Genomic DNA, 55,295 nt, shown 5'->3' with positions numbered 1-55,295 from the left:
GAGAGCCCTGACTCCACGTTGAATGCGGCACAGAGATACAAGCAGAATACAGAAAAAATGAAGAGCGGCGATATTTATGAGCAGGCGGAAGTGATCCGTGATTTGTGGCGGATCAGCCAGGGCAGAATATTGGGCACGAGTGACAAGTTGATGCTAGACAATGCCCAGCAGATGATGGTCAGTGAAATTGCTCTCGTAAAAAATGTGGACATCGAGCGGGCTACGCAATTGCTGCGTCATGCGCTGTCTGAAGAACCGCTGGCCCAGCCAGGGGCAGCGGTATCAAAAGTGCATGCGGGGTAAACGGAAAAAGGCAGCAAAGGGTGTGATTGCTTCGGCAGTCGCCCCCTTTTTTTCGTTACCCGTTGGCAACGAGCCTTTTGCTAAAAAGCGCGGCCAGGCCAGCTTATCTGCTTTTGCAAACTGGCCTGGCTGCTCACGGACTAGGGCGAACGGACCAGGCTGTACTCCAGGCGGCTGGCAAACGGGCGATAGCCGGCACGTAAAAAGGCATGGGCCATCGGCTTGTTTTGCTGGTCGGTGTCAGCGCGGATATACGTCTGTCCTGCCGCAAGCAAAAGCTCGGTTGCCCGGCGCAGCAGCGGATGAATATAGCCGTTTCCGCGTTGTTCAGGCAGGACGCCGATGTACCCGATGGTGGCATACGTCGGGCTGACCGTAGGCATGAGTAACCCGATGAGCTTGGCGTCTCGGGTATAAGCGAGTTGCCACCATTTGGGCTGATGGGCCATCCGCTGCAAATCGCGAAACATTTCCTCGGCCTGAGCCGCGGCTCCTTTTGCCTGGCGCTCTTGGACGATGTACTGGTCGAAGGTGAAGCGGGAGACGCGCTCGATCGCATCGACGAACGCCGCTTCCCCTACCTCTGGCATGGTGCGGTACACGATTTCGTGTTCGCTGTTTTTGCTGTGACCGAGAGCAGTCTGCGCGCGGTCGGGCGGCGCATGCCAATCAAAACGGTCCGTCATCCGGCTGAGCTGAAAGCCGGCCGCTTCCAGCACGGCCTGTCGCTTGGCGGGATGGGTTTGCCACTGCGGCGTCATCGGGGGAGTGTCCACTACATGCCCGATCGTGCCGTCCAACTGCGTGCCCATCAGCAAGCACGCCTCGCGAAACAGAGCAAGCCCAAGCCGGGCGCAGTCAGCCGCTTCCCACGGCACATCCCATAATACGACGTCTGTCGCCACTTCGCTTCCAGGCAGCGTCCAGAAGGCGAGTCTTCCCAGCCACGCCCCGTCTTTCTCCAGGACAAAGCACCATTCGCGGCGCATGGCTCCTTTTGCCAGCATCGCTTCCAAATAGGTAGCGACATCGTGAACAACCTGCCCGGACTGGCGGCCGAACGCAGCAAACGCTGTCACCTCATCGGCGGTAATCGCGCGAACATGCAGCAAAGCAATCTCTCCCTTTTGTATCGGATTCAACAGCGAACAGCCCAGGTGAAAAATTTTCATAGGAATGCCGGATAAAACAACTTTCTGTAACTATCAAAATTAATATTGGTAGTTACTTGATGATTTTACCAAAATGTTTCGATAACTGTCAAATTGCATGCGGCAACGGCTGGGCAGCCACAAGCTTGTCCACAACGGCGGCGCAAGCCTTGGCAAAGAATGAAGAAAAAGAAGGAAGGGAGCCAGGCTTTTGGCCCCCTTTTACTCGATCAAAATACTTGGCTTACGGCCGATGATTTGAATCGCGCGGTTCCACAGGAGCCGCAGCTTTTTTCGTTGCAGCAGGGGAAGGTGCGGATCGGGATGCTTCAAGTACGAGCGGATGGGAATGACCCGAAAACGGACGCGGCCTCCTTGCAGGAAGCGCTGGCAGTAGGTCGGGATGACGGAGATTTGTCCGATGGCGACCTGCCCGTGGGCATCCTTTTCCACAGAAAAGCGCAGAATGGCCCCAATCTGTGACTGATCGAAGTGCAGCATTTTCTCGGAAGTGAAATTGCCGAGCGAGTAGGCGACGAGTGTGCGCTTTTTTCTGCCACCCGCAAGTGAGATCGCCGGGGTGACGACGGGTTGCAGGACGTGCGGATGCGCGCCGAGGATGACGTCGGCGCCGTGGTCGAGGAGACTTTGCACGAGCAGGCGCTGGTTCGCTGTCGGGGTGTAGCGGAATTCCACGCCAAAATGCAGCGCAACGATCACGAGGTCGACGAGCGGGCGGATGGCGGCGATGTCCTGCAAAATGGCGTCGCGGCGGATGAGATTGGCGAGCCATGGCATGTGGGCGGGAATGACCTGTTTGTTCGTTCCGTACGTGTAAGCGAGCAGCGCGATGCGGATGCCGTTCACTTCCCGGACAAAGGGAATGCTCGCCTCCTGCGGGGAGCGGTACGTGCCTGTGTGCGCAAGCTTGTAGCGATCCAGGACGTCCAGTGTGCGGCAAAGTCCGTTTGGCCCTCCGTCCAGACAGTGGTTGTTCACGGTCGTCACGACGTCAAAGCCGACTTGCTTCAGGTCGCGCGCCAGCTCGTCGGGACAGTTGAACCGAGGATAGCCAGTTCGTGCCGAGCCGATCTGGTAGGGCTGGCCTTTGCCGGAAAACGTTGTCTCCAGATTGCCGATCGTCAAGTCAGCGCCTGACAGGATGGGGGCGACCGGAACGAACATATCCGCAAAGGAATACTGATCCACAGAAGCCAGCTTGGCGCAAGCCACCTGCTCCTTCCACATGAGGATATCGCCTACAGCGGCGATGGTGACCTTCTTTTTCATTGGCTTCACCTCTCCACTCTACTCTATTCCAAAAGTCGTCCGTCCGTTTTGGATAGAAGCGGAACGTTTTCATAGATAGCGGTCTATACAGGCTGTTTCCCTCGGACATACAATACGAAAGCGGATTGGGAGAGGGGGGAATGTCAGTGAAAAAGAAAGGGAAAAAGACAAAAACAGGGCCGTCAAAGACGGTGATTCTGAACAAGCCGGTGATCGCGGTGACGGGAAGCGCCGGAAAAACGACGACGAAAGAAATGATCTATGCGATTTTACAAAGACGCATGCCCACGTATCGTTCGATGTACAACAAGAACTTTTTGGGCAATACGAGAGCGCATGTCAGCCGTTTGCGGGACGAGCACAAAGCGGCCGTGCTTGAATTCGGGATATTGAGGAGTGGACATATTCGCCAGCATTGCCAGATCATTCAGCCGAATCTGGGGGTTATAACGAACATAGGCACTGCGCACATCGGCAATTTCGGCGGAGACATCGGACGGCTCGCCATGGCAAAATCCGAGCTGATCCGCAACATGAAGTCTACCGGTATCGTCTTTCTCAATTGGGATTGTCCATACTCGCGCCAGTTTACCCAGCAGCCTTTTGCAGGGACGTTTGCTGGTAGATTCGTTACGTTCGGGGTCGAGCAGGAAGCGCATTATCGGGCGGACAGCATTGCGCAGGAGGAAGGCGGAATTTCCTTCGTCTGCTCGTTTCAGCAGCAAAGGGAGGCGATGTTCATTCCGATTTTGGGAGAACACAACGTGTACAATGCGCTGGCGGCGATTGCGGTTGCGCATACACTCGGCATCCCGTTCCAGGAAATTCGGGAGGGGCTGCGCCGGTTCCAGCCGCAGCGGAAGCGGCTCGTCAGCTATCGGTTGGCCCACAATGTCCAGGTGCTGGACGATACGTACAGCTCCAATCCGGATGCGGCCAAGGCGGCGATTGATGTGCTCAGCCAGTCTGGACACAGCACCAAAATAGCCGTGCTGGCGAGCATGCTGGAGATGGGCTGCTACGAAGTGCGAGGGCACGAGGAAGTCGGGGAGTATTTGAGTCAAAAAAATGTGGATTATTTGTACACGTTGGGGAGAAGTGCCCGCCATATTGCGCGCGCGGCCATCCGGGCAGGCTTTCCCGCGAACCGGGTCATGCATTGCCCGAACAAAGAGGTCTTGCACCGCAGTCTCGCCAAAAGAATGAAACCCGACACTACTTTTTTGATAAAAGGCTCGCATCGGCTGAAAATGGGAGAAACCGTACAGTTTTTGTGCAATGTGCTTGCGAGAGGGAAGCGAAAACCTCGGTAGCGATGCCAGGACCTGTCAAGCGAGCAGGCGCTTGTCCCGGGAGCGGACAAGGGCCTTTTTGGCATGGGGAAAAGGTATGGGGCGAATCGGTCAGACAGGCCTGGGATACAGGGCTATGGTCATCCGACTATGTAATCAAATCCTCTGTTGGAAAGATTTACAGACTTAAACGGGTCGAGTTTTTCCAGTAAAGTGGGATTGTACCCGATCCGTTGGGAAAAAACACAGCCAGGAGGAGAACGAATGACGAAACGAGATTGGTTGCAAAAGTCGACTGTCGCCGTCATGCTAAGCACATCCCTGCTTCTGTTCGCAGAAGGTGGACAGGCAGCAGCTAAGACTGTGGATTCGCAATCTTCTGTCAAAGCAGGAAAAATCGTGCAGGTCGCTACATCCCTGATCGGCAAAGACTACAAATACGGGGCGGTTGGTCCGAACTCGTTCGGCTCTGCGGGACTTGCTACGTACATCTACAAACAGGCTGGCGTGACGATTGACGACACGATTGCCAAGCTGTACAAAGCCGGAAAGTCCGTCTCGGCAGACAATATCCAGCCTGGGGATTTGCTGTTCTTTTCCTCGAATGGAAAAGGCGCACCTGCCTTCATGGGAATTTACATCGGAAATGACCAGTACATATACTCTTCGCAAGGCGAAGATGCGGTAGTTTTGAAAAAAGTCAGCGATTATACGAAGAAGCTGCTTGGCGCACGCCGAATTTTGGCGGAGGACACCGGCACGGGCACAACTCCGGACCCGGGTCAGGAGGAGGAGTCCAACTCTTCTGCAATCGCGGACAAGGTGATTGCGGCCGGGAAAAAATACATCGGCACACCGTATGAGTACGGCTCGTCCCGTGCGAACAAAAAGACGATGGATTGCTCCGAGTTTACGATGTGGGCGTACCGCGAAGGCGCCAATATCGACATGGGCAACGGCGGCGCGCGCTCCCAAGCCAATTTTGTGAAAAGCAACGGCACTTATACAACAGATATTAACAAGCTGAAAAAAGGCGACCTGGTCTTTTTCATGGCCTATAAAGGCTACAAGGAGTCCGACTACAAAGGCATCAACGTGCCTAAGCAAAGCATTACCCACGTCGGCATCTACATGGGTGACGACAAGCTGCTGCACACCTTCTCCAAGGAGTCTGGCGGCGTGAAAATTACCGATTTCAAAAATACGCATTGGGAATACCGCTTCATCATGGGCGGACGCCCGTATTGACTTTTTGCCAGAGGATTACACGGGTTCTACCGATTTGCCTTTGACGAGCAAAGGGCTTATCCAAGTGGCGAAAATGTCTGCTCGCGCGCAAAAAGAGTTTCCGCCCGAGTTTATTTGGAGCAGTACGTTGAAGCGAGCCAGTCAAGCAGCCGGGATTTTAGCCGACGCGGTCGGCTGTCCGGTAGCGTATCTGGATGACCTGAGAGAAAGGCAGGAGACGGAGAGCATACGAGAGTTCAGGGCACGCGCGGAACGCATCCTTTCTTCTATCGAGGAAAACAGCAAAGCGTACAAGCGGATTGCGATTGTTTCCCACGGCGGAATGATAACCAAACTGATAGAAAGCTTCCTTCCGTTGCCGCATGAGAATAACGTCTGCTTCCACTCTGACAACACAGGGATTCATCTGTTGGAACAGACGCCGAAATGGAAGATCATCCGGTTTGCGAACAGCACCGCTCATTTGAACGGGGACGAACCGGCTGCGAACGGATAGCCAGTCTGCTGCCAACAGCAGTTTTTAGAGGACAATAGCGGAAAAATAGGTGAATGACCACGGGCAAACGCACAGTCCATCTGTGCGTTTGCTGCATCTCTTATAGGGAGACTTGTAGGAGGTGAAACGTCATGTCATATCAGTATCCCCCAGGAGGTTACCCGCCGCCACCGCCACCCGGAGGTTCTTCTGGAGGTTTTCCTCCCCCGCCGCCAGGCCCACCCCCAGGCAGGACGCCCAGCTCGCCGGGATCGCGAGGATACGGGGGAACGCGTCGGATTGAACCAGGCGGATTTTATCCGTGCCTGTATCGCTATACGTACATTTGGCTGCAAAATGGGCGGTCTTTCTGGTTTTATCCCGTATTCATCGGTCGTTCGTCCGTAACAGGCTACCGCTGGAGAGGAAACCGCTGGGAATACTATGGCTTGGAACTGAACCGGATTGCCTACTTTACTTGCTAATACGAAAAGACGCAGCGCTTTCTAGCAAAACGGCCTTCCTGGATGGGAAAGGCCGTCTTGGCTTGCCGTCCCGATCAGGTGCCAGGCTTATGTGCCTGTTACTTGACCGTCACGGTGAAATCTTTGTGGTCGTGCACGTCGCCTTTTTCCAGATGGACCTTCAGCGTGTATTCCCCGGAAGCGGGGAAGGAGAGGCGGCCTTCGTACTGCCCGGGACTCGTTTCTTTCGCATCGACGAAGCTGTGCTTCACCTCATCTCCCGTCCAAAACTCGAACTTGACCGTACCTTCCGCAAATGGCTGGTTGTCTTTTAGCAGATGAACGACCATGGCCGCTTCGGTTTGCGCCTTGAGCTCGTCTGGAGGCATCAAGTGAAAGTCGACTCCACTGGCTGCATGCGCTTTGTCTGCGGCTGCTTTGCCGTGCTCGTGTCCGCCGTCTGCATGACCCGTAGCGGCGTGGTCGGCGCTGGCTGCGGCTTTTACGGTAAAAGGCGTCTTTTGCATGTTGTGGAAATCGCGGGCGGTGACGTGGTAGTAGACAAAGTAGGAGCCAGGCTCGCTGATCGTCTGCTGCGCCGTATAGACGCCATCGGCTACGAGTTTCGCCGGAATCGTCTCGTGCTTTTCCTGTCCATCCTTCCACCATTCGAAGGACACTTCCCGGGCATCGTCCACAGGCTTGCCTTCCTGCGTCACCTTGACCGAAAACGTAATGGGTTGACCCGCTACCGGCTCGGCAGGCTCTATCGAAAAAGCGGCGTCAACAGGGGCGCCGGAAGCTTCCAGCGCTTGGTCGTTCTGGCTGGAACAAGCCGCAGCCAAAACGACCAGTGCGGACAGGCATAGCGTGAAAAAGCGTTTCATTTGCGTTACCCTTCCTTCTTCAAGTTCAACAACTCTTGATAAATTTGCTCCGGATCAAAGTCCTCGCCCATCCCGAACTTGCGGATGACCGCGTTGTTTTGATCGACGAGGTAAGTGCTCGACGTATGCGAGATAAAGCCGTCCTCGGTCTTTTTCGCAAAGAAGCCGAGAGAGCTGGTCACGGTGCGAATCGTCTCTTCGTCGCCGCGCAAAACAATCCAGCCTTCGTCTGCAATCCCGAGCTGTTTGACGTAGTAGCGCAGCACGTCCGGCGTATCGTTTTGCGGGTCGATCGTAATCGTCAAAAACTCAATGCCGTGCCCCATGAGTCCAGCCGCTTGCAGCCGTTTTTGCAGTTGCACCATTTTCACGGTGGTCGTCGGGCAAATGTCGGGACAGCGCGTATAGATCAGCTCGACCAGGCGGATGCTCCCGGGCTTCGGCGCGAGGGAGTAAGCCTCTCCGTCCAGCGTCTGTAGCTGTACGTCCGGCAGCTTGGCCGAAACCGACGACGGGCTCAGCCAAAACCACGAGGCGACGAGCGCGGCGAGGACGAGCAGCGGCAAAAACAGCAGCAGCCGTCTCAGCCGGATAGCGGCAGTCGGGGTGAGTGGCACGCGGGATGCCTCCTTTTTTCGCAAGTAAAATGAGAGAGCCGCTTTTTGGGCCGTTATTGCGGGATCAGTTGATCGTCCGGCTGATCTTTTTCTTTCCGGTACCAGGCGGTAAACACATAGGCCAAAACGGAGCCGTACGTCAACTCCTGCACCAGCTTCATGATGATTCCGCCAAGCCGCTGATCGTCCAGAGGCAGGAGCGGAACGGCGAACATCGATTTGTCGATCGGCGCGGAGAAGAACGGCGCACACAGCATGGAAGGACCGTTGACATACGTGCCGTACAGCGCCGATTCCGAAAAAATAATGAGCGCACAGGCTGGCGTAATCAGCACGCCGTTGGCAAAAATGTAGGCCAGCTTTTGCAACTCGGACAGCCGATGAATCTCCGGAATAGGGGCGATGACAGGCAACCACATCAAAATGGCCGCAACCAAAAGCAGCAGGTGAATCAGATTATGTAGGGCCAGGTTGTTCATCGCCATGTCTAGAATAACAGGCATGTGGTAAAACGAAAATAGGGCATTGAACAAAAGGACGGCCGGGATCGGATGGCTCGCCACGCGCAAAACCTGTTTCAGCCCCCTGGGTTCAAACAGCGAGCGCATGAGCCAGGCTGGTGTGCCAGACAAAAGCAACAGCGGCATCACCAGGTAGAGAATGGACTGCTGAAGCATATGGGCACTGAACAAAAAGTGGCCAGCGACGTTTAGCGGGCTGCCCATGCCGAAATAAAACAGCAGCAAGCCAGCGGAAAACGACAGTTTCTGTATGAGCGTGGCTGGCTTTGCGTCCGGAAACGTCCGGCGCAAAGGTCCTGTCAGCGAAAAGTAGGCAAGTCCGATGAGAGCGGTCAACAAAATCAGCTCCGGGTTCCACGTCGCCCGAAAGCCAAACGTTTCGGTCAAGTCGATGAGGGTCAACGCCATTACCTCCGTTTTCCTGGAATATTCCCCATTACCCATTATAGGCATTCGCTTCCAAAAGCCTAATGACTCGTTTGGGCTATTTCTCGTTGTATGCGTTCACATATTTGTCACCGAGGCAGCAAAAAGCCCCCGAACGGTAAAGTCCGAGGGCTTTTTGCCACTATGATTTTTTCTGCTCTTCCAGCCATTTCTTCCACTCGTCGGCTTCGTGGCCGCCTACCAGACGAGCGACTTCCTTGCCGTCCTTGTAGTGAACCAGGGTCGGGGTAAATTCGATCTGGAACTCATCCCAGCTTGCATTAAATTCAAGCAGGTTGTGCTTTTTCATGTCGATCTGCATGTCCTTGACGATTGGCACGAGGACCGGGGTGGTTGCGCGGCAATGCTCGCACAGCGGGCTGTAGTAGTAGACGAACAAGTCTTCCTTGCTCTCGATCTTCTGCTTCAACTCTTCTGGCATAATCAGGTTGTCGTACAGCGGATCTTTCAGTTGCTCGATGGTAGCCGGATTCAGATTGGCTTTTCCGTACGGGTTGCCTGCAGCCGCCTCGCGGTTGGAAATATCCGAGTACACAATGGCGCCAATGAGCAGCGCAGCTACCAGGATGGAAAAAAAGATAATTTTTTTCATGCATCAAATCTCCTTTGCGTTTTTCATGACGATGAACAGCAGAATGCTAATCAGCGTAAAGGCGACCAGCGCCAAAAACGGAATCGTGATAAAGCCGAACCAGTTGATGTAGTCCGTATTGCAAGGCACGATACCGCAAGCGTTGCCCAGCTCATGCAGGGCAGGCACCTTTTGAATCAGGTAATGGTAGAGGGAGATGCAGCCGCCGATCAGCGAAAGAATCAGGGCGTATGATGACATCTTGTAATCTTTTTTGGCGGAGGCCACCCCCAGCAAAATGATGAGCGGATACATCAAGATTCGCTGGTACCAGCACAGATCGCACGGTATGTACTTCAATACTTCCGAAAAAAACAGGCTTCCCGCTGTGGCAATCAGGGACACGCCCCATGCCGCAAACATGGATTGTTCCATCACTTGTTGACGTTTCATAACAACACCTCGTCCCTCTATCTTATCATATTACGAATCGGAAGTAGATTATAAAAAGTAACAATTTGTAAAAGCAAAGCGGCTTGTCCGAAAAAAAGCGGGAAACGCTACCTGAAGCAGTAGCCACAGGTAGGAGCCAAAGCTTTGCCACACAAAGGAGGTGTCGTCGAACTCAGATGATCCGCACGGACATGGTGGGCTGGGCGTCGCGAATCGGGACGAAGATCGATTGCAAAGAGGGCTACTCTACCAACAAGATTCCGCGCCGGTAAGCAGCTCCACCGTCAATCCCGACGAGATTGCCCCGCCGCCACGGCCCATGGCCCTCATAGTCAGGCAACCGGGGAACAGGGGTGTGACCGAAGACGATCGGCCTGTCTCCTCCATAATAAAGGTAGAAGGGCTTCCGAATCCACAGGAGATCTTCTGGATTTTGCTCGTGCAGAGGGATTCCCGGGCGAATCCCGGCATGGACCAGGAGAACCGCGGGCGCTCCTGATTGCGGGTCAGCCGGAAGCTCCATGTACAAAGGCAGGCTGGACAAGGACGGCAACAGCCCCGGGTACTTGGCCAAAATCAACCGCCGGGCTTCTTCCTGTTCTGCGGCAGACGGCATGGAATGCAGAAACGCCCGGCGCAGCGGATGAGGGCCGAGCAGCGAACGGATCGTGGCATCCCCTCCGTTGTAGCGCAAGTAAAGCTCCGGATTTCCTTGCCCAAGCAGCCAATCTTCCAGCATCTGCTCGTGATTGCCTTTGAGCAGAAAGACTTGGTTCGGGTGCTGCTGGCGGAGGCGGAACAGCTCGAACAGCACTTCCTTGGACTCGGGCCCGCGGTCGATCATGTCGCCAATCACATAGAGCCGATCCCCTGACTGCGGGGAAAAAGAGGCATCACGCAATGCCCGCTGAAAAGCCTGATTCTGTCCATGAATATCCGAAACGAAATAGGTGGCCACTTCCCATCCCCTCCAAAAGAGAACTTGGCGCGACTGTTATCACCATATGTATAAAAGGAGGAAGAGTGCCAAGGCATGCGCGCAGGCCGTAGCGAGCAAAGCGGCGCCTAAACATGGGCGCACCCACTGAGGGCAGCGGAATATGGATACGTATGAGACATATACCCACATGTTGGAGGGAAAATTGGACAGATGGCTACATCCTATCGGGATTACACTTCACCCAATACGCAATTCACATACGATCTGCGCAACAACACGTTTTTTCGCAAAGACGCCGGGAACTTCATTGACGCGCTCGGCATCCAGCAACTGAACACGCTTGGCAACACGTCGTTGCTCGACATTTTCCTGACGACGGGAAATGTGATTGAGCCGCATATTCACCAAAACGCTTCCGAGCTCGTCTACTGTGTGACGGGAGAGGCGATCGTTTCGATCATCAACCCGTTTACGAACCAGTTGCTCAACTTCAATATCAAGCCGCGGCAAGTGGCGAACGTGCCGCAGGGCTGGTGGCACTATGAAGTAGCCATGACGGACGATACCCATCTGATCGCGATATTCGACGCGCCTGTACCGGAAGTGATTTTCGGCTCCGACATCCTGCGACTGACCCCGGCGAGCATCTGGGCACACACGTATTGCCTTGACGAAGCGAAGGTAAAAGACACCTTTGCGCCGATTACCCGGACCGTCGTCATCGGCCCGCCGCTCGGCTGCCAGCAGGGGGCAAACCCCGCTCCCAACCAGGGCCAGAGCCAATGGCAGCACACTTCCAGCCAATATCCGCACTACGACTATTCCAGTCAGTATTCCAGCCAATGGCCGGTGAACTCCTACTACGATGCTGCGGCTTACACGCAGCCGCCGGAGTACGGACAGTACACCCATTACCCGGAGCTGGCGGGCTACACCTACTATTCGCCTAGCCAGCCGCAAACCGCTTATCCACAGCAGTACGGCTACTCTGCGGCTTACTAGCTGTACACCCTCTTTTTCCTCCGATACAATGGGGGCAAAAAGAAAGAGGGGGATGCAGATGGAAGCGCTTGCCAAATGGCTGCAGGAATCGCCGGGCGCGGTCGTCTTTACGGGTGCTGGCATGTCGACGGAAAGCGGCTTGCCGGATTTTCGCTCGCAGACCGGACTGTGGCGCGGAAATGATCCGCAAAAGCTCGCGAGCACGCAAGCGATGCGAAGCAACCGCGAGTCGTTCGTGGAGTTTTACCGGATGCGAATCGAGGGGCTTTGCTCCTGCAAACCGCACGCCGGGCATGAAATATTGGCAAAATGGGAGCAGCGCGGCCTGCTTGCCGGCATCATCACGCAAAATGTAGACGGCTTTCACCAGCGGGCCGGGAGTCGGGCGGTCGCACAGCTTCACGGGACGTTGACGACGGTCAGTTGCATTCGCTGCCGGAAAAGCTACCCGAGCGAGCGGTATTTGCAGGAGGAAGGAAGCCAGTGTGAGTGCGGAGGCTTCGTTCGTCCGGATGTCGTCCTGTTCGGAGAGTCGTTGCCCCAGTCGCAGATTGACCTGGCAGTGGAATGGACAGAGCGCGCGCCGCTATTGATCGTGCTCGGCTCGTCGCTTACGGTCAGTCCCGCCAACTGGTTTCCGCAGCGCGCCAAAGAAAACGGAGCCAGGCTGGTGATCGTCAACCAGGAGCCGACTCCGCTGGACGGATGGGCGGACTTGGTCGTGCACGATGTGAAAATCGGCGAGCTGCTGTCGCGCACGGAACAGTGGCTTCACCGTTGAATGAACGGCAGGCGTACTCTCGATTGCAGGGAGTACGCCTGCTTTTGATCTGGCGGCAGGAAATTTGCGGGCAGTCAGTCCCTAGAGCTTCCGCGAAAAAAATGGTACGATTCTGTGAGGACGGCAAATCGAAAAGTACAGGTGACGACGACCATGCAGATTATTTCAGTAGAAAACCTCTCCAAAAGCTACGGAGAGAAAGTTTTGTTCGATAACATCTCCTTTCATATCGCAGAGCAGCAGCGGATCGGCCTGATCGGAGTCAACGGCACAGGAAAATCATCTCTGCTGCGGATCATGGCGGGACAAGATACGCCCGATAGCGGAAAAATCATTCATGCGAACCATTTTCACGTGGAATATTTGCCGCAAAATCCGAGCTTCGATGAAGAATCTACGGTGCTTGCGCAAGTTTTTTACGGAGAGTCCCCGCTCATCCAGTTGCTGCGGGAATACGAGGTAGCGCTGGAAGCGGTGCAGCAAGACCCGGAAGACGAGAAAAAGCAGGCGCGGCTGTTTGCCGTCCAAAGCCGGATGGATGCGGCCGATGCGTGGGAGAGCAATACCCAGGCGAAAATGATTTTGACCAAGCTCGGTCTGTCCAACTTTTCGCAAAAAGTAAAAGAGCTGTCTGGCGGCCAGCGCAAGCGGGTAGCGATGGCAAGAGCGCTGATCCAGCCAGCCGATTTGCTGATTCTCGACGAGCCGACGAACCATATCGACAACGAGACGGTTGAGTGGCTGGAGGAATACTTGTCCCGCTACAAAGGCGCCTTGCTGCTCGTCACGCACGATCGCTATTTCCTCGATCGCGTGACGAACCGCACGTTCGAGCTGGATCGCGGCAAGCTGTACAGCTACGAAGGCAACTACGCGACGTTTTTGGAGAAAAAAGCCGAGCGCGAAGAAAACGAGGCGGCGGCAGAGGACAAGCGGCAAAATTTGCTGCGCCGCGAGCTGGCCTGGCTGCGCCGGGGGGCCAAAGCGCGGACGACCAAGCAAAAAGCGCGCGTCCAGCGGGTAGAGGAGTTGCGCGATCGGACGGTGGACGGTCCGGCGGCGAAGCTGGAAATGGCGCTGGGCGCAAGCCGCCTGGGCAAAAAGGTCATCGAGATCGAGCACATCGAAAAAGCGTACGGGGATAAAAAGCTGGTCGACGACTTCAGCTATATCGTGTTGCCAGGAGATCGCGTCGGGATTATCGGTCCAAACGGCAGCGGCAAATCGACGCTCTTAAACATGCTTGCGGGCCGCATCCAGCCTGACAGCGGAACGATTGACGTCGGCACGACGGTGAAAATCGCCTACTACACGCAGGACAGCGTGGAGATGGACGAAAAGCTGCGAGTGATCGAGTACGTCAAGGAAGCGGCAGAGGTGATTACGACGAGCAACGGAGAGGCGATTACGGCTTCGCAAATGCTGGAGCGCTTTCTGTTTTCCCCGTCGATGCAGTGGACGCCGATATCCAAGCTGTCCGGCGGCGAGCGGCGCAGGCTGTACTTGCTGCGGACGTTGATGGGCGAGCCGAACGTGCTGTTTTTGGATGAGCCGACCAACGATCTCGACATCCAGACGTTGAGTATTTTGGAAGACTACCTGGAGCAGTTTCCCGGAGCGGTCATTACCGTTTCCCACGATCGCTATTTTCTCGATCGCACGGTTGACCATCTGTTCGCCTTTGAGGGCAACGGGCAGATTCGCCACTTTACAGGCAACTATTCCGAATATCTGGAAGAAAAGCGGAGAGAGAACGCGGCAGCCTCTGCCGGGGCGCAGCAGCAGCCAGCCGAGAAGCAGCCGGGCAGTCAGGCGACTCGCGGCAACAACCGCACGAAAAAGCTCTCCTATAAAGATCAGAAGGATTGGGATACGATCGAAGGCAAAATCGCTTCGCTGGAAGAACGCCTCGCGCTGCTGAAAAAAGAAATTGCCGGGGCGGGCAGCGACTACGGCAAGGTAGAAAAGCTGTTTGCCGAGGAGCAGCAGGTGACAGCCGAGTTGGAAGCGGCCGTGGAGCGTTGGGCGGAGCTGTCTGCGCTGGTCGAGGAACTGGAGCAGGGGAAGTAATTGGCAGCGTGCCAATCTCTGTGTGCTTAGCCAGTTATTGAGGCTGGGAAAGCGACGCCGATCTCCTGTAGACTAGAGAAGATCACTAGAGTAGAGGAGTCGCTGTCGTTGCCTGCTTATAAGTTGGACCCGGAATGGGTGATGTCTTACCTAGCGTTGCAAGAAGAAAGGCTCGCTTGCGAAGTCCATCCGAAGGACAAAGAAGCGATCATGAACAAGATCAGGGAATTGACGCTGTCGATCATGTACAAGCAAGCCCGAAGATTTCTCGTATATTTGGAGACGGAAGACCAGCAGACGGTCGCCAAAAAGAATAAGCATTGCATGTGAAAAAGACCCGCCTTTTGCAAAAAGAGGCGGGTCTTTGCGTGTCGTCACTGCTGCCGGATGCGCACGGGGGTGCCGATGGGGACGAGCTTCGCCAAGGCGTTGACGTCCTGGTTGTACATGCGAATGCAGCCGTGCGAGACGTATTTTCCGATGGAGGACGGGTTGTTCGTTCCGTGTATGCCGTAATGTGGCTTGCTGAGTCCCAGCCAGTACGTCCCGAAGACGCTGAGCGGGCCTCCGGGGTATGAGTTCGGATAGGGCACCTTGTTGATGATGGTGAAGTCTCCGCGCGGTGTCGCCGTGGCGATTTTGCCCAGCGCAACCGGGTAGGAGCGAACGAGCTTGTTTCCGTCGTACAGATCGAGCCTGAGCTTCGCGATCGAAATGCGAATGTTGTATGCAGGCATTCCCTCACCTCCCTTTTTGCAGCCGCTCGCGACATTGCTATTCCTATCTTATGTGAAAGGGAGGGAGGGGTACTTGGGACACGCTCTTTTACCTGAAGGAAGAAAACGTATCGGGATAGCGCAGGCCGTCGCGATAAAACAAGGTACGTACCCACGCGTACAGCCGAAGCGGGATGGAAGGGAAGACAATCGCCAGCTTGCCTTCTTCCAAAATGGGCAGATCGAGCGGAGACTGGATTTCGTAAGGCACTCCCTCTTGATCGAGCAGTGCCTTGTAGCGGTGGGCTTCACTCCAGCTCACCGGGTAATAGAATGATTTTTCCATCGCATCCAACACCTTTCCGGTTATCGCTGCTCCCATTATATGCAACCCATTTGGGGTAAAAAAAGAAACGAGCGCGCAAAAAATGGAAAAATAGGCCAATTTGTGGCTAGTTGATGGCGGGAGCGAAAATACGTCATGATTTTCCGCGCGAATCGGTGTAAAGTGGAGGTATCCAGAAATTGGAGGGACACTTTGGATGGCGCAGACACACTTGCACTTTAACATGCACATCGGCAGAAAAAAGCCGGAGAGCGTAATCAACAGGGAAACAGCGTGTCCGTTCTGCGATCGCGGCAGCTTGACAGATGTGCTGGAGCAGCGCGGTTCCATGATCTGGCTGATGAACAAATTTCCCGTCCTGCAGGATACGTATCAGACCGTCTTGATTGAATCGGATGAGTGCAACGGCGACTGGTCCTCCTACTCCCGGGAGCACGTGCACGCCCTGCTTTCCTTTGGCGTGGAAAAGTGGCTGGAGATGGAGCGAAGCGGCTCTTTTCGCTCTGTGCTCTTTTTCAAAAACCACGGGCTGTATTCCGGCGGGAGCATTCGCCACCCGCACATGCAGATCGTCGGGCTGACGGGTTACGACTATCGCGCGCAACTCAGGGACAGCGACTTTCACGGCATCACCATCGACCGGGAGTCAGGGGTGGAGTGTTCGCTCTCGACGCATCCGCGCGCGGGCTTTTTTGAGTACAACGTCATTTTGTCCGACCTGGATCGGCTGCCCAAAATGGCTGATTATTTGCAAATTTTGGCGCACTGGATTCTTCACCACGTCAACCCGCGCAACCAGAGCTACAACTTCTTCTTTTATCAATGGAAAGAAAAGCTGATCGCCAAGGCGGTGCCGCGCTTCGTGACTTCCCCGCTGTACGTCGGCTATTCGATTCCGCAAGTAGCGAACAATCTGGAGGAAATGGTGGAGGAGATGAGAAGGCATTATTTTTGACAAAAGACTAGGGCGTGGCTGGAAAAGCATTATTGAGTCAAGAAAATAGCGGTCGTATATCAACAACAAGAATGACTTTGCTAGTTTGTCGTAACGAGTAGCTCGCGACGAAAGAGTTTGATTTTATTTCTTATCGAGTGAATGGATAGTTTTCCCTGAAAGTTTCCAATTATGTGACTTTTTTACCTATTATAATGGTTCTATGCTCCCTTTTGTAATGAATAGAAGATGTGTGAAATTGGATATATATTACAAAAAAGGAGAGGTTATTTAGGCTGAGGAAGTTTATAGTTTCATTGACGATGCTACTATCGGTATCTATTTTTGCTGTTGCTGTTTACGCTGCAACCGATCTTAATCTGGTCGCAGGTTCAGAAGGTACGCTGAAAAAATACTATGCTAACAATACTCCTCTAACTTCATCTTTGAGTGTGGATCACAAAATACTTCAATACGAGGTACGAAATACTGCCGACTTGAGTTCGCGTGAATTAGTCAATGTTTTATATAGAGGTAATGGTGGAGCCGATCAGCATGCAAGGGTGCTGCATAAACAAAATAGAAACTACCTTAGGTACTATGGCTATACTTGTTATTATGGTTCAGGGACGTCTTGTCAGTCTGATTATGTACAACCAACAAATATTGTTATTTCCCCAGGTTCGGATGGTATTGATGTCATTGAACACTGGTTCGGGGCCTTCAACTCTTCACAGTCAGTAAGATACAAAAATTACGGAGCTGGTATTCATTTTGAATACCTACAGCCTAATAGTTCCTATAACTGGAACCATTGGGAAACAAGCAGTCATCTAAAAGTTATTGCTGGTGCCAATTTAGAAAGCTCATTAAGAGGTATTTTCTGGTCAACAGGGACTGTAAAACTTAATCCATAAGTACTTGGATTAAACACAGTTTTAGTCTTACTACTCAATGTTGATCCACAAACAAAATGTTTAAATGTAGAGAATTTTACCTTTGGTGCTGAATATATTAATTAGGGGGAATACTTTGTGCGGAAATATGTCCTTTCAGGAATAGGGGTTATTGCGTTTACAGCTTTACTAACATTCGGAAGCAGCAATATCAAAGCAGAAAATGAATCACAGCTTTTTGCTGAACAAAAACAAGAAATTATCGTAGGTGCTCCAGTCACAGTCTTAGATAAAAATAGAGAGGGAGTTTACGTCGGTTTGACTGGACTTACAGTTCCATTGGCTGATGAAGTGTACGAGATAGTTGAAGAAATAAATAAAGCGGGTGGTCTTAAAGAGTCAAAAGAAATAATTCATATAAAGGATAAAGAAGGAAATGTAGTTATAAAAATACCAGCAGAACTTAAAGATAAACTAAAAGAAAAGGGGGACAAATTAATAGTTAAACATAATAAATCTGTAGACAATTATAAGAAAGAAAAAAGAATCACTAGTAAACTTAACCTTAATCTTGGTCAAGAGTGGCCGTTAAAAGAAAATAGTGTAGATAAATTCTAACAATTGAAGGCGGGAGACGCCTTCTTTTTGATGGAGGGATTAATATGAGGATCGGCCTAGTTTCAAGCCTAATTATTTCGATTTTAGTTTTCATATATTCTTTTTTTCAAATTAGCATTTTGAAAACGTTTGTTCTTTATGAGTTTTTTATTGGTGTAGTGGGACTAATATTATCAGGGGTTATTTTCAGTTCATATTTAGGTCTTGATCGTAAACACATGTCTAACCCTGATTCCTCAAAAGTTCTTGGTGAAAATAATGCCAATAAATATGAGATGCGAAAAGAAAATGAGAAGGTAAAAGAAACGGCTAAAATATTTTTCTTTTTTGGCTTGCCATGTATAATAATTTCAGTCGTGATTTATCTAATTACCTAGTTAACAAGATGAGATGAGGTAAGACTTCAAAAAAGGGGGAGAGTCGCATGGGATACGAGATCGTGGCAATCAAATCGCTGACAGCAGCACAGCTTGAGGAAGTCAACCAACTGGCTGTGATCTGCAACGGGCATGACGGCATTGCTTTGAAAATAAACCCGAACATGCTGGAACAGCGTTCGGGCGAGCACACAGAGGACTTTCTCTGTTACGCGGACAACAAGCTGGTCGGATATCTTGGCCTGTATGTGTTCCACGCCAAAGAGGCGGAGGTCAGCGGCATGGTCCATCCGGATCACCGGAGAAAAGGGATTTTTACCGGACTGCAGCACAGGGCTAAAGCAGAGTGCCGCAAGCGGGGCATTCCGGCCCTGCTGTTTATCGTCCAGCAAAAATCGCAGGCAGGGGCCGCTTATCAGAAGCGAATCGGCGCCTCATACGAGTATTCGGAATACTGGATGGATTTAGGAAAATCTGGACGAGAAGCCTTGAGTCACGCTGTGCGGCTGCGGCCTGCTACCGCAGCGGATGAAGAGACGTTGATTCAGCTCGATGTACGCGGTTTTCAGATGGAGGAAGCGCAGGTACGGGAGATGAACGAGAAGATGGCGAACGATCCTCGTACCAGTACGTATCTGGTGCTGGCAGAGGAACGGGCGGTCGGCAAAATCAGCGTAAGCAAAAATGGCATGCAGGCGTTCATCTACGGCTTTTGCGTCCACCCCGACGAACAGGGCAAAGGCTACGGCCGCCAGGCACTGGCGCAGACGATTGCGTTGCTCGAAGCTGAAGGCTTCGCAGAGATTTCCCTTGAGGTCGCCTGTGAAAACAGCCGGGCGCTCGGGCTGTACGAGTCGTGCGGCTTTGTCGTGCAGTCGGCCAACGATTACTACAGGCTGAAGCTCTAGGTCTGCTTCCAGCCGCAAACTGCTTTTGCCGCACCCGCAGGTTGGCAAACGAAGCCGCTTCCGTGCTACCATAGGAGGGAGGTAGCATTGCGGAAAAAGGAGTGACGAAAGCATGAAACTGTTGTCCATCGAACCGACGCCGAGTCCCAACGTGATGAAGCTGAACGTGGACGAGACTCTGCCAGGTGGCGTGCAACATGTTTATACAAAAGCAGAAGCGCAGAAAGCGCCGGAGCTGATGCGGGAGCTGCTGGCCATTGACGGGGTGACGTCGATTTTTCATACGGCGGACTTCCTGGCTCTGGAGCGGAAGTCGAATGCCGACTGGCAGCGCATTTTGACGGAGGCGCGGGAAGTTTTGCAGGCGGGAAAAGGAACGGCGATTCCGGTCGTCTCTGCGGAGCAAGCGGGAGCTTACGGGGAGGCGCAGGTGTTCATCCAGATGTTTCGCGGCGTCCCGATGCAGGTCAAGGTGACGATGGGGACGGAGCAGATTCGCGCCGCCTTGCCTGAGCGTTTCGGACAGGCTGCCGTGCAGGCCGGGTCTGCTTCCCCGAACCTGATTATGGAGCGCAAATGGGTCGAGCACGGTGTCCGTTACGGCGACTTGCGCGAGATCGGCGAGGAGGTAGCGCAGGAGATCGACGCGACGTATCCGCAGAGCCGCGTGGAGGAGCTCGTCCAGCAGGCGATGCTGCTCGGGCCGGGCGAGACGCCGCAGGTGGTCGAGCGCGAGAAAAAGGTCGTCACCCCGGGCATGCTCGACGATCCGGACTGGCAAAAACGCTATGAAGCGCTGGACCGCATGGAACCGACAGAGGAAGACTTGCCTGTTCTGGCAAAAGCGCTGCGCGATCCGAAGCCGTCCATTCGCAGGCTCGCTGTCGTTTACCTGGGGATGGTCGGAGGCGACGAAGTGTTCCCGCTGTTGTTCGAAGCGCTTCGCGACGATTCCGTGTCCGTGAGACGCACGGCAGGCGATACGCTGTCCGATCTGGGCGATCCGCGGGCGATTGGGCCGATGTGCGAGGCGCTCAAAGACCGTAACAAGCTGGTGCGCTGGCGTGCGGCCCGCTACCTGTTCGAAGTGGGCGACGAGACGGCGCTGGACGCCTTGCGCGCGGCCCAGAACGACCCTGAGTTCGAAGTCAGCTTGCAGGTGCAAATGGCCGTGCAGCGGATCGAGAGCGGGGAAGCAGCCAGCGGTACGGTCTGGCAGCAGATGACAAGACGCAACGACTAGCCTGCTCTATCGCGGCTTCCTTTTGAGGGGTGGCCGCGATAGGGCTTCTTTTTGTTTGCGCGGAAAAAGAACCGGGCTACACGCCGCCGTACATGGCACAGGCGCTTCCGGTGCAGGCCGCCCACGCCTGGTTGCCGTAGTCAAAATGCCACCATTCGTCTGCGTAGTTGGTAAACCCGGCGCGAGTCATGACGTGGTAGAGCAGGCGGCGGTTCGCCTGTGCTTCCCGGTCCGCATCGGACATGTCGGCGAGCGTTTCGAAATAGCGGGTACAGGCGCGCTCTGAAAAGTCGTCAAAAGCGGTCCCCATCACAAGCCAGCCGCCAGGGCCGGCAATTGTCAGGTCGACAGCCCCTCCGGTCAGATGGCGCGGCGGTTTTGCCGGATCGGCAGTAGGGCGGGCGACAAAGCGGTGCAGCTCGGCGTACAGTTCCTCGCTCTCGGTCCAGCCTTGGGCAAGAAGCTGCTGCTTGAAGCGGTCGTACAAAGCTTGCTGCACCTGAAGCGGGCGATAGCCGTCCAGCACGACGAGCCGCAGACTGGCGGGGAGCAGCTTTGCGGCTTGCAGCAGCCTGTCTGCGACCGAGCTTCGGACGAGACAGTCCGCCATAGCGCAAGCAAGCCCTTCGTGGTAGTAGACTGGATATACCTCAAGCTGTGGGGCATACTGCATGAGAGAAACGAGCGGCTCGTTGTTTTCGCGGATGGCAGGACGCGAACCTGCCTCTTTTTGCGCGGGAGGAATCGGGATCTTCCAGTCCATTTCGGGCATCCCCTTTGCCTTTTTCCCCATCATAGCACACGTATGCTAGGTAAAAAATGGTATCGGACAGTATAAAAATAGACACAGTTCAATAATAGTTGACTTCCACCTTATCCATCCCTTATTCTATTGTAGGGTTTAGCTCATGTAATCAACATCGCTAGTGCGTAGGGGAGATTGTGTATGACAACCAATCACTATGACGTTGTTATTGTAGGTGCCGGACTGGCTGGTCTTTCCAGTGCCGCCTACCTGTCGTCGAAAGGCAAAAAGGTTTTGGTTTTGGAGCGCGGACAATTGGGTGGACGTGCCGTTACACTGAAGATCAAAGGCTTCAACTTCAACTTCGGTGCGCACGCCATTTATGCTCGCGACAGCTCCGTTTTGAGAACGTTTGAAAAAGAACTCGGACTCAACATTGACTGGCAAGACTTCAATCCAACAAAAGCAAAGTACGATATCGGGAGCGATTTGACTGCCGTTCCTTCCAACGTGCAAGGACTTTTCCAAACCAAGCTGTTAAAAGGGATGGACAAGGTATTATTTACGTTTGAAATTTTGAAAACGATGCTCAAAATGGAGAAGGGCCATCCGCACATGTCGATTCAGAAGTGGATGGAGAAAAAGCAAGTCAGCGAAGACGTGCAAGACATGATGCTGACGCTCGCCTCCTCCAACTTCTTTACGCGTGAACCGGAAAAAATTCCGTCTGATGTGTTCTTCACGTACTACAGCCGCCTGTTCACGACGAACAAGCCTGTTGCGTACATCGGCGGCGGTTGGCAGGCGCTGATTAACGAGTTCGTTCGCGTAATCGAGGCAAACCAGGGCACGATCATGCTCAAGAACAAAGTAGAGAAGTTTCTCGTAGAAAATGATCGCGTGGTTGGAGTGGTGACGCCGGAGGGCGAGTTTACGGCTGATGAGTTCGTCTGCTGTATTCCGCCGAAAGAATTGGTAAAAGTATTCGCAGAAACACGCCTGGAGCACGCGGTTGCCCAGCACGCAGAATACGAGCCGACAGTCGTCATGGTTTACGATATCGGTCTGAAAGAGCGGATTGATGTGCCGTTCTCCTACATCTACGACAAGCAAAACAATATTTTCATCACAGACATCTCCTACTACGACCGTACTTGCGTGCCGGAGGGCGGACAGCTTTTGCAGGCGACAGCCTACATGCGCCAGGCTGACGTAGGCAACAAGGAAGCGGCGGAGATTCGCAAGCAGGAGATCGAAAATCTGTACGACAAGCACTTCCCGGGCTGGCGCGAGCAACTGGTTGTACCGCGCGTATCTGCCCGTGCCGTTGTCCAGGAAATCAAATGGACGATGAACCAAAAGCCAATGCCTACCTTCTTCCCGGACTACCGCAACCTGTTCTTTGCAGGGGACTGGTGCGAAGGGCAAGGCCAGCTTTCCGAGCTGTCTTTCTCCAGCGCATGGCAAGTGTCCAATCTGATTTTGGAAAAAGATAAGTAAAAAGCGAGCGGGTCATTCCTTTTCGTCAAAGAAGAGGAAGACCCGTTTTTTCGCGTGGACGGCACAACCGCCAGCCAAAAAAAGCCCGCCCGGCAAAACGGGCGAGCGGTGTACAGGATGCTTATGCTTTCGGGCCGTACGTATCGTACAGCAGGCGGCCGATGCGCGCCATGACGCTGGCGGCATCCTTTTGGGCCAGGCCCTTGTTGAGCAGGGAGACGCTGATCGCGTGCGGTCCTGTATAGAAAATTCCGACATCATGCGTGATTTTCGTGACCGAGCCTGTCTTGTTCGCAAACTCCCACTTCGGCACCATCCCGATGATCTCGCCGTCCGGATCGGGCAAAAGAAACGGGAAGCGGTCGCGATGCTGCTGCTGCTTTAAGATCGCGATCATTTTCAGGCAACTGTCGTAGGAGATGACTTTTCCCGTCGCCAGGTAGCGGAGGTGGCTTGCGATGTCTGCGGCCGTAATCTCGTTGTAGCCTTCCAGCTCGGCTGGCACGACCATCAGCTTGTTGTAAAAGGAGCTGTTTTCCATTCCGGTTTTGCGCATGATGCTGCGGATGCTGTCTGCCCCGACGAGGTCAATCATCATGTTGGTGGCGGTGTTGTCGCTCTGGATAATCATCAAGGTGACGAGGTCGTACACGGTGAACTCCGTCCCGGGCGTCATGTGCTGCAAGACGCCTGCTCCGCCCACGAGGTCCTCCTGGCGCAGCTTGAGCTTGTCTCCCAGTGCGAGCTTGCCGGCGTAGGCTTCGGCGAACACAGCGGCCATGATCGGCACCTTGATGACGCTCGCGGCGTAGAAGCGCTGATTTTCGTTGATGGCGAGCTTTTCGTTTGTCTGTAAATCTTCCAGATAGACTCCCCATTCGCCGCCAGCCGCTTCGAGCAGCTCTGAAACAGGGGCAAAAAGACCGGATAGCATAAGACCCATCTCCTTTTTATTCGTGTAGACAAAATTTTCTCAAGATAATATTATTTAGTCATGCTCCTAACAATCAAGAAGAATTATTCCACAGATGGGGGTTTTGTTGTGAAAAAGTTGAAGAATCTATCATTTTGCGCCGTTTTGCTGACCAGTCTGGTGTTTGCTGGCTGTGGAGCGCCGCAAGCCGGCACCACGGAAAATCCGCAAGGTGCGCAACAGGAGCAGACGAGAGCGCCCCAAACGATGCAGGTCAACCTGAACACAGGCGAGCCGAACTCGATTGACCCTGGACTGGCGGAAGATATCCCTTCCATGTCTGTGGCCCGTGCAGCATTCGATGGCCTTTTGCGCCTGAATGAAAAGGGCGAGCTGAAAGAGGCGGTCGCCGAAAAGTACGAAGTATCCGCTGATGGCTTGACTTACACGTTTCACCTGCGCGATACCAGATGGTCCAACGGCGATCCGGTAACTGCCCACGATTTTGAATACGCGTGGAAACGGGTGCTCGATCCCGAGACAGCCTCCGGATATGCGTACCAGTTGTACTATCTCAAAAACGGGGAAGCGTTCAACGCCAAGAAGGCGAAGGCAGAGGATGTCGGCGTCAAGGCGACTGACGACAAAACGCTGGTCGTGACGCTGGAAAACCCGGCGCCGTTCTTCCCGGAGCTGGTGGCATCGGTCACTTATTTCCCGGTCAATAAAAAAGTGGTGGAGGGGAACAAGGACTGGGCAGCCAAGCCGGAGACGTACATCGGCAACGGCCCGTTCGTCCTGAAAAAGTGGGAGCACAAATCGGTAATCGAATTTGCCAAAAACGACTCCTACTGGGATAAAGACGCGGTTCATTTGTCCACGCTGACCATCAACATGATTGAAGACCCGAACACCGAGCTGTCCATGTTCGAAAAAGGCGATCTGGACTGGGCCGGCTCTCCGCTGGGCGACCTGCCGCTTGATGCCCTGGATGCCTTGAAAGATTCCGGAAAAATGCAGACGCAAGCGACGGCAGGCACGTACTGGTACATCTTCAATACGACGCAAAAGCCGTTTGACAACAAAAAAATTCGCCAAGCGTTTGCCACAGCCGTCAACCGCAAGGAAATTTCCGAAAGCGTCGTGCCGTTCAAGAGCACGCCAGCGACCGGAATCCTCCCGCCGACCATGGCGCTCAACCCGGATGGCTACATCAAGGACGGCGACGTGGAGACAGCGAAAAAGCTGCTGGCAGAAGGCATGAAGGAAGCGGGCTTGACCGAGCTGCCTGAGCTGACTATCTCCTACAATACGACAGAGGTGAACCAGCGCATTGCGACGGTGATCCAGGACCAATGGCGCAAAGCGTTCGGCATCGAAGTCAAGCTGGTGAACAAGGAAAACAAGGTGCACCGCGAGCAAATGAAGGAAGGTAACTTCACCATTGGCCGCGCAAGCTGGATTGGCGACTTCAACGATCCGATCAACTTCCTCGAAGTGTTCAAGGGCGGTTTGAACACGTCGAAGTGGGAAAACAAAGAGTTCCTCGACCTGCTCGCACAGTCTGCCAAAGAAGGCGACCCGGCAAAACGCAAGGAAATCTTGAAAAAGGCGGACGCCATCGTCATGGACGAAATGCCGGCGCTGCCGATCTACTACTTCACGTATGCCTGGGTGAAGCAGGACAGTGTAAAAGACGTCGTCGTGGACGCCCTCGGGTTCATCGACTTCAAATACGCATCGAATGTCAAGTAAACAGACTAAGGTAGCCATAAGGGAGTGACTTGGCGTGCGTCCGATTATTGGTGTCGCGTGTACGAAAATGTATTTCCCGAATAACCACCTCGACCAGTTTTTCTATGTCGGGTCCGGCTACGTGGACGGAGTGGCCCGCGCAGGCGGCATTCCGCTCATCCTGCCGCTGCTGACTGTACAGGAAGCGCCGTTCCGGGAGATGATCGAATCGCTGGACGGGCTGATCCTGACTGGCGGCGACGATCCTGCCCCGCATCTGTACGGGGAAGAGCCGCTGCAAGGGCTTGGAAACATCGAATACGAGCGGGATTTGGCCGAACTGGCTGTGATTAAGCTGGCATTGGAGCTGAAAAAGCCGATCTTGGGCATTTGCCGGGGAATGCAGATTTTGAATGTAGCGTGTGGCGGCACACTCATTCAGGACATTCCAAGCCAGGTTCCGGGAGCCTTCCAGCATGCGCAAAAAGGTTCCCGCCAATACGGCGCACACAAGGTCACGCTCAAGCCCGGCTTTTTGGCGGACGCTCTTGGGCAGCAGGAGGTGCTGGTAAACACCTCGCACCACCAGGCTGTCAAAGACGTAGCGCCAGGCTTCCAGATGACAGCATGCGCGGCTGACGGAGTGATTGAGGCAATCGAGAGCCTCGACGGGCTATCTATCGGCGTGCAGTGGCATCCGGAGCGGATGTGGTCGCACGACAGCCAGATGTTGAAAATCGCCGAGGCATTTATTGCCCGGGTAAAGCAGCAGAAGCTGCAAGCGAAATAATCGACAGGTGAACAGACAGCCGTCCTGCTGCCAGCAGGGCGGTTTTTTTCATGCGGGTGCTCGTAGCCATGTAAGCCCCGCCCAAACCGATGTTATACTGGTCCCAAGAGGTGAGAGCGATGTTGAAAGTGGGAGCAAAAGCCCCTGTCTTTACGGCAGACAGCACAAAAGGTCCGGTTGACCTGGGAGAGTACGTCGGCAAGCAGACGGTCGTCCTCGTTTTTTACCCGGGGGACGACACGCCTGTGTGCACCAAGCAGTTGTGCGCGCTTCAGGACAACTACGCGAGATTGCAGCAGAAAAACACGGCTGTCTTTGGCGTCAATCCGGGCGAGCTGGGCAAAAAGCAGTCGTTTGCGGAAAAGTTCCATTACGATTTTCCGCTGATCGCAGACGAAGGTCAAAAGATTCGCGAAGCATATGATGTAGGGAAAATTCTCGGCCTGTTTTTCCAGCAGCGCATCGTCTACATCATCGGCAGGGACGGGACGATCTTGTACGCGAAAAAAGGCAATCCGCCCGTATCCGAGTTGCTGGCAGTGATCGAAGCGCACGGGCAGTAAGCGTGGAGCGACTCTGGGAGCGATCCACCGCTTGCGTCGAAGGAGCAAAACAGGGATAATACAAATGAGAATGTATGTTTGGTGGTTATCCGTCATGAAAAAAATCCTTCATCTGGATATCGACGCTTTTTTCGCCAGTGTAGAGCAACTGGATCGGCCAGAATTGCGCGGCAAGCCTGTGATCGTAGGCGGCACTGCCAACCGCGGAGTCGTCTCGACGTGCAGCTACGAGGCGCGCAAATACGGGGTGCGCTCTGCCATGCCCGTTGCGCTGGCGCGGAAAAAATGTCCGCAAGGGGTGTACCTGCCCGTCCGCTACAGCCGCTATGTCGAAAAATCCGCAGAAGTCAGAGAAATTTTTACTTCCTATACAACACGCTACCAAACAGTCGGTCTCGACGAGGCGTACCTGGATGTGTCCGACTACGAAAATGCCGTGCCGGTTGCCCGCGAGCTGAAGAGACGGATCAAACAGGAGACGGGACTTACGTGTAGCATCGGGCTTTCTTATAATATGTCGCTCGCCAAGATCGCCAGCGATTTGAAAAAGCCGGACGCCTTTGTCATCATCCGGCCCGAGCAGGCATTGGACGTACTGCGCCCGTTGCCGATCGGGACGCTTCACGGTGTCGGCAAAAAGTCGCAGGAGCTGCTCGAAAGAAAAGGCATCAAGACAGTGGAGGACTTTTGGCAGCTTTCGCTGGATGAGGTTGTGCAGCTATTCGGCAAGTTCGGCCGTTCCCTGTACGACCGGGCCAGGGGAGAAGACAGCCGCGAGATCGTGATGGACCGCGCGCCGAAATCGACCAGCCGGGAGACGACGCTGTCGTTTGATTTGTACGACCGCGAGTCCATCGCGCCGATTGCCCTTTCCCTGTTGCGGGAGGTCGAGGAGGACGTGCGCCAGGAAGGGGTCGAGCCGCAAACGATCACGCTCAAGATCAAGTACGCCGATTTTACGCAAAGAACGAAGCAGCACAAGGCAGTCGCCGGGGCCAACTGGCAGGAGCTGCTGGACGATTTGCTCGATGCGTTTGATTACTCGCAAGGTGTCAGACTGGTGGGCGTTGGCTTTTCCAATTTTGCCGAACCGCAAAAAGAGCGCTACGAGCAGCTTTCGCTGTTTCCGTGGAAGCTCGGGAGATAGGGAGGGGCAGGGATGGAGGCGGACAATGCGTTTCATTGCTGTGCGACCTGTATTCATTTTCGCGTGGAAAAAGCGCCAGGCGTCGTGACCTACCGCTGTTCGCGCCTCACCTACGAGACGCGGCCAGACTATCGCTTCCAATGCTGGACCCCGACGGAGCGGGTCAGGCGGCTGATGGAGACGAGGCAGCAGCAATCCCGGAGTGAATAAAGAAATGGCAACACCCCCGCATGCCACGGCTCAGCGTGACAGCGGGGGTGTGTTTGCTTGGGTCAGGTGGTTGTGTCTGACGAGCTGCACCCGAGCGGTCGCGGGCGCAGCCGTTTTTGTTTGCCTGGTGAGCCAGCCGCTTCCCGCCCCCTCCCGCCAACCGCCGCCAAATCATCACCGTCGCCTGCTTTGATCGCAACCCCTCAAGGCGTGTGCATCTCGCCTTTTTGTGCGGAATACCGCACCGCCTTGCTCGCTTTCAACTGGATGAACAGCAAGATGCCAAAGCCGAGCACCGCTGCCGCGACGACGAGGAGAGCCGAGGACACAGGCAAGAGATCCGTCAAAATCCCGCCAGCCAGTGGGCCCGCAACCATGCCGATTCCGTGGAACATGTTGAACAGCGAGTAGGCTGTTCCGTAAGCGCCGCTTCCCCCTTGGTCGATGATCCCCCCGAGTGTCGGGAGAGTAGGGGACAGCGTGAAGCCGACGCTCGCGCCGACGAGCGCCATCGCGATTCCGGCTTGCCACAGCGAGTCGGCCCAGACCAGGAAAGGCATGAAGACAGCGAGTGCAACGACTCCGGCAAACATCAGTTTGTACGGGTTAAACCGGCCGGACAGCGAGCCTGCCACGGGGGCAATCAATCCGTATGCCAGCGTCATCGCGCCAAACAACAGCCCGATCACGGTCGGCGTAATGCTGAGCTTCTGCGTCAAAAAGACGGGCAGTGTCGGCTCCAGCAGGCAGAGCGACACTTCCGCGAGCAGGACGATCCCGGCGATGAAGACGACTTGCGGATTGCGCAAAAATTTGCCGACCAAAAGCTTTTCGCTCGCTGTGCGCGCCGTTTCTTCCTTGAGGAACAAATACACCAAGACGATGTTGATGACCGTAAAGGCCGCAGCCGCGAGAAACGGCGTCCGGTGATCGCTAATTTCAAACAGCCAGCCGCCAATCGGCGCGCCGAGCAAGGTGCCTGTAGAGATGGCCGTCAGCGCGGTGCCCATGACCGCTCCGCGCATTTTCGGCGGGAACAGGTCGGCGAGCAGGGCGAGCGCCGTCGGCCAAGTCGCAGCCGCCGCAATCCCTTGCACGAAGCGGGCTGTAATCAGCAAGGCCATCGTTTCGGAAAAAGCGAATAGCAGCGTCGAAGCGGCAAGCCCGACCAAGCCGACGAGCAGCACTGTCCGTCTGCCCAAGCGGTCAGAGATCGGCCCGAAGATCGGCGTGGCGAGCAACATCGCGACCGCATAGCTGCTGAACAGGACGCCCATCATCGTCGAGGAAGGCTGCAGCGTTTCGGAAAAATAAGGAACGATCGGGATCAACAGGCTGTAAAGCAGCATGTCGATAAACAAAATCAGAATCACAAAAAGCAAACCGGTACGTTGCGGCTTTGTCATTTGCGTGAAAAAAGACATCATCAACACCTCATCCCATCTAACTCAAAAAACTATTTTTGTTTTATTAGTTTTCGCAAAAAAAGGGAATAAAAGGGGTCACCTTTTATCCACGGGCACGAGTCCGTACAACAGAACGTCTACAATCGCGGCCAAAGCTTCCGATACGGTAATCTGGTTTTGCATGTAGAAACGCTGGTCGAGCGTCGAATTGACCGCGTCCACGATCAGCTTCATCATCAGCGTGACATTCATGTTGACGATCAGCCCTTCCTTGATTCCTTGCTCGATCAGTCCGCGCAGCGTCTGCCAGTCATCCGAGAGCGCGGAGTCGACCAAGGCCCATTGCTCCGGGTAGTAGCGCTTCATCTGTTCGAGAATGCGCAAATCGTAAAACTCGTAGTGTGTCGGCAAAACCATCATGACGCCTTTGATTTTTTCGATCAGGGAAAGACTGTAGTCGTCGAGAATTTGCTTTGTTTTTTCATCGGCCTCGGCAAACGTTTGGGAGATGATCGCCTCGAGAATCTCCACCTTCGAGGAAAAGTGCTCGTAGAGCGTCCGCTTGCTGATGCCGAGCCTGCGAGCCAGGTCGTCCATGGAAAACTTCATGCCCTTGTCTCTGATCTCATCAATAAAACCTTTCATGATCCGGTCTTTCATCGCCATCGACCCCCTGCCTAACCACCGGTTGAAAACCGGATAAACAAAAATAGTTTTCTTAGTGTTTCCATTATGGCACAAAGCCGTTGTCCACGGCAAGCGGCAGCTAATGTTTTTCTTTTGCAACAGGGTGGTCGATTATGGTATAGTAGGTGCCGAAATCGCGGTTGATGGCTGCACATCATATGGAGGTGCCCCGTGTTTTTAAACAAGCTGATGCCCAGTCAGTTCGTGGAGTCTATCCATCACATTGATATAGATCAATTGAAACGAAATAAAATCCGCGCGGTGATTACAGATTTGGACAACACCCTTGTAGAATGGGACAGGCCAGAAGCTACCCCGGAAGTAATAAGCTGGCTCGGGCGCTTGCACGATGCAGGCATCCAGGTCACGGTCGTGTCCAACAACAACAAGGAGCGCGTCCAGCGCTTCTGTGCACCGCTCGATCTCGGTTTTATTTGTGCGGCGAGAAAGCCGACAAACCGTGCCTTTTTGCAGGCGGTTCGGCAAATGAATGTGACGATTGCCGAGACGGTCGTGATCGGCGATCAATTGTTTACCGATGTGCTGGGAGGAAATCGGCTGGGGTTTCATACGATCCTGGTCGTGCCTGTGGCCCAGACGGACGGTTTCTGGACGCGCTTTAACCGTCAGATGGAGCGCGTGGCTTTGAGCTGGATGGAAAGGAAAGGAATGGTTTCGTGGAGGAGAAAAGCATGACGGAACAAACAATCGGCACTTGTGCCGGCTGTGGTATTGCGCTTCAGACCGAGGATGCGAAAAAGCCCGGCTATGCGCCTGAATCGGCGCTGGGCCGCAAAGTGGTGATCTGCCAGCGCTGCTATCGCATCAAGCACTACAACGAAGTCGCGCCAGTGGCGATGGGCGATGACGACTTCCTGAAAATTTTGGACGGCATCGGCTCGACACAGTCTCTGGTCGTCATGGTCGTCGATATTTTCGACTTCCAGGGCTCCTGGCTCAGAGGCTTGCCGCGCTTCGTCGGCAACAACCCGATTTTGCTCGTCGGCAACAAGGTGGACCTTTTGCCGAGAAACATCAACCTGAACCGTGTACGCAACTGGATGCAGCACGAAGCGAAGGAACGCGGCCTGCGCCCGGAAGACATCGTGCTCATCAGTGCGCAAAAAGGGCAGCATATCGACGAGTTGCTCAACCGGATCGGGGAACTGCGCAAAGGACGCGATGTGTACATCGTCGGCGTGACCAATGTCGGCAAGTCGACGATGATTAACCGCATCCTGCACGACTACGGAGCGGCAGAGCTTACGATTACGACCTCGCCGTTTCCAGGCACGACCCTGGACAAAATCGAAATCCCGCTGGAAGACGGACGCTCCATTTTCGATACGCCGGGCATTATCAACCGCGATCAGATCGGGCACATGATTTCTCCATCCGATCTGCGGAAAATCACGCCGAAAAGCCGGATCAACTCCAAGGTGTACCAGCTTGAAGATGGGCAAACCTTGTTCCTGGGCGGACTTGCCCGCATTGACTTTGTACGCGGACCGAAGCAGCCGTTTGTCGTCTATGTCGACAACGACCTGTACATTCACCGCACGAAGCTGGAAAAGGCGGACGAGGTGCTGCAAAAGCATCACGGCACATTGCTCGTGCCCCCTACCGGGGAGGAAGCGGCCAAAGCATTGCCGCCGTTTGTGAAGCATTCGTTCAAGGTCAAGCAGTCGCAAATCCCTACGGATATCGTCATTTCCGGCTTGGGCTGGGTGACGATTCAAGGCAAGTACGAAGCGAACGTCGTCGTTCACGCGCCAAAAGGGGTAAGCGTGGGCATGCGCAGAGGTTTGATCTAGCCTTTTGCCAGCGACGCGCATGATGGCGTCTTTTGCTTTGCGCCATATGCTAGAGAGAGAAGCTACGGGGGAGGAAAAGCTCCATGATTACAAGCAAAACACAGTTGGTCGGCCTGTTTGGACATCCGGTATCCCATTCGCAGTCTCCGATGATGCACAATGCTGCTTTTGCTGAGACCGGACTCGACTTTGCCTACTCGGCTTTCGACGTCGAACCGGAAGCGCTGGAGGACGCGGTAGCGGGGATTCGCGCATTGGGCCTTCGCGGAATTAACGTCACGATCCCGCACAAGGTCGCGATCATGCCGATGCTCGATGAAATTGATCCGCTGGCGAAGCGAATCGGCGCCGTCAATACCGTGGTGAGCAAAGATGGCAGGCTGATCGGCTACAATACAGATGGCATGGGCTACGTCCGCTCCCTTGTGGAAGAGACGGGAATCGTGCTGGACAAGCAAATTGTCACCATGATGGGCGCGGGCGGTGCTGCCCGTGCCGTTGCGTTTACGCTCGCCGAAAAAGGCGTAAAGGAAATCCGCATCATCAATCGCTCGCGGGAAAGAGCCGCCGTGCTGGCCGAGCATGTAGGCACGATCGTTCCGACGCGAATCGTCGAGCAGGGCGAAGGCAAAGACGCGATCGCGGACTCTTCGCTTTTGATTAATACGACGTCCATCGGAATGCTGCCAAACGTGCAGGACACCCCGGTGCCAGCAGACTGGCTTCACTCCGGGCTGATTGTCAGCGACCTGATTTACAACCCGCTGGAGACAAGACTGCTCCGCGAAGCGCAGGCGATCGGCGCGACTGTTCACTCCGGCGTCGGCATGTTTGTGAACCAGGGCGCCCTTGCTTTTGAGCTGTGGACGGGAACCGACGCACCGACGGAAGTCATGCGCGAAGTCGTCTTGCAGCAACTGACGAAAACAACCTGATCGAACATGATTGCAGGAACTAAAGGAGGCATGCCGATGTTGACCGGCAAGCAAAAGCGCTTTTTGCGCGCAGAAGCTCATCATCTCACCCCGATTTTCCAGGTAGGAAAAGGCGGCGTTAACGAAAATATGATTACCCAGATCAAGGAAGCGCTGGAAGTGCGCGAGCTGATTAAAGTCGCGATTTTGCAAAACAACAGCGACGACAAGCATGAAGTAGCAGAAGAACTGGCAGCAGGTGCGGGTGCCGAGCTGGTGCAACTGATTGGCCATACGGTTGTCTTGTACAAAGAGTCCCGGGAGCACAAGACGATCAAGCTGCCGTAAGTGATCGAACACCATGAAGGACGCACGAAAAAAAGTCGGGATCATGGGCGGCACATTTGATCCCATCCATTGCGGCCACTTGCTGGCGGCTGAACAGGCCAGAGAGCAGGCTGGACTTGACGAGGTCTGGTTTATGCCATCGCACATTCCGCCGCACAAGAGCAGGGAGGGGCTGACAGAGGCGCATCATCGCCTGCAAATGGTTCAGCTCGCCATAGCCGATCACGAGTCGTTTCGCGTGACGGATATCGAACTGGCCCGAAAAGGCCCCTCTTACACGTACGATACGATGGTTCTGCTCACGCAGCAGTTTCCTGATTGTCAGTTTTCTTTTATTATTGGGGGAGACATGGTAAAAATCTTGCCCAAATGGTACCAGTTCCAACAGTTGATCCGCATGGTACGCTTTATAGGTCTGGCGCGACCGGGCACGGAGTTGGAGCGGGAGGCGTGCGAGTACGTCACCTTCGTGGAGATGCCGGTCTGGGACATCTCTTCCACGTTAATCCGGGAAAAGGCGGCGGCGGGCAAAAGCATCCGCTATCTGGTACCTGATGCTGTGGAGCGTTATATAAAGGAGAACCGATTCTATGAAACTCTTGTCTAATCGGGAGGAACTGCTTGCGCGCATCCGGGCGCAAATGCACGAGAAGCGCTACAAGCATACTTTGGGGGTCGCCCAGTCTGCCCGCGAGCTTGCACAGCGATACGGCGCTGACCCTGACAAAGCCGAGCTTGCCGGACTTTTGCACGACTACTGCAAATGCTGGCCCGTGGAGAAAATGTTCGAAATTCTCGTTCGCCACGATATGCCGACAGAGCTGTTGGAAGGGGAAAAAGAGCTGTGGCACGCTTTTGCCGGGGCAATCGTCATTCAGAACGACCTGGGAGTGACGGACCCGGATATTTTGCAAGCCGTTCGCTACCATACGACAGGGCGAGCCGGGATGTCCCTGTTAGAAAAAGTGGTTTGTGTGGCAGACTATATAGAACCGAACCGGAATTTTCCTGGCGTGGAGCAGATTCGCACGCTGGCCGAGAAAGACCTTGATGCCGCCCTGGCTCTCGCTTTGGGAGGCACGATCCAGTTTTTGATAGAAAAGCAGAAGACGGTCTATCCGCTGACGCTTACCGCTTATAACGATCTGGTATCCCGCAAAGGGAAAGAAGGAGGGTTTTGATGGTTAAAACAGTAGAAGAGTTGGCTCGCTTGGTAGTGAAGGCAGCAGAAGACAAAAAGGCAGAAAATCTGAAGGTGCTGGACATCAGCAAGCTTTCGGTGATTGCAGACTACTTCATGATCTGCCACGGAAACAACGAGCGTCAGGTGCAGGCGATCGTGCGCGAAATTCGCGATCAAGCCCACAAAAACGGTTTTGACGTTCGCGGCATTGAAGGCGCGGATGAGGGACGCTGGGTGCTCGTCGACCTCGGCGATATCGTGATTCACGTCTTCCACCGCGAAGATCGCGAGTTTTACAATCTGGAGCGACTGTGGAAGGATGCAGAAGAAGTGTCCTTCGCTGCGCAAGGGTAAAAACGGATGGCGTACGCACACATGGCCGCAGTTTACGACAGGCTGATGGCGGACACCCCCTACGATCAATGGCTGGACTGGGTCGAGCGCACCTGGCAAAAGGGAGAGGCTCCAAAACGAGTCATTGATCTGGGCTGCGGGACGGGATCGATTGCGATTCCGCTGGCCAAGCGCGGCTATCGGGTCACGGGCGTCGATCTGTCCGCCGAGATGCTGGCGATTGCCTACGACAAAATGCGGCAGGAGCAAGTAGAGGTGGCGTGGGTCGAGCAGGATATGCGCGAGCTTTCCTTGCCGGAGGCGGACGCGGTCATTTCCTTGTGCGACTCTCTCAGCTACCTGACAGAAGAAGCGGACGTGCAGGAGACGTTTCGGCGCGTCTTCGCTCACCTTGCTCCCGGGGGAAGCTTTTTGTTCGATGTGCACAGCCCGTACAAAATGCTGCATATTTTCGGCGACGAGACATTCACCTACGTCGACGATGAGGTTTCGTACATTTGGCATTGTTTTTGCGATCCGCTGCGCCTGGAGGTAGAGCACCAGCTCACCTTTTTCGTCCGCCAGCCAAACGGCTTGTACGAGCGGCTGGAGGAGGAGCATTGGCAAAGAGCCTACCAGCCGGTCCAACTGATGCGCTGGCTGGCCGACGCGGGCTTCACGGACATCGTCATTACGGCAGACTATTCGGATTTGCCGCCGCAGGAAGCGAGCGAACGCTTATTTTTTGCCGCTCGCAAGCCGTAGGGTTTGACACGGTTGGTTTATATTGACTATAATGGCGTTATAACTACAAATTTCGACGCGTTTAAGAGGAATAGTAGGAATATGCCCCGCGCATACAGAGAGTTGACGGCAGGTGCAAGTCAACCCGGGACTATCTGAACTCGCCTCCCAGCACTTGCCCCGAAGGCCATGTGTACATGGTTGCGTAAGGGCAGGCGGCTCATCCCCGTTACGGATTTCAAGTGGGTGAATGCTTTTTCATTCGCCAATCTGGGTGGTACCGCGGGAATATAAACAAACCTCTCGTCCCTTTCGTAGAACGACTGGGGACGTGGGGTTTTCTTTATACTGGACCGGAATGTACAGATTCTTATCCGGTATAAGTGCAACGAAGGCTACGCCAATGGCTCGGTGTAGCCGAGTTTTCATTTTTTACCTATTTCAAGATGGGAGTGCTCTACCATGGTTTTCAGTCATCGTGATGTTGAAAAAAAGTGGCAACAATACTGGGAGCAAAACAAGACCTTCAAAACTTCCGAGGACCCGAACAAGAAAAAGTTTTACGCACTCGATATGTTCCCGTATCCATCTGGTGCCGGGCTGCACGTCGGACACCCGGAAGGCTATACGGCTACCGATATTTTGTCCCGCATGAAGCGGATGCAAGGCTACAACGTGCTCCATCCAATGGGCTGGGATGCGTTTGGCTTGCCAGCCGAGCAGTACGCGCTCGATACGGGGAATGACCCTGCGGAGTTCACAGAAAAAAACATCAACACGTTCCGCCGCCAAATCAAGTCGCTCGGCTTCTCCTACGACTGGGACAGAGAGATCAACACGACCGATCCGCACTACTACAAATGGACCCAGTGGATTTTTACGAAGCTGTATGAGCACGGCCTGGCCTACGTTGACGAAGTAGCCGTGAACTGGTGCCCGGCGCTGGGAACCGTTCTGGCCAACGAAGAAGTCATTGACGGCAAAAGCGAGCGCGGCGGCCATCCGGTCGAACGCCGCCCGATGAAACAATGGGTATTGAAAATTACCGCGTATGCGGAAAGACTGCTCGAAGACCTGGAAGAGCTGGACTGGCCGGAGAGCATCAAGGAAATGCAGCGCAACTGGATCGGCCGTTCCGAAGGGGCAGAGGTTACGTTTGCTATTGAGGGACACGACCAGACCTTTACTGTCTTCACGACCCGCCCGGATACGCTCTACGGCGCCACCTACACGGTACTCGCTCCCGAGCACAAGCTGGTGGAACAGATTACGACGCCAGAGCAGAGAGCAGCGGTAGAAGCTTACCTGGAGCAGACGAAGCACAAAAGCGATCTGGAGCGTACCGACCTGGCGAAAGAAAAGACAGGGGTATTCACAGGCGCCTATGCGATCAACCCGGTTAACGGCGAACGTCTGCCGATCTGGATTGCCGATTACGTGCTGATTAGCTACGGAACAGGCTCGATCATGGCTGTACCGGCGCACGATGAGCGCGACTACGAGTTCGCCAAGACGTTTGATCTGCCAATCAAAGCGGTCATCGCAGGCGGAGACATTTCCAAGGAAGCGTACACAGGCGACGGAGAACACATCAACTCCGGCATGCTCGATGGCCTGAACAAAGAACAGGCGATCAACAAAATGATCGAATGGCTGGAGAAAGAAGGCAAAGGCAGCCGCAAAGTGACCTACCGTCTGCGCGACTGGCTGTTCAGCCGTCAACGCTACTGGGGCGAGCCAATTCCAATCCTGCATCTGGAAGACGGCACAATGAAAACTGTGCCAGAATCCGAATTGCCGATCATGCTGCCTAAAACAAAAGAAATCAAGCCGTCCGGCACAGGCGAATCGCCGCTCGCCAACATCACCGACTGGCTGAACACCGTCGATCCGGAAACCGGCAAGAAAGCGCGCCGCGAGACGAACACCATGCCGCAATGGGCGGGCAGTTGCTGGTACTTCCTGCGCTTTATCGACCCGCACAACGACAAAGCTTTGGCCGATCCGGAAAAGCTGAAACAATGGCTGCCAGTCGACATCTACATCGGCGGTGCAGAGCACGCTGTATTGCACTTGCTCTACTCCCGCTTCTGGCACAAATTCCTGTACGACATCGGCGTCGTGCCAACCAAGGAGCCATTCCAGAAGCTGTTTAACCAAGGCATGATCCTCGGTGAAAACAACGAAAAAATGAGCAAGTCCAAAGGCAACGTCGTCAACCCGGACGATATCGTCAACAGCCATGGTGCCGACACGCTCCGCCTGTACGAAATGTTCATGGGGCCGCTGGATGCATCCATCGCCTGGTCGACAAAAGGTCTCGATGGCGCGCGCCGCTTCCTGGACCGCGTGTACCGCCTGTTCGTTCAAGACAACGGCGAGCTGAACCCGAAAATCGTCGATACGAACAAACCGACCAGCATGGAGCGCGTCTACCATCAAACCGTGAAAAAAGTGACGGAAGACTACGAGGGCCTGCGCTTCAATACAGGGATCTCCCAGTTGATGGTATTCGTCAACGAAGCGTACAAAGCAGACGTCCTGCCGAAAAAATACATGGAAGACTTCGTGAAAATGCTGTCCCCGATCGCCCCGCACTTGGGCGAGGAACTGTGGGAAAAACTCGGCCACAACGATACAATCGCTTACGAGCCATGGCCAACCTACGACGAGTCGAAGCTGGTCGAGGACGAAGTGGAAATCGTCATCCAGATCAACGGCAAAAACAAGGAAAAAATGCTCATTGCCTCCGACTCGACCAAGGAACAAATGGAGGAGCTGGCACTCAGCAACGAGCTGATTAAGGAACTGATCGAAGGCAAGACAATCGTCAAAATCATCGCCGTGCCTGGCAAGCTGGTTAATATTGTGGTTCGTTAGTCGGATTAGACGCAAGATCCAGAAGGCGGGCCAGATAAACGACTCGCTAGTCGCACGAAAAGCGTCTATCGCTCACCGTCGGCTTGTCATCCTCTCGTGATGGCAAGCGGGTGAGAGGTGAAAGGAAAAAGGAGTGGAGCCTGTTTGAATAACAGGTTTCCGCTCCTTTTTTCGTACTGCCAGTTTTCTGATACTGACAGCGTGCTTGTCGTCGCTCTGCAAGGCTCGCAACTGCAAGCAACCCACGCTCTCGCAGCTACTGCGGCTGTTCGTTCAAATAACGGTCGAGCAGTTCCTGATCCTCGGCGAACTTCGCGCGCGTGCGCCGGAATACCTCTGCAAAAATGCCGGGCAGCTTGCTTTGCAAAGGAATCAGCCCTTCGCCGGTGATTCCTCCGGGGACGCAGACGCGCTGCTGCAAGGAAGGGAGCGTGAATTTTTCTTCGCGCAACAGATCGGCCACTCCGATCAGCATCTGCGAGGTCAAATAAGTAGCGGCTTCTGTCGAGATGCCTGTCTCTTCGACGGCATCCTGAATCATCTGCTGCAAAATATAGCTCAAAAAGGCAGGGCCGCAACTGGCGATGTCGGAAGTGATTCGCAAGAAAGGCGCGGTGATCTCGACAGGCGTGCTGATGTGGGCAAACAGGTTGCGAATATAATGGCGCTGCTCTTCGTCGACGCGCGCACCGAATTCGCACAGGCTCACGCCGCTCTGCGCCGCGTTGGTAATGCTCGGAACGACCCGGGCGATGGCGCAAGGTACTTTTGACTCAAGATGCTCCAGCTTGATCGGGCTGGTGATCGTGACGATAAGCTGTTCCGCCGTCAGGACAGGGGCGAGTTGCTCGAGCAGCACGCTGTACTCCAGCGGCTTGACGCACAGCAGGATCATGTCGGCTTCTCTGGCCAAATCCACATTGCTATGGGCGACCGCCAGCCCGCCAAGCCGCTTAGCGAGCTGTTCGGCTTTTTCGATCGTGCGGTTGCTGATGGTGATCTGGCTGGGAGACAGCGCTTTGGCGGACAGCAATGCTTCAATCAAGATACTGCCCATGCTGCCCGTACCAATGAACCCGATTTTATCCATGGGCATACCTCCCTCCGATATTCTTTCCCCATTCTATGTGAGAAGATCGGCAATCATGACCGGACAGTGCTTTATTGCGCAACGATCTGGTCTTTGATCCGCTCGAACATCTTTGCCCCGATCCCAGAAACCTTTTTCAATTCGTCGGCGGAACGGAAGCGGCCGACTTGCGAACGGTAGTCCAAAATCGCTTTTGCTCGCGCCTCCCCGATTCCTGGCAAGCTCATCAGTTCCTCGACGGTCGCTGTGTTGAGATTGAGCAGCTTGGCTTTTGGCACAGCGCCGCCAGTCCCCGCAGCACGGGTCACGCTCGCGGGCACTGGCGAAAGGGGAGGCGCGCCAACTGCCGATCCAGGCCCGCCAGTCGCGCTGCCTTTTGCCGGAACCAAAAGCGCAGTCCCATCTGCCAACGGCTCAGCCAGATTGATTTGATCGAGGTCCGCTTCGGGCAGGGCGCCGCCAGCCTGTTCGATCGCGTCCGCTACGCGCATGCCCGGCGTGAAGCGGTACAGTCCCGGCTGTTTCACCTTGCCCTTTACGTCGACGTAGAGAGGCGGAGGGGCGGGCTTTCGTTCGACTGCGGCTTCCGCTTCGCTGCGGGCGTGCGCATCAGATGGTTGGTCAAGGACAGGCTCCCGTTTCTGTAGGGCAGTTTCCGGCTGCCCGACGCGCTCCCTTTCCGCATAGGCAGAGGAAACGAGCGGTACACCGACGGTCTCTGCCCGCTGCTCCCCCTGGTAGAGCCAAAAGCTGACGGCCACAAACAAGGTCGCCGCCACGATCAGGACCAGGCGTCGATGACGTTCCCACCAATCCAACAGCATAGCAAAAGACCCTCCCTTACCTCGCGTGTGCTTGTGGAATAGAGCGAAAGCATTCTCTAGTCACAATCTACGAAAAGTAAAAGAGGGTCTGCAAATATTTTTGCGTAGGCACGCTACCGGCTTTTAGCCGATATGCTGCAGCGAATTTTTCTTGCGGCGAATGTCTACATTCGGGCTGACGTACGGATCGAACGTATATTTTTGCTCGATAAAGATTTGGTGCCACAGCATGAAAACGAGGATCGTCCAGATTTTGCGACTATAGTCGGCATTTCCTTCACGGTGTTCGTCGAGCATGTAGAGCACGTAGGCCTTATTAATCAAATTGTCTACCTTCGATTCGAAAATGATCTCTTTTGCCCATTTGTAAAATTCGTTTTTCAGCCAATGGCGAGTCGGAACCGGGAAGCCAAGCTTCTTCTTCGACTTGATTTCCGGCGGCAGGAAGTCTTTCATCGCTTCGCGCAGCACGTGCTTGGTCGTGCCGTTGGCGATCTTGTACTTCGTCGGAATGGTAGCGGCGAACTCGAACACTTTCAGGTCGATGAAAGGAACGCGCAGCTCCAATGAGTTTGCCATCGTCATTTTGTCGGCTTTCATCAAAATGTTTCCGCGCAGCCAGGTGTGAATGTCCAAATACTGCATCTTGGTCACGTCATCGTACTGGGAAGCGCGCTTGTAAATCTCTTCTGTGATCGTAAACGGCGAGACGTACGATTCGGAACGGGCGATGTCGTCCATCACGACGCGTCTTTTCATCTCTTCGCTGAAGATCAGGGCGTTGCCGAAAAAGCGCTGTTCCACCGTCTTCGAGCCGCGGATAAGGAAGTTTTTCCCTTTTACCTGATCGGGCAGGCGCTGTGCCATGTAACCGATCGACTGGCGCATCCAGCCAGGCATGCCGGAAAACATCTTGAGCGAGCTAGGCTCCCGGTAAATGTTGTACCCGCCGAAAAACTCATCGGCGCCTTCGCCGGACAAGACGACGGTGACGTGCTCGCTCGCCATTTGCGCGACGAAGTAGAGCAGGATGGCGGAAGGGTCCGCTACCGGTTCGTCCTGGTGCCAGATGAGGCGTGGCAGTTCATCCATGTACTGCTGGGCGTTGACGACCCGCTCGAAGTGCTCGGTGCCCAAAAAGGCAGCCGTCCGCTTCGCGAAGTCCAGCTCGCTGTAACCAGGAATGTCCGAGCCGACGGAAAAAGTTTTCACAGGCTCAAAGGTGCGCAGCATGGCGACGATGCTGCTGGAGTCGACGCCGCTGGAAAGGAAAGCGCCGCGCGGAACCTCGCTGATCCGGTGCTTGTCGATGGATTCCAGCATCACGCTGCGAGTCCCTTCCACGAAGTACGAGAACGGCTTGCTCTCGTCTGGCTTGAACTCCACGTCCCAGTAACGCTCCAGCTTGATCTGGTCGTTCTCGATGATGAACGAGTGGGCTGGCGGGATGCGGTATATGCCCTGATACATCGTTTCGGGATCAGGAACGTATTGGAAAGTCAAATAGTGGTAAAAGCCGTTGTGGTTCACCTCGCGCGTAAAGCCGGGTAGCTCCAGCAGGCTTTTGATCTCGCTGGCGACGCCGATGGAATCATTCGTTTCCACATAGTAGAGCGGCTTGATCCCAAAATGGTCGCGCGCGCCAAACAGCCGTTTTTTGCGCGAGTCGTAAATGGTAAAGCCGAACATCCCGCGCAAGTGCTTGGGCGCGTCCGTCCCTACCTCTTCATAGAGGTGAAGGATGGTTTCAATATCAGAATCGGTATGGAATACGTGACCGGCGTCCTTTAACCATTGCTGCAATTCCTTGTAGTTGTAAATTTCTCCGTTGCCAATAATCCAGATGTCACGCGTTTCGTTAAACAGCGGTTGATGCCCGCCTTCCACGTCGATGATGCTTAAACGACGAAAGCCCAGGGCGATGTTGTCTTCGAGATGAAAACCATCGTCATCTGGACCACGGTGCAGGATGACACCAGTCATCGCGCTGATCGCTTCTTGTCTAACTGGCATTTGCCGCTTGTTGTAGAGTGTTACGATTCCACACATATGAAATGACTCTTCCTCTCACTGGATTGCTCCTGCTAACTCTATCACGTATCGCAAGTTGGCGCAATCTCTTCTGGATGCCCGGTCCTGTGCGCAAAACGGTTGCACAGCCAGGGGGAAAAAGGACCCTCATCTCTTCTATTTTTGTCCGCCTGTCAGGGGATATACTCTCCGCAGGAAAAGAACAGTTCGACAAATGGACGGAGGGGGAGACGATGTCACTTTGGAATGCGAGCTTGGCCGTGATGAGCGGCTTGCTCCTGTCGGCGTATGCGCATCCCGTCTGGCTGCTCGGAGCGGCCGGGGCGTGGGCGGCAGCGGCTGCGTTTGTTCCGCGCGCCTATCGAGGCCGCCTCGCTGTTTACTCCTTCCTCTCTATTCTAGCAGGTCTCTATTTTTATGGGTACGAGATTCTCCAGCAGTCGGAAATGAAACCGTTGGCGGCACAGGAGCGAACCGTATGGGTGCGCGGAGAAATCGCTTCTGGCGTCAAACGGGACGGCGATGTCGCCCGCTTCTTTGCGGATGTGGGCCAGTGGCGCGAAGAGGGCGAAAGCTGGCAGCAGCTTGGCCTAAACGAAACGATCGTTCTGCGCGTCAAATTGAGTGCAGCGGAGGAAGCGGCAGCAGTCGAGAAGTGGCGCACAGGCAGCGAGCTTGTGGCACTTGCCCGGCTCGGACTGCCGCAAGGAGCGCGCAACCCGCACGCCTTTGACTATGCGCGCTACCTGCACTGGCAAGGGGTACACGTCGTGGCGGAGACAGCCTTCCGGGACGCGAGGGTAGAGGCGGCAGCGAGCATTCAAGGGAGTTTTCAGGAGTGGCAAAAGGCGGGGGCCGAGCGGATCGAAAGCTTGTTTGCCGATCGGGAAACAGCCGGTTATATGAAGTCATTGCTGCTGGGGCTTGGCCAAGACGTGACGCCTGAGCTGGAATCGATGTACGCCAATTTGGGACTCAGCCACGTTCTCGCGATTTCCGGCTTGCATGTGACGCTGGTCACCTCGATGTTCATGTGGTGTCTGGACAGGCTGGGAGTAAGCCGCAGGTGGGGGCTTTTTGCGACTGTTTCTTTGCTCGTCGGATATGTCCTGCTGGTCGGGGCGAGCGCATCGGCTGTCCGCTCCGGCTTGATGGGCGGTGTCGGGCTTGTTTGCCAGGTGGCAGGAAAAAGGCTGGATGGAAAAGAAGTTTGGGCAGGTGCCTTGCTGGTCATGCTTGCGGTAAATCCGTACCAGTTGTGGCATGTCGGGTTTCAACTGTCTTTTGCGGTCACGCTGGGGCTTATTCTGTTTGTCCCGTACAGCCTGCACGTGTTTGAGCGGGTACCTGTCTGGATCAGGACGCTCGTTGCGGTCACGTTTTCCGCCCAACTCGTCTCTTTTCCGTTTCTCATCTATCACTTTCATCAGTTTTCGCCGCTGTCCTGGCTGGTCAACCTCCTGGCTACACCTGTGCTTTCCTTGCTCGTCCTGCCGCTCGGCTACATCGCGATCGTGCTTGCTCTCGTCCATCCGGCGCTTGCGGCCGTTCCTGTCTGGCTTACGACCCGCCTGCTCGGCTGGATTCACGAGCCGCTGTACGCGCTGGATCAACAGGTGATTCCATTTACCTACTGGCCGCATCCAAAGTGGTGGTGGCTACTTCTGTACGCCTGTTTTCTCGGGATGCTGCCCATATTATGGAATCGCGGCTACCACCGCAAACAAGACGTTGCGCTTTGTTTGGCCTTATTTCTCGGGCTTTTGGTCGCGGCACGCCAGCCGCTTGCAGGCAGCGATGAAGTGCGGATTACCTTCCTCGATGTCGGGCAAGGGGATTCCATCGTTGTCGAAATTGGCACCGAGAAGGTATACTTAATGGATGCAGGTGGGACAATGCGCCATCCGGCAGCGGAACCGTGGATGGAGAAGCGCGACCCTTTTGAAGTAGGCAAGGACGTCGTTCTCCCGTTTCTCATGGCGCGTGGGATCGAAAAAATTGATCGTGCCATCATGACGCATGGCGACCTGGACCACATTGGAGGAATGGAAGCGCTGGTTTCCCGCTTTTCTTTCGGGGAGGTACTGGTGAACGGACAAGTACCTGAAGCAAAGGAAGCACAGATTCGCGAGCTTTTTCGCGAAAGAGGCGTCCCGATCACGACTGGCACTCCCGGTCAGGTATGGTCAGATGGACCGGAAATCGAATGGAAATGGCTTCATCCTGGAGAAACGACACTCCGCGGCAACGACGCCTCCGTCGTTCTTCAGCTTACCGCATACAACAAAACGGTTTTGTTTACAGGCGACATCGAACGAAGCGGAGAAGCAGTGCTCGTCCAAAACGGCCTGTCACCCGTAGATGTATTGAAGGTCGCCCACCACGGCAGCAATACTTCCAGTACCGAGGAGCTGCTGGCGGCGACGGCTCCCAAAGCAGCGGTCATTTCGGCAGGGGTGAACAATCGGTATGGACATCCTGCCGTCCAGGTGCTGCAGCGTTTGGGGAAATACGGCACCACGATTTACCGGACAGATCGGCACGGTGCGATTACGTTGATTATCTCGCCTGCCGGACTGTCTTGGAATACCCAACAATTGGATACATAATATGGTTGCAACCTTTTTCATGAGCGACCCGTCTGTAGGGGGGAGAGGAGATTATGCAGGAAGCAGAACTGATCAGGCTGGCGCAATCCGGGGATCATGATGCGCTTGTCGAGCTGCTTCGATCCGTTGAGACCTCCGTTTACCGAAGCGCTTATTATATTCTGGGAAATGAACAGGACGCGCTCGATGCTGCTCAGGAAGTGCTTATTCGCATTTATCGCAAGTTGGACACCTATCAGGAAAAGGCAAAGTTTTCCACTTGGGTGCAACGCATTGTCAGCAATGTCTGTATGGATAAATTTCGCGCGAAGAAGGAAACGGTCTCAATCGACGAGCATGAGCTGATAATACCTGATCGAAACAACGTAGAAGATGAGATCCTTCTCACCGGGCTGTCAAATGACATCCAGGAAGCCATCGGGAAGCTGCCCAAGCAGTACCGGATGGTTGTAGTACTCCGCTACCTGGAGGATTTATCCTATCAGGAAATAGCGGAAGCGTTGGATTTGCCGCTTAACACGGTCAAGTCGTATTTGTTTCGGGCTAGGCAACAGTTGCAAGAACTGTTGTACGACTACCAGAAAGGGGGAATCGGTTGATGACTAACGAAGAGATTTGGGAATGCATGCAGAGGGATCTGGATGGGGACTTGTCCGAACAAGAGCAGCAAGTGCTGTACACCCTTATTCAAAAAGATGCTGACCTGCAACTTATGTACAACCGTTTGAAAACTGTGTCGCAAAAACTAGAGCAGTTGCCCCCTGTCGTACCCTCATTCAGCATTGTAGATTCGATTTTGCCACAGTTGGAATCAGCGGCAGCAAAGCCGGTAGCTGTGAAATCTGCAACGATTGAGGAATCCTTGCCTACTCTTGAAGTTAAGCGCAAGTCGTCTTCGCTGTCGGAATCGAAAAAATGGAAGCGAATGAAAGTATGGCTCGCCGGACTTGGCAGCACGGCTGTTGCAGCCTGTCTGCTGATCGGCATGCTGTTCACAGGCGGCGACGGGAAGCATCCGGAGCCAGATCCGTTAAGCCAAGGTACAGACAGTGCTCCAGCCCCCGTCGTGGAGGACAAAACGGTGGTGTACGGACCAGAAGCTCCTACTCCAAGCACTAATCCATCTCCATCGAATAAAAAGGAAGTGGGGAAGAAGTCCGAGGAAACTCCGCCTAAGAAAAAAACGTCCAAGCCGCCTGCGCAAACCGATCAAAAGCCACCGGTCAAGCCGCCTGCCCAAAACACGACTCCGCCAGCTTCGAAGCCCGCAGTTGCTCCAAAGCCTGTAGTGACAGAGGATAAGCCGCCGTCATTTCCGATCGGACTGGAAGAGAAAACGGACGAAGATGACAACAAACATGCGCCTGATAAAGCAGACAGGGATGAAGACGAGGAGAAAGACAGCAAACAAGACAAAAAGAAGGAGCAGGAAAACCAGCAAGAGAATGATGAATAATCATCCAGCTTTTTTCCTGTTTCAGGGCAAACGTGTTTTTCAAATGTGGACTGGCACCACTAAGGGGGTTCTTGCGTAAAGTACATTATCAAGCACCCCCTGCTTACCGTTTGGGGAGGAGGAATCCCGGGGCTTTTCCCTAAACGTTTACATAGAGGTGCCAACGGATGGAAAAACCGCTACCTGTTCAATCGGTAGCGGTTTTTTTGGTCGCTGACCAGGCAAAAAGATGGGCAAGTCAAGTTTTCTAATGCTATAATGACGCAGATAAGTTGCAAGGAAAGGGAGAGAAAACGCATGCCACTCCTGTCGGCCATTCGGGAAATCCGGCAAAAGCACTTTTCGCCGCTGTACGTGCTTTTCGGCCCGGAATCGTTTTTAGCCGAAGAATTTTTGTCGCTGGCCAAAAACGAAATGATTGACCCGCAGTTTCGCGATCTCAACATGAGTGTCTACGATTGTACGGAGACGGGACTCGCGGACATATTGCAAGACGCGGAAACTTTGCCGTTTTTGGGAGAGCATCGCCTCGTGATTGCCAAACACGCGTATTTTTTGACGGGGAGCAAGCCGCAGACGAAAGTGGAGAGCGATCCGGATGCGCTGCTTGCCTATTTGCAAAATCCGCCTCCGTACACGACGCTGATTTTACATACAGAAGCCGAAAAGCTGGACGAGCGCAAAAAGCTCGTCAAGACGCTGCAGCAAAAAGCGAAGGTCATTCCGTTTCCGCTGTTAAAGGACGCGGATTTGTACGGCTGGGTAGAGCGGCAGGCAGACAAGTACCAGGCGCGGATCGGGCGCCCGCAGGCGATGAAGCTGGTGGAGCGCGTCGGCCACGAGCTGCGGCTGTTGGACAAGGAAGTGGAGAAGCTCGCTTTGTACGTAGGAGCGGGGGCCAGCATTACGGATGAGGTGATCGAAACGCTCGGCGCACGGACGCTGGAGCAGGATGTTTTCGGGCTGATCGAGCAGGTCGCGTCAGGGAAGTTGGACAGGGCGTTGCGGATGATGTACGACTGCATGAAGACAGGCGAGGAGCCAATCAAGCTGATTGCGCTGTTGGCGAGACAGTTTCGCATGCTGCTGCACGTCAAGCAGCTCTCGCCGCGCGGTTATTCGCAGCAGCAGATGGCAGGCATGATAAAAATGCATCCGTACGCCGTGAAAAAAGCGATGGAGCAGGCGCGCCATTTTTCCGAGGATTCGTTGAAAAGGCTGCTGGGGATTCTGGCAGAAGAAGATTTTCGCATGAAGTCCGGCCAGGTGGACAAGCGTCTTGCGCTGGAGCTGTTTGTGGCACGGGCCCATGCCGAGCGGCAAGCAACGACGAGCTAGCGCCAAACATAAAAAAACCCCATGAACGTGACGTTCGCGGGGTTTTTTCGGTTGGTCTCTTACGCTACAGGAGCGCTCAGAACGTTGAGCTTTTTCATCAAACGAGACTTTTGACGGTTTGCTGCGTTTTTATGAATGAGACCTTTCGAAGCGGCCTTGTCCAGCTTTTTCACAGCCACCAGAAGAGTGGATTTCGCCAATGCTACATCAGAAGCGGCGACAGCTTTCTCAAAGCTCTTGATCGAAGTGCGCAGATCAGACTTTTGAGAAGCACGGTGTGCGCGACGCTTTTCGATTGTTTTGGTGCGTTTAATCGCGGATTTAATGTTTGGCATGTGTGTCACCTCCTTAGACGACCATAGACATACAGTCATACAACAAAGTAATTCTAGCATGGGCAAAGACCATTTGCAAGAAAGGATTCGGAATAAAAATAAAGGATTCAAGCAACCTAGTAGCAGGAAGAAAACGGTCACGACCGTTTTTCTCATCGAGAAGGGAGTCGATGGAACATGGCGCACAACATTGATTTGTCAGGCTACTCGATTCGGACCGATTTGGCCGTAGAGGCGCATGAGCTGGCCCAGCAGCAAAACGAAAGCAATATCGAAGGCATTTGGCTGCAAGCTGACGACCGGGAGCCGAATATCAAGGTGACGAGACTGCACGTACAGACGGAAGAGGCAGGCAAGCAAATCGGCAAGCTGCCGGGACGCTACCTGACGATAGAAGTACCCAAGCTGCGCGAAAACGATACTTCTATAGAAGAACAAGTCGCAAAGCGGTTCGCTGTGGAATTTGCCGCTTTTCTGGAGCAAATGGGAATCACGAAAGACCAAAAGGCGCTGATCGTGGGGCTTGGCAACTGGAACGTGACCCCGGACGCGCTCGGGCCGATGGTGGTGGAAAACTTGCTGATTACGCGCCACCTGTACAAGCTGGCCCCGGAAACGGTCGGGGAAGGCTATCGCGAGGTCAGTGCCATCTCGCCGGGCGTGTTGGGCATTACCGGGATTGAGACGAGCGAAATTGTTTTCGGCGTCGTGGAAAAAAGCAAGCCAGACTTCGTCATTTGCATCGACGCTCTCGCCTCCCGCGCTCTGCACCGCGTCAATACGACGATCCAAATATCGGACACAGGCATTCATCCCGGATCCGGGGTAGGGAACAAGCGCAAGGCGATCGACCAGGCGACGCTCGGGATTCCGGTGATCGCAGTCGGCGTGCCGACCGTCGTTTTTGCCTCCACGATCGTCAATGACGCGATTACGTATTTGCTGGGGCATTTTGGGCAGTCCATGGTGGAGAGCAAGCGGGCGTTCAACAAGTTGGCGCTAAGCACGGTGCCGGAGCGTAGCGAGCCGTACACCGAGGATGATTTGCCTGACATGGAATCGCGCAAAACGTTTATGGGGCTGGTAGGCTCGCTGCCGGAAGAGGAAAAGCGGCAACTGATCCACGAGGTGCTCCGGCCGCTTGGACAAGATTTGGTCGTCACGCCAAAAGAGGTGGACGACTTCATCGAAGGCGTAGCCAACGTGATCGCAACCGGGCTGAACCGCTCGCTGCATCAGGCCGTGGACGGGGACAACAGCGCCGCCTACACGCACTAGCCAAGGAGCTTGCGCGCAAAGCGCTAGATTGTGAGAGAACAGCTAGAAAAGGGTTCTATCGTCTCTATGAGGCTCATAGGCTAAAGCATAGACAAGCGTGAGAGAGAGCGTCGCGCTTCGTCCACGCAACAGCCAGAGGAGTGAGACAGATGGCGACCCTAATCCAACGCCAATTCGCAGTTCTTTCATTCATAACCGCGTTTTTGTTCGTCATGACGGGTGTGTTGTCGCTGGGAGGAAATCGCGTCGCGATCACCTCCTCCGCCATCCAGCAGGCGGCGTCGCATATATCGAGTCTGGCGATTTTGAACTGGATGGGGCAGGAGATTCCGGCTCTCTCCGCTACGGTGCAGGCTTCGTCCGATGCCAGGTCCAATAGCGTGACGGGCTTTCTTTTTCAACTGGCGACCAATATTCAGCCAGGCGATTTGCGCAGCCTGCTCGGCAGAGAGCTGCCGGGGATGGTGACGACGGAGGATGCGCGGTTTGTCGTCCAGGGAAAAGGAGCTACGCTCGCTGACTTTTACGTCGAGTATCCCGCCCATCCGAAGCAGGTGGCAGATACGTCCCAGCTCGTGCCCGTCGTGGAGCCGCAAGAGCAGGCGGCGGCAAAGCCCGCAGAGGAAAAGCCCGCTCCTGTGGCAAAGCCAGCCACGACGAACGGCAAAAAAGTCGTCTTCGTCTACAATTCGCACAACCGCGAATCGTGGTTTAGTGAAACAAAGCCGGTCGGCACTTCTGTCGATCATCCGACCCGAAACATCTCCCTCGTCAGCCAACATCTGAGCGAGGCGCTGAACGAGCGGGGAATCGGTGCGGATGTAAGCAAGGACGACATTTACCAGCAGCTTCTGAACAAAAAGATGGATTACGCGCTGTCGTACGCCCAATCGTTGCAAGTAGTGAAAGCCGCTGTCGAAAAAAATCGGGAGCTGCACTACTTCTTCGACCTGCACCGCGATACGGCTCCGCGTGATCGCACGACCGTGACGATCAAAGGAAAAACGTACGCACGCGTCATGTTCGTCATTGGCAAGCGGAACAAAAGCCACGAGAAAAACGAGGCGTTCGCGACCGAACTGCACGAGCTGATGGAAAAGATGTATCCCGAGCTGTCCCGCGGCGTGATGGAAAAAGGGGCAAAAACCGATCATGGCGAGTATAATCAGTCCATCTCTCCGGGAAGCCTGTTAATGGAAATAGGTGGCACGGAGAACACCTTGCAGGAGAGCTTGAATACGGCGGAGGCATTGGCCGATGTCTTTGCCGCTTATTACCTGCAGGCCGAAAAAGTAGGCAAAACAGTAGCGGAAGAGCCTGCGAAGAGGTGATGGGCATGAACGTGACGGTGAAGCTGACAGGTCTGTTAATCATTTTGCTGGTCGGCGTGGTGATTGGTCTGCAAACGGCGGAGCGGGGAATCTCCAAGGTGAGCGGAGTGCCCGAAGAAAAAGCGCAGACCTTTTACATCAAAAAAGTCGATCAAGGTCAGATGGAAATCGCAGTGATGGGCAAGCAGGTGCAGACGGCAGGGCCGGAGAAAATGGTCAACTACGTGAGCCGTGTGGGCTTGACATTGGGCGACAGCATCAAAAATGGAGCGCAAATGTTTGTCGATTGGGTAGGAAGTTTTTTCGAGCCGTAGATTTTGTTTACGCGCAAAAAGAAGGGGTGTACAAATCCTCAGTGACAAAAGACCCGTCAGAGCGGGTCTTTTTTGCGTGTCAGGCGGGCGGGGAACGATTTGCCGCAAACTGTGCAACGCAGATGGCGCCTGCGCTCCGTGCCGCAAGCGAAAATTTTTGAATGAAATTGGGGGAGGAAGGAGGAATATTCGATATAGTCAGCAAAAATATAATAGTTAGAATTTATTGTGTTGCCAAAAAATTGTATTAATGGCATAATGTCTACTGATAGATCTTTTTCTACTGAATATATCGGTAAGAGAGGTGAGCCACGTGTCAGATCCTGTCCTTCAAATCGAAAACCTGCAGACGCACTTTTTCACGGACCGCGGCCAAATCCCTGCCGTTGATGGCGTGACGATCACGGTTAACAAAGGAGAAGTAGTCGGCATCGTAGGCGAGTCAGGCTGCGGGAAAAGCGTTACTTCCTTGTCAGTCATGAAGCTGGTGCCCAATCCACCTGGAAAAATCGTCGGGGGAAAAATCAAGTTCAAAGGGGAAGACCTCGTAACAGCCGATGAAAAGCGGATGAGGGACATACGCGGAAATGAAATCGCGATGATTTTCCAAGAGCCGATGACGTCCCTGAACCCTGTTTTTACGATCGGGAATCAGATCGGCGAAGCGGTTCGCTTACATACGAAAGCCAGTAAAAAAGAGTCGCGGGCTCGCGCGATCGACATGCTGAAAAAAGTAGGGATTCCGCGAGCGGAAGCGATTGTCGATGAATACCCGCACCAGCTTTCCGGCGGGATGCGGCAGCGCGTCATGATCGCCATGGCGATGGCCTGCAATCCGGAGCTGTTGATTGCGGACGAGCCTACGACGGCGCTCGATGTGACCATTCAGGCGCAAATTCTCGATCTGATGCGCCAACTCAACCAGGAGGCGCAGACGGCCATTTTGCTCATCACGCACGATTTGGGCGTGGTCGCGGAGATGTGCCACCGCGTCGTGGTCATGTACGCGGGCAACGTCATCGAAGAGGGAGACGTTCGCACGATCCTGAAAAAGCCCAAGCATCCGTACACAAAAGGATTGCTCAACTCCTTGCCCAAGCTGGAAGAGTCGCAGGAGAGGCTCTACTCCATCCCGGGGAATGTGCCGATTCCCGGCTCGCTTACGGTCGGATGCCGCTTTGCGCCCCGGTGCGATCAGGCGACTGATCTTTGCCGCAGCGAAATGCCGCAGCTAAAAGCAGTAGGGGAAAATCACCTGTCCCGCTGCTGGCTGAGCGAATAACCCGAGAGGAGCATGCCCGTTGACAGAAGAACTACTCGTCGTAAAAAACTTGAAAAAGTACTATCCCATCACTGGTGGCATCCTGGGCGGGGAAGTAGGCGTCGTAAAAGCAGTAGACGATGTTTCGTTTACGGTTAAGCGCGGGGAAACGCTGGGACTGGTCGGAGAGAGCGGCTGTGGCAAGTCGACGACCGGGCGCTCGCTCTTGCGGCTGATCGAGCCGACTGCGGGTGAAGTCACGTTTGACGGTGTGAATGTAACCGCGCTTTCAACGGATGCGATGCGCAAAATGCGCCGCGATATGCAAATTGTTTTCCAAGACCCGTTCGCTTCCCTGAATCCTCGTCACAATATTGAGAAGATTCTGGAAGAACCGCTGATCGTTCACGGGATCGGAACGAGTGCCGAGCGCAAACGAAAAGTGCAGCAAATGCTCGAGGTCGTGGGGCTGAGCAGCTATCACGCCAGGCGTTACCCGCACCAGTTCAGCGGTGGGCAGCGCCAGCGGATCGGGATCGCCCGGGCGCTCATGCTCAATCCGAAGCTGATCGTGGCCGACGAGCCTGTATCTGCGCTCGACGTGTCGATTCAGTCGCAAGTGCTCAACCTCATGCAAGATTTGCAGCGGGATATGGGCCTCACCTACTTGTTTATCGCCCACGACCTGAGTGTCGTGCGGCATATCAGCGACCGGGTGGGCGTGATGTACCTCGGCCGGATCGTGGAGCTGACCACGAGCAACCAGCTTTACACGAATCCGCTTCATCCGTACACAAAAGCTTTGCTGTCTGCCGTGCCGACTCCGGACCCCGACGCTGTGCGGGAGCGGGTGATTTTGCAAGGCGACGTGCCAAGTCCTGCGAATCCTCCCAGCGGCTGTACGTTCCATACGCGCTGTCCGCACGTGACAGAGGAATGCCGCTCTGTTCGTCCCGCTTTTCAGGATGTGGGCGACGGACACTTCGTGGCTTGCCATCTGTACAAGCAGTAAGCCGCACGTAGGATGTCCGCCTGCTGAAAAGGTTGCCTTGTTAAAGGGGGGATGCGAGGCAGGAGCGACATGAATGACCACCTATCCAAGTAACATGTTTTCACTTTAGTAGAGGGGGATGTTTTCATGAAGAAGAGAGTTCTCTCCGCAGCCATGACCAGCCTGTTGGCGCTGGCTATGTTGCTTGCCGGATGCAGCGGTTCTCAGACGACACAGGCGCCGGCAGAACAGCCAAAAACAGAAGCTCCGGCGACTTCGGCACCAGAGCCGGCAAAAACGGGACCCAAGCAACTGATCGTCGGCCGCGGCGGCGACACAGTGGGCCTCGACCCGATCGCGCAAACCGACGGCGAATCGTTCAAGGTGACGGAAAACATATTCGATACGCTGGTAGGCTACGCGGAAGAAAGCACAGAAGTAGTGCCTTCCCTTGCTGAAAAGTGGGAAATCTCTCCGGATGGTTTGACGTACACGTTCCATCTGCGCAGCGGCGTGAAGTTCCACGACGGCACGGATTTCAATGCCGAGGCGGTAAAATGGAACTTCGAGCGCTGGAGCGACAAGAACCATCCGCAGCATAACAAGGAAGGCTTCGAATACTACAACGACATGTTCGGCGGCTACAAAGGCGACGAAACACACGTCATCAAGAGTGTAGAAGCGGTAGACGCGCAAACGGTGAAATTCACCCTGAACCGCCCGCTCGCCCCGTTCATTCAAAACCTGGGCATGTCCTGCTTCGCGATTGCATCGCCAAAAGCGGTACAGGAGATGGGCCCTGAGAAGTTCAACGAAAAACCGGTCGGAACAGGACCGTTCAAGTTCGTAGAGTGGAAGCGCAACGACACCATTACGCTGGAGAAAAACCCGGACTATTGGAACGCTGGTTTCCCTAAGCTCGACAAGCTCGTGTTCAAGGTCATTCCTGAAAATACAGCTCGTCTGACAGCGCTCACTTCCGGCGAGATCGACATGATGGACGGTCTGAACCCGGATGACGCGGAAACGGTGAAAGGCAACAGCGATCTGCAACTGATCCTGCGCCCGTCCATGAACATCGGCTTTGTCGGCTTTAACGTAGAGAAAAAGCCGCTGGACAACCCGAAAGTTCGTGAAGCGATCGCGTATGCGGTCAACAAGCCGGCGATCATCGACGCCTTCTTCGCAGGACTGGGACAACCGGCTGTGAACCCGATGCCGCCTTCCATCTGGGGGCACAACAGCAACATCCAAGACCGCGAATTCAACATTGACAAGGCAAAGCAGCTTTTGACAGAAGCAGGCTTCCCGAACGGATTCAAAATCAAGTTCTGGGCGATGCCGGTTGCTCGTCCGTACATGCCGGATGGCGTGAAAATTGCCGAGGCGATTCAGCAAGACCTGAAAAAGATCGGCGTAGAAGCGGAAATCGTCACCATGGAATGGGCGACGTACCTGGAAAAAACAAAAGCAGGCGAGCAGGAAATGTTCATGCTGGGCTGGACTGGCGACAACGGCGACCCGGACAACTTCCTGGCGACCTTGCTGGATAAAAACAACATCGGCGGAAACAACCGCACGCGCTGGGCAAATGAAGAAGCGCACAAGTTGCTGATGGCTGCCCAGTCTGCGACGACCAAGGAAGAACGCGAGAAGCTGTACCTGCAAGTTCAGGAAATCATCTTCAAGGACGTGCCGATGGTGCCACTGGCGCACTCGACGCCTGCGCTTGCTGCCAAGGCCAACATCATCAACTACAAGCCGCATCCAAAAGGCTCCGAGAGCTTGGAGAAGGTTGACCTCAAGTAAAACTGGATTGATCCGATGAGCAAGCAGGGTAAGAGGAGCGACCCTCTTCTTACCCTTTCTTTCTTGCACGCAGTCATTATTTTTTGGTAAGACGGATTGTAATATGAAGTGCGACACCAACAGCTAGATAAAAAAATGGCCCATGATTGATTCGTGTAAAATGAAGT

The 55,295-nt window shown here is 54.4% G+C and carries 57 protein-coding genes and 1 other annotated feature (1 of these 58 running past the window's edge); of the genes, 39 read left to right on the top strand and 18 right to left on the bottom strand.

Features of this window, described 5'->3' with window-relative positions; translation table 11 throughout:
• Positions 1–303, top strand: partial view of a CarD family transcriptional regulator gene (locus AC3WQH_RS11345; RefSeq protein WP_005833235.1) — the 3' portion only. It extends 225 nt beyond the left edge of the window; 303 of the gene's 528 nt are visible here — the last part of the coding sequence; the start codon falls outside the window, past its left edge; it ends in the stop codon at positions 301–303.
• A gap of 140 nt (positions 304–443) precedes the next feature.
• Here AC3WQH_RS11345 and AC3WQH_RS11340 read toward each other — a convergent pair whose 3' ends face one another.
• A complete protein-coding gene (locus AC3WQH_RS11340; RefSeq protein WP_025844949.1) occupies positions 444–1,415 on the bottom strand; it encodes a GNAT family N-acetyltransferase in 972 nt (323 codons plus the stop codon).
• A 261-nt stretch (positions 1,416–1,676) separates the two neighbouring features.
• Entirely contained in the window at positions 1,677–2,744 is a 1,068-nt protein-coding gene (locus AC3WQH_RS11335) for a CapA family protein (protein WP_327945037.1), read from the bottom strand.
• Between the two features lie 140 nt (positions 2,745–2,884).
• On the opposite strand from AC3WQH_RS11335, the gene AC3WQH_RS11330 reads away from it, so the two are divergent.
• The 3 genes from AC3WQH_RS11330 (at position 2,885) to AC3WQH_RS11320 (ending at position 5,780) form a co-directional block, all read left to right on the top strand.
• Positions 2,885–4,057, top strand: coding sequence for a UDP-N-acetylmuramoyl-tripeptide--D-alanyl-D-alanine ligase (locus AC3WQH_RS11330; RefSeq protein WP_309479556.1), 1,173 nt, complete (start codon positions 2,885–2,887; stop codon positions 4,055–4,057).
• 243 nt (positions 4,058–4,300) lie between these two features.
• Entirely contained in the window at positions 4,301–5,284 is a 984-nt protein-coding gene (locus tag AC3WQH_RS11325; protein WP_007784828.1) for a C40 family peptidase, read from the top strand.
• A 4-nt stretch (positions 5,285–5,288) separates the two neighbouring features.
• Positions 5,289–5,780: a histidine phosphatase family protein gene (locus AC3WQH_RS11320; RefSeq protein ID WP_081494717.1), complete on the top strand. Its 492-nt coding sequence runs from the start codon at positions 5,289–5,291 to the stop codon at positions 5,778–5,780.
• A gap of 562 nt (positions 5,781–6,342) precedes the next feature.
• On the opposite strand, the gene AC3WQH_RS11315 is transcribed toward AC3WQH_RS11320, so the two are convergent.
• The 6 genes from AC3WQH_RS11315 to AC3WQH_RS11290 all read right to left on the bottom strand — a co-directional run bounded on the left by AC3WQH_RS11315 (position 6,343) and on the right by AC3WQH_RS11290 (position 10,677).
• Positions 6,343–7,110, bottom strand: a complete 768-nt coding sequence (locus AC3WQH_RS11315) for a FixH family protein (protein ID WP_007784833.1) — start codon at positions 7,108–7,110, stop codon at positions 6,343–6,345.
• Between the two features lie 5 nt (positions 7,111–7,115).
• Complete coding sequence (locus tag AC3WQH_RS11310; protein ID WP_007784837.1) at positions 7,116–7,727, bottom strand: SCO family protein; 612 nt, start codon at positions 7,725–7,727, stop codon at positions 7,116–7,118.
• Positions 7,728–7,780: 53 nt separating this feature from the next.
• Entirely contained in the window at positions 7,781–8,650 is an 870-nt protein-coding gene (gene ctaG / locus AC3WQH_RS11305; protein WP_007784839.1) for a cytochrome c oxidase assembly factor CtaG, read from the bottom strand.
• 166 nt (positions 8,651–8,816) lie between these two features.
• Positions 8,817–9,287 (bottom strand): thioredoxin family protein, encoded by a 471-nt coding sequence (locus AC3WQH_RS11300; protein WP_005833218.1) that lies wholly within the window; start codon positions 9,285–9,287, stop codon positions 8,817–8,819.
• A gap of 3 nt (positions 9,288–9,290) precedes the next feature.
• Positions 9,291–9,719 carry a disulfide oxidoreductase gene (locus AC3WQH_RS11295; RefSeq protein WP_005833216.1) on the bottom strand — a complete coding sequence of 143 codons (429 nt, stop codon included), beginning with the start codon at positions 9,717–9,719 and terminating at the stop codon, positions 9,291–9,293.
• A gap of 241 nt (positions 9,720–9,960) precedes the next feature.
• Positions 9,961–10,677: a metallophosphoesterase family protein gene (locus AC3WQH_RS11290; protein ID WP_309479552.1), complete on the bottom strand. Its 717-nt coding sequence runs from the start codon at positions 10,675–10,677 to the stop codon at positions 9,961–9,963.
• A 192-nt stretch (positions 10,678–10,869) separates the two neighbouring features.
• On the opposite strand from AC3WQH_RS11290, the gene AC3WQH_RS11285 reads away from it, so the two are divergent.
• The 4 genes from AC3WQH_RS11285 (at position 10,870) to AC3WQH_RS11270 (ending at position 14,842) form a co-directional block, all read left to right on the top strand.
• Positions 10,870–11,661 (top strand): cupin domain-containing protein, encoded by a 792-nt coding sequence (locus AC3WQH_RS11285; RefSeq protein ID WP_025844935.1) that lies wholly within the window; start codon positions 10,870–10,872, stop codon positions 11,659–11,661.
• Positions 11,662–11,719: 58 nt separating this feature from the next.
• Entirely contained in the window at positions 11,720–12,442 is a 723-nt protein-coding gene (locus tag AC3WQH_RS11280) for an NAD-dependent deacylase (RefSeq protein WP_005833212.1), read from the top strand.
• Positions 12,443–12,595: 153 nt separating this feature from the next.
• Positions 12,596–14,512 carry an ABC-F family ATP-binding cassette domain-containing protein gene (locus tag AC3WQH_RS11275; protein WP_005833211.1) on the top strand — a complete coding sequence of 639 codons (1,917 nt, stop codon included), beginning with the start codon at positions 12,596–12,598 and terminating at the stop codon, positions 14,510–14,512.
• A gap of 108 nt (positions 14,513–14,620) precedes the next feature.
• The gene (locus AC3WQH_RS11270; protein ID WP_005833210.1) at positions 14,621–14,842 is read left to right on the top strand and encodes a hypothetical protein; all 222 of its coding nucleotides are present in this window, start codon (positions 14,621–14,623) and stop codon (positions 14,840–14,842) included.
• A gap of 44 nt (positions 14,843–14,886) precedes the next feature.
• On the opposite strand, the gene AC3WQH_RS11265 is transcribed toward AC3WQH_RS11270, so the two are convergent.
• Positions 14,887–15,249 (bottom strand): L,D-transpeptidase, encoded by a 363-nt coding sequence (locus tag AC3WQH_RS11265; RefSeq protein WP_005833208.1) that lies wholly within the window; start codon positions 15,247–15,249, stop codon positions 14,887–14,889.
• Between the two features lie 88 nt (positions 15,250–15,337).
• Positions 15,338–15,574, bottom strand: coding sequence for a hypothetical protein (locus AC3WQH_RS11260; protein WP_007784848.1), 237 nt, complete (start codon positions 15,572–15,574; stop codon positions 15,338–15,340).
• 196 nt (positions 15,575–15,770) lie between these two features.
• On the opposite strand from AC3WQH_RS11260, the gene AC3WQH_RS11255 reads away from it, so the two are divergent.
• The 6 genes from AC3WQH_RS11255 to AC3WQH_RS11230 all read left to right on the top strand — a co-directional run bounded on the left by AC3WQH_RS11255 (position 15,771) and on the right by AC3WQH_RS11230 (position 20,550).
• Entirely contained in the window at positions 15,771–16,529 is a 759-nt protein-coding gene (locus AC3WQH_RS11255; protein ID WP_005833205.1) for a DUF4931 domain-containing protein, read from the top strand.
• A gap of 296 nt (positions 16,530–16,825) precedes the next feature.
• Positions 16,826–17,425, top strand: a complete 600-nt coding sequence (locus AC3WQH_RS11250; protein ID WP_129552218.1) for a hypothetical protein — start codon at positions 16,826–16,828, stop codon at positions 17,423–17,425.
• 117 nt (positions 17,426–17,542) lie between these two features.
• Entirely contained in the window at positions 17,543–18,022 is a 480-nt protein-coding gene (locus AC3WQH_RS11245; protein WP_005833204.1) for a hypothetical protein, read from the top strand.
• Positions 18,023–18,066: 44 nt separating this feature from the next.
• Positions 18,067–18,399: a hypothetical protein gene (locus AC3WQH_RS11240; RefSeq protein WP_005833203.1), complete on the top strand. Its 333-nt coding sequence runs from the start codon at positions 18,067–18,069 to the stop codon at positions 18,397–18,399.
• Positions 18,400–18,446: 47 nt separating this feature from the next.
• Positions 18,447–19,307 carry a GNAT family N-acetyltransferase gene (locus tag AC3WQH_RS11235; protein ID WP_005833202.1) on the top strand — a complete coding sequence of 287 codons (861 nt, stop codon included), beginning with the start codon at positions 18,447–18,449 and terminating at the stop codon, positions 19,305–19,307.
• A gap of 112 nt (positions 19,308–19,419) precedes the next feature.
• Positions 19,420–20,550: a virulence factor gene (locus tag AC3WQH_RS11230; RefSeq protein WP_005833200.1), complete on the top strand. Its 1,131-nt coding sequence runs from the start codon at positions 19,420–19,422 to the stop codon at positions 20,548–20,550.
• Positions 20,551–20,626: 76 nt separating this feature from the next.
• On the opposite strand, the gene AC3WQH_RS11225 is transcribed toward AC3WQH_RS11230, so the two are convergent.
• The gene (locus tag AC3WQH_RS11225; RefSeq protein ID WP_492332036.1) at positions 20,627–21,313 is read right to left on the bottom strand and encodes a M15 family metallopeptidase; all 687 of its coding nucleotides are present in this window, start codon (positions 21,311–21,313) and stop codon (positions 20,627–20,629) included.
• 183 nt (positions 21,314–21,496) lie between these two features.
• Between AC3WQH_RS11225 and AC3WQH_RS11220 the strand changes: the two genes are divergently transcribed.
• A complete protein-coding gene (locus tag AC3WQH_RS11220) occupies positions 21,497–22,795 on the top strand; it encodes a phytoene desaturase family protein (RefSeq protein ID WP_005833198.1) in 1,299 nt (432 codons plus the stop codon).
• Positions 22,796–22,916: 121 nt separating this feature from the next.
• Here the strand turns inward: AC3WQH_RS11220 and AC3WQH_RS11215 are convergent, their stop codons facing one another.
• Positions 22,917–23,729: a serine hydrolase gene (locus tag AC3WQH_RS11215; protein ID WP_005833196.1), complete on the bottom strand. Its 813-nt coding sequence runs from the start codon at positions 23,727–23,729 to the stop codon at positions 22,917–22,919.
• Between the two features lie 108 nt (positions 23,730–23,837).
• Here AC3WQH_RS11215 and AC3WQH_RS11210 point away from each other — a divergent pair, with 108 nt between their 5' ends.
• From AC3WQH_RS11210 to AC3WQH_RS11190, 5 genes are all read left to right on the top strand, one after another.
• Entirely contained in the window at positions 23,838–25,463 is a 1,626-nt protein-coding gene (locus AC3WQH_RS11210; RefSeq protein WP_221842074.1) for a peptide ABC transporter substrate-binding protein, read from the top strand.
• Positions 25,464–25,497: 34 nt separating this feature from the next.
• Positions 25,498–26,232, top strand: coding sequence for a gamma-glutamyl-gamma-aminobutyrate hydrolase family protein (locus AC3WQH_RS11205; protein ID WP_005833193.1), 735 nt, complete (start codon positions 25,498–25,500; stop codon positions 26,230–26,232).
• A gap of 119 nt (positions 26,233–26,351) precedes the next feature.
• The gene (locus tag AC3WQH_RS11200) at positions 26,352–26,795 is read left to right on the top strand and encodes a peroxiredoxin (protein ID WP_025844922.1); all 444 of its coding nucleotides are present in this window, start codon (positions 26,352–26,354) and stop codon (positions 26,793–26,795) included.
• Positions 26,796–26,889: 94 nt separating this feature from the next.
• Positions 26,890–27,942, top strand: coding sequence for a DNA polymerase IV (locus AC3WQH_RS11195; protein ID WP_005833189.1), 1,053 nt, complete (start codon positions 26,890–26,892; stop codon positions 27,940–27,942).
• 12 nt (positions 27,943–27,954) lie between these two features.
• Entirely contained in the window at positions 27,955–28,152 is a 198-nt protein-coding gene (locus tag AC3WQH_RS11190) for a hypothetical protein (protein ID WP_005833187.1), read from the top strand.
• A 203-nt stretch (positions 28,153–28,355) separates the two neighbouring features.
• Here AC3WQH_RS11190 and AC3WQH_RS11185 read toward each other — a convergent pair whose 3' ends face one another.
• Positions 28,356–29,576, bottom strand: coding sequence for an MFS transporter (locus AC3WQH_RS11185; protein ID WP_197186771.1), 1,221 nt, complete (start codon positions 29,574–29,576; stop codon positions 28,356–28,358).
• A 78-nt stretch (positions 29,577–29,654) separates the two neighbouring features.
• Positions 29,655–30,218, bottom strand: a complete 564-nt coding sequence (locus tag AC3WQH_RS11180) for a TetR/AcrR family transcriptional regulator (protein ID WP_005833183.1) — start codon at positions 30,216–30,218, stop codon at positions 29,655–29,657.
• Positions 30,219–30,416: 198 nt separating this feature from the next.
• Between AC3WQH_RS11180 and AC3WQH_RS11175 the strand changes: the two genes are divergently transcribed.
• From AC3WQH_RS11175 to leuS, 9 genes are all read left to right on the top strand, one after another.
• A complete protein-coding gene (locus tag AC3WQH_RS11175; protein WP_005833181.1) occupies positions 30,417–30,941 on the top strand; it encodes a YqeG family HAD IIIA-type phosphatase in 525 nt (174 codons plus the stop codon).
• A complete protein-coding gene (gene yqeH / locus AC3WQH_RS11170; RefSeq protein WP_005833179.1) occupies positions 30,938–32,059 on the top strand; it encodes a ribosome biogenesis GTPase YqeH in 1,122 nt (373 codons plus the stop codon). Before AC3WQH_RS11175 ends, yqeH begins: the two co-directional genes overlap by 4 nt.
• Positions 32,060–32,142: 83 nt before the next feature.
• Positions 32,143–32,994 carry a shikimate dehydrogenase gene (locus tag AC3WQH_RS11165; RefSeq protein ID WP_005833178.1) on the top strand — a complete coding sequence of 284 codons (852 nt, stop codon included), beginning with the start codon at positions 32,143–32,145 and terminating at the stop codon, positions 32,992–32,994.
• 36 nt (positions 32,995–33,030) lie between these two features.
• Positions 33,031–33,321 carry a ribosome assembly RNA-binding protein YhbY gene (gene yhbY / locus AC3WQH_RS11160; protein ID WP_005833176.1) on the top strand — a complete coding sequence of 97 codons (291 nt, stop codon included), beginning with the start codon at positions 33,031–33,033 and terminating at the stop codon, positions 33,319–33,321.
• Between the two features lie 13 nt (positions 33,322–33,334).
• Entirely contained in the window at positions 33,335–33,928 is a 594-nt protein-coding gene (locus AC3WQH_RS11155) for a nicotinate-nucleotide adenylyltransferase (protein ID WP_005833174.1), read from the top strand.
• Positions 33,912–34,502 (top strand): bis(5'-nucleosyl)-tetraphosphatase (symmetrical) YqeK, encoded by a 591-nt coding sequence (gene yqeK, locus AC3WQH_RS11150; protein ID WP_005833172.1) that lies wholly within the window; start codon positions 33,912–33,914, stop codon positions 34,500–34,502. The genes AC3WQH_RS11155 and yqeK overlap by 17 nt, the downstream gene beginning before the upstream one ends.
• Positions 34,502–34,858: a ribosome silencing factor gene (gene rsfS / locus AC3WQH_RS11145; protein WP_005833170.1), complete on the top strand. Its 357-nt coding sequence runs from the start codon at positions 34,502–34,504 to the stop codon at positions 34,856–34,858. Before yqeK ends, rsfS begins: the two co-directional genes overlap by 1 nt.
• A 6-nt stretch (positions 34,859–34,864) precedes the next feature.
• Positions 34,865–35,602 carry a class I SAM-dependent DNA methyltransferase gene (locus AC3WQH_RS11140; protein WP_005833168.1) on the top strand — a complete coding sequence of 246 codons (738 nt, stop codon included), beginning with the start codon at positions 34,865–34,867 and terminating at the stop codon, positions 35,600–35,602.
• Between the two features lie 51 nt (positions 35,603–35,653).
• Positions 35,654–35,895: a binding site (T-box leader), on the top strand.
• A gap of 148 nt (positions 35,896–36,043) precedes the next feature.
• Complete coding sequence (gene leuS, locus AC3WQH_RS11135; RefSeq protein WP_122952711.1) at positions 36,044–38,461, top strand: leucine--tRNA ligase; 2,418 nt, start codon at positions 36,044–36,046, stop codon at positions 38,459–38,461.
• Between the two features lie 256 nt (positions 38,462–38,717).
• On the opposite strand, the gene comER is transcribed toward leuS, so the two are convergent.
• From comER to asnB, 3 genes are all read right to left on the bottom strand, one after another.
• A complete protein-coding gene (gene comER / locus AC3WQH_RS11130; protein WP_025844909.1) occupies positions 38,718–39,551 on the bottom strand; it encodes a late competence protein ComER in 834 nt (277 codons plus the stop codon).
• A 71-nt stretch (positions 39,552–39,622) separates the two neighbouring features.
• The gene (locus AC3WQH_RS11125; protein WP_007777475.1) at positions 39,623–40,375 is read right to left on the bottom strand and encodes a helix-hairpin-helix domain-containing protein; all 753 of its coding nucleotides are present in this window, start codon (positions 40,373–40,375) and stop codon (positions 39,623–39,625) included.
• A 123-nt stretch (positions 40,376–40,498) separates the two neighbouring features.
• The gene (gene asnB / locus AC3WQH_RS11120; protein WP_005833159.1) at positions 40,499–42,424 is read right to left on the bottom strand and encodes an asparagine synthase (glutamine-hydrolyzing); all 1,926 of its coding nucleotides are present in this window, start codon (positions 42,422–42,424) and stop codon (positions 40,499–40,501) included.
• Positions 42,425–42,639: 215 nt separating this feature from the next.
• On the opposite strand from asnB, the gene AC3WQH_RS11115 reads away from it, so the two are divergent.
• From AC3WQH_RS11115 to holA, 4 genes are all read left to right on the top strand, one after another.
• On the top strand, positions 42,640–45,015 hold the full coding sequence (locus tag AC3WQH_RS11115) for a DNA internalization-related competence protein ComEC/Rec2 (protein ID WP_007777479.1): 2,376 nt from the start codon (positions 42,640–42,642) through the stop codon (positions 45,013–45,015).
• 53 nt (positions 45,016–45,068) lie between these two features.
• Positions 45,069–45,614: an RNA polymerase sigma factor gene (locus tag AC3WQH_RS11110; protein ID WP_005833157.1), complete on the top strand. Its 546-nt coding sequence runs from the start codon at positions 45,069–45,071 to the stop codon at positions 45,612–45,614.
• On the top strand, positions 45,614–46,471 hold the full coding sequence (locus tag AC3WQH_RS11105; RefSeq protein ID WP_005833155.1) for a hypothetical protein: 858 nt from the start codon (positions 45,614–45,616) through the stop codon (positions 46,469–46,471). The genes AC3WQH_RS11110 and AC3WQH_RS11105 overlap by 1 nt, the downstream gene beginning before the upstream one ends.
• A 297-nt stretch (positions 46,472–46,768) precedes the next feature.
• Positions 46,769–47,809, top strand: a complete 1,041-nt coding sequence (gene holA, locus AC3WQH_RS11100) for a DNA polymerase III subunit delta (RefSeq protein WP_005833153.1) — start codon at positions 46,769–46,771, stop codon at positions 47,807–47,809.
• A 59-nt stretch (positions 47,810–47,868) separates the two neighbouring features.
• On the opposite strand, the gene rpsT is transcribed toward holA, so the two are convergent.
• Positions 47,869–48,144: a 30S ribosomal protein S20 gene (gene rpsT, locus AC3WQH_RS11095; RefSeq protein ID WP_005833151.1), complete on the bottom strand. Its 276-nt coding sequence runs from the start codon at positions 48,142–48,144 to the stop codon at positions 47,869–47,871.
• A 177-nt stretch (positions 48,145–48,321) separates the two neighbouring features.
• Here rpsT and gpr point away from each other — a divergent pair, with 177 nt between their 5' ends.
• The 6 genes from gpr to AC3WQH_RS11065 all read left to right on the top strand — a co-directional run bounded on the left by gpr (position 48,322) and on the right by AC3WQH_RS11065 (position 55,128).
• Positions 48,322–49,422, top strand: a complete 1,101-nt coding sequence (gene gpr / locus AC3WQH_RS11090; RefSeq protein ID WP_007777491.1) for a GPR endopeptidase — start codon at positions 48,322–48,324, stop codon at positions 49,420–49,422.
• A 149-nt stretch (positions 49,423–49,571) separates the two neighbouring features.
• On the top strand, positions 49,572–50,753 hold the full coding sequence (spoIIP, locus tag AC3WQH_RS11085) for a stage II sporulation protein P (protein WP_007777495.1): 1,182 nt from the start codon (positions 49,572–49,574) through the stop codon (positions 50,751–50,753).
• A 5-nt stretch (positions 50,754–50,758) separates the two neighbouring features.
• Positions 50,759–51,067 carry a DUF3679 domain-containing protein gene (locus tag AC3WQH_RS11080; protein WP_007777498.1) on the top strand — a complete coding sequence of 103 codons (309 nt, stop codon included), beginning with the start codon at positions 50,759–50,761 and terminating at the stop codon, positions 51,065–51,067.
• A 313-nt stretch (positions 51,068–51,380) separates the two neighbouring features.
• Complete coding sequence (locus AC3WQH_RS11075) at positions 51,381–52,349, top strand: ABC transporter ATP-binding protein (protein WP_005833139.1); 969 nt, start codon at positions 51,381–51,383, stop codon at positions 52,347–52,349.
• A 19-nt stretch (positions 52,350–52,368) separates the two neighbouring features.
• Entirely contained in the window at positions 52,369–53,340 is a 972-nt protein-coding gene (locus AC3WQH_RS11070) for an ABC transporter ATP-binding protein (protein ID WP_005833137.1), read from the top strand.
• 126 nt (positions 53,341–53,466) lie between these two features.
• Positions 53,467–55,128: an ABC transporter substrate-binding protein gene (locus tag AC3WQH_RS11065; protein ID WP_007777510.1), complete on the top strand. Its 1,662-nt coding sequence runs from the start codon at positions 53,467–53,469 to the stop codon at positions 55,126–55,128.
• Positions 55,129–55,295: the final 167 nt, after the last annotated feature.

Source organism: Brevibacillus sp. FW301-21C12A (genome assembly GCF_058788915.1).
The sequence above is the reverse complement of the archived record's forward strand: the minus strand, read 5'-3'. Positions and strand labels throughout refer to the sequence as shown.

What these genes read in the sequence shown, in the direction of transcription:
- AC3WQH_RS11335 (WP_327945037.1), bottom strand. Translation starts at nt 2,744, where the DNA reads ATGAAAAAGAAGGTCACCATCGCCGCTGTAGGCGATATCCTCATGTGG.
- AC3WQH_RS11330 (WP_309479556.1), top strand. Translation starts at nt 2,885, where the DNA reads ATGTCAGTGAAAAAGAAAGGGAAAAAGACAAAAACAGGGCCGTCAAAG.
- AC3WQH_RS11325 (WP_007784828.1), top strand. Translation starts at nt 4,301, where the DNA reads ATGACGAAACGAGATTGGTTGCAAAAGTCGACTGTCGCCGTCATGCTA.
- AC3WQH_RS11315 (WP_007784833.1), bottom strand. Translation starts at nt 7,110, where the DNA reads ATGAAACGCTTTTTCACGCTATGCCTGTCCGCACTGGTCGTTTTGGCT.
- AC3WQH_RS11300 (WP_005833218.1), bottom strand. Translation starts at nt 9,287, where the DNA reads ATGAAAAAAATTATCTTTTTTTCCATCCTGGTAGCTGCGCTGCTCATT.
- AC3WQH_RS11295 (WP_005833216.1), bottom strand. Translation starts at nt 9,719, where the DNA reads ATGAAACGTCAACAAGTGATGGAACAATCCATGTTTGCGGCATGGGGC.
- AC3WQH_RS11285 (WP_025844935.1), top strand. Translation starts at nt 10,870, where the DNA reads ATGGCTACATCCTATCGGGATTACACTTCACCCAATACGCAATTCACA.
- AC3WQH_RS11280 (WP_005833212.1), top strand. Translation starts at nt 11,720, where the DNA reads ATGGAAGCGCTTGCCAAATGGCTGCAGGAATCGCCGGGCGCGGTCGTC.
- AC3WQH_RS11275 (WP_005833211.1), top strand. Translation starts at nt 12,596, where the DNA reads ATGCAGATTATTTCAGTAGAAAACCTCTCCAAAAGCTACGGAGAGAAA.
- AC3WQH_RS11265 (WP_005833208.1), bottom strand. Translation starts at nt 15,249, where the DNA reads ATGCCTGCATACAACATTCGCATTTCGATCGCGAAGCTCAGGCTCGAT.
- AC3WQH_RS11260 (WP_007784848.1), bottom strand. Translation starts at nt 15,574, where the DNA reads ATGGAAAAATCATTCTATTACCCGGTGAGCTGGAGTGAAGCCCACCGC.
- AC3WQH_RS11255 (WP_005833205.1), top strand. Translation starts at nt 15,771, where the DNA reads ATGGCGCAGACACACTTGCACTTTAACATGCACATCGGCAGAAAAAAG.
- AC3WQH_RS11240 (WP_005833203.1), top strand. Translation starts at nt 18,067, where the DNA reads ATGAGGATCGGCCTAGTTTCAAGCCTAATTATTTCGATTTTAGTTTTC.
- AC3WQH_RS11235 (WP_005833202.1), top strand. Translation starts at nt 18,447, where the DNA reads ATGGGATACGAGATCGTGGCAATCAAATCGCTGACAGCAGCACAGCTT.
- AC3WQH_RS11230 (WP_005833200.1), top strand. Translation starts at nt 19,420, where the DNA reads ATGAAACTGTTGTCCATCGAACCGACGCCGAGTCCCAACGTGATGAAG.
- AC3WQH_RS11225 (WP_492332036.1), bottom strand. Translation starts at nt 21,313, where the DNA reads ATGGACTGGAAGATCCCGATTCCTCCCGCGCAAAAAGAGGCAGGTTCG.
- AC3WQH_RS11220 (WP_005833198.1), top strand. Translation starts at nt 21,497, where the DNA reads ATGACAACCAATCACTATGACGTTGTTATTGTAGGTGCCGGACTGGCT.
- AC3WQH_RS11215 (WP_005833196.1), bottom strand. Translation starts at nt 23,729, where the DNA reads ATGCTATCCGGTCTTTTTGCCCCTGTTTCAGAGCTGCTCGAAGCGGCT.
- AC3WQH_RS11200 (WP_025844922.1), top strand. Translation starts at nt 26,352, where the DNA reads ATGTTGAAAGTGGGAGCAAAAGCCCCTGTCTTTACGGCAGACAGCACA.
- AC3WQH_RS11195 (WP_005833189.1), top strand. Translation starts at nt 26,890, where the DNA reads ATGAAAAAAATCCTTCATCTGGATATCGACGCTTTTTTCGCCAGTGTA.
- AC3WQH_RS11190 (WP_005833187.1), top strand. Translation starts at nt 27,955, where the DNA reads ATGGAGGCGGACAATGCGTTTCATTGCTGTGCGACCTGTATTCATTTT.
- AC3WQH_RS11185 (WP_197186771.1), bottom strand. Translation starts at nt 29,576, where the DNA reads ATGTCTTTTTTCACGCAAATGACAAAGCCGCAACGTACCGGTTTGCTT.
- AC3WQH_RS11180 (WP_005833183.1), bottom strand. Translation starts at nt 30,218, where the DNA reads ATGAAAGACCGGATCATGAAAGGTTTTATTGATGAGATCAGAGACAAG.
- yqeH (WP_005833179.1), top strand. Translation starts at nt 30,938, where the DNA reads ATGACGGAACAAACAATCGGCACTTGTGCCGGCTGTGGTATTGCGCTT.
- AC3WQH_RS11165 (WP_005833178.1), top strand. Translation starts at nt 32,143, where the DNA reads ATGATTACAAGCAAAACACAGTTGGTCGGCCTGTTTGGACATCCGGTA.
- yhbY (WP_005833176.1), top strand. Translation starts at nt 33,031, where the DNA reads ATGTTGACCGGCAAGCAAAAGCGCTTTTTGCGCGCAGAAGCTCATCAT.
- AC3WQH_RS11155 (WP_005833174.1), top strand. Translation starts at nt 33,335, where the DNA reads ATGAAGGACGCACGAAAAAAAGTCGGGATCATGGGCGGCACATTTGAT.
- yqeK (WP_005833172.1), top strand. Translation starts at nt 33,912, where the DNA reads ATGAAACTCTTGTCTAATCGGGAGGAACTGCTTGCGCGCATCCGGGCG.
- rsfS (WP_005833170.1), top strand. Translation starts at nt 34,502, where the DNA reads ATGGTTAAAACAGTAGAAGAGTTGGCTCGCTTGGTAGTGAAGGCAGCA.
- AC3WQH_RS11140 (WP_005833168.1), top strand. Translation starts at nt 34,865, where the DNA reads ATGGCGTACGCACACATGGCCGCAGTTTACGACAGGCTGATGGCGGAC.
- leuS (WP_122952711.1), top strand. Translation starts at nt 36,044, where the DNA reads ATGGTTTTCAGTCATCGTGATGTTGAAAAAAAGTGGCAACAATACTGG.
- comER (WP_025844909.1), bottom strand. Translation starts at nt 39,551, where the DNA reads ATGGATAAAATCGGGTTCATTGGTACGGGCAGCATGGGCAGTATCTTG.
- AC3WQH_RS11125 (WP_007777475.1), bottom strand. Translation starts at nt 40,375, where the DNA reads ATGCTGTTGGATTGGTGGGAACGTCATCGACGCCTGGTCCTGATCGTG.
- asnB (WP_005833159.1), bottom strand. Translation starts at nt 42,424, where the DNA reads ATGTGTGGAATCGTAACACTCTACAACAAGCGGCAAATGCCAGTTAGA.
- AC3WQH_RS11115 (WP_007777479.1), top strand. Translation starts at nt 42,640, where the DNA reads ATGTCACTTTGGAATGCGAGCTTGGCCGTGATGAGCGGCTTGCTCCTG.
- AC3WQH_RS11110 (WP_005833157.1), top strand. Translation starts at nt 45,069, where the DNA reads ATGCAGGAAGCAGAACTGATCAGGCTGGCGCAATCCGGGGATCATGAT.
- AC3WQH_RS11105 (WP_005833155.1), top strand. Translation starts at nt 45,614, where the DNA reads ATGACTAACGAAGAGATTTGGGAATGCATGCAGAGGGATCTGGATGGG.
- holA (WP_005833153.1), top strand. Translation starts at nt 46,769, where the DNA reads ATGCCACTCCTGTCGGCCATTCGGGAAATCCGGCAAAAGCACTTTTCG.
- rpsT (WP_005833151.1), bottom strand. Translation starts at nt 48,144, where the DNA reads ATGCCAAACATTAAATCCGCGATTAAACGCACCAAAACAATCGAAAAG.
- gpr (WP_007777491.1), top strand. Translation starts at nt 48,322, where the DNA reads ATGGCGCACAACATTGATTTGTCAGGCTACTCGATTCGGACCGATTTG.
- spoIIP (WP_007777495.1), top strand. Translation starts at nt 49,572, where the DNA reads ATGGCGACCCTAATCCAACGCCAATTCGCAGTTCTTTCATTCATAACC.
- AC3WQH_RS11080 (WP_007777498.1), top strand. Translation starts at nt 50,759, where the DNA reads ATGAACGTGACGGTGAAGCTGACAGGTCTGTTAATCATTTTGCTGGTC.
- AC3WQH_RS11065 (WP_007777510.1), top strand. Translation starts at nt 53,467, where the DNA reads ATGAAGAAGAGAGTTCTCTCCGCAGCCATGACCAGCCTGTTGGCGCTG.